The following is a 57,671-nucleotide window of genomic DNA, read 5'->3' as shown; positions in this document are numbered from 1 at the left end:
GATCATCATTGACAAAATCAGCCCATATACCGGTTCCTAGCCCTGCTTTAACCATCAAATAAGCACTTAGAACATTATTGGCATATGCAATATTAACGTTCTCATTCATAGCGATAATATATTTCTGTAAAGCATTTTGTGACGGGGGACACCACTTGCTATCGGAAAAAATTAACCTGAAATTGCTTAATCCTGAAATTTTAAAGCAGTTCTGTTTATCAAAAACAGGTTTATAAAAGTTGATGCAATAATGCCCCGTAGCTAAATTTATATACTTAACGTTTTCCATTTTGGCTATAATATCTGGCATCGTAAAGATAACGTCACAATCACCGTTAATGAGTCTGTCTTTTAATTCATTATGTGCGTAATTTTCTAAAAAAATGGATAAAGCATTTTCTTTATGAGTTTTTTCATATAATTCAATTATCTTTGGTAATATTGAAATTTCATATGGTGTGCCGCTATAACCGATAGTTAAATTATTTCTTTTTTTATTTGCAGCTGATTTCGCCTTTTGTACCGACTTATCATAAACGCTTAATAGCGGTTTTATAGAATAGTAAAACTCTTTACCACTCTCTGTTAAACGCACCTGCTTTCTGCTTCTTTTAAATAATAAAAAGCCTAGTTCATTTTCCATTGATGAAATTATTTGTGAGACAGCTGATTGTGAAAGGTTCATTTCAATGGCCGTTCGAGAAAAATTTAAAGTTTCTGCTAAATTTACGAATACTTTTAAGTGTTCAAGATTCATTTTTATTCTCTTTCTTTAATAAGTAAAACTGATAATCAATCATATTTTAGATTATTTGTAAACAAATGAACAATGTTATATTTAATTTTGTAGATATTAGCTTAAAGACATTATTGAAAGGGGTTATTTAAAGTGAAAAATCTTACATCAGGTACTTATCAAGTTGTTGCTCACGAATATGAAAATGAGCAAATGCCAATAAAGGTAGAAATAAGTGATAATAAAATTAGTAAAATTAAGACGCAAAAAGAAATGATTCCAGGAAGTTTGGAAGAAACAGTATTTACAAAAATTCCTAAGGAAATTATAAATGATCAGACTTTAACAGTTGATGCTATCTAAGGAGCGACACATTCAGTTAACGGTTTACTAAATGCAGTCGAAAAAGTAATTGAGCAAGCTGGAGGAAATCCCCAAGATTTTAAAACTGAAACTGATAAAAAAGTTGCACCGCTAAAGGCAAATACGAAAAAGCGTTTAGATGATAGCTATTCATTTTGGCGAAAAAAGCCAAACCATGTTATTAAAGAATATAGCACAGACTTTTTAATTGTAGGTGCCGGAATATCTGGACTAGCTGCAGCGGTTCAAGCTCGTCAACTTGATCTAAATACAATCGTAATTGATAAGAATGGTTTCGTGGCCGGAAATGGTGGCGGTGTTGAGGGTATTTTTGGAATTAACACCAAAATGCAAAAAGCTGCAGGTATACATGCAGAAAAGGAAGATATAATTTCAAAAGAAGCTGAGTTAGGACAGTATAGAGCTGACGGGTCTTTTTGGGTTGATTTAATTAATAATTCTGCAGATAACATTGACTGGTTGGTAAACCTTGGTGTTCAGCTGTCTAAAGTCGATGACTATCATGGTACTTGTATGTTCCCAACTTTTCATTGGTTTAAAGGAGGTTTTGCCTCTGTCGGATATGTACCTTATATGAAAAAGAAGGCTGACGAGCTTAATGTAAAATTTCTGCTCGAAACTTCAGCTACGAGTATTATTGAAGAAAACGGAACTGTTAAGGGAGTTTATGCCAAAACACCAGATGGATATATAAAAATTAATGCAAAGGCAACACTTTTAGCAACTGGAGGCGTTGGTCATAACCCTGAATTGATAGAGAAGCAGGGATGGTCGACAAAGAATATTCACTATTGCTCAATGCCAAGTAATACTGGTGATGGCTATCAAATGGCTATGTCAGTTGGTGCTATGGATATGTTAAAAGAATCTCCGGAATGTATGATGAATTATATTCAGGCTTTCCCTCATGAAGGTATACATTTATATCTTGACCCTATTAATGGATTCATGTCATTACCTTCAGGAGGTCCAGTAGTATTTGTCAATCAAGATGGCCGACGTTTTGTGAATGAAAATGTCAAAAAGTTTAATTTGATATATCAAAGAATGGCAATTAAAGCTACAAAGGTTACGTATGAAATCTTCACACAAAGAATTTTTGATGAACTAACCAAAAACGTTGAAAATGCTGATAAAATACTTGCCAAAGCTGTTAAAGAAAACGAAGGAAATTCCTTATTCAAAGCAAATTCAATTTATGAATTAGCTGAAAAAGTAAATCTTCCTTCAGAAACTTTAGTAAATACAGTAAATGATTACAATTCATTTTGTGACAATGGTAAAGACTTAGAGTTTAATAAAGATCAAGATATGCTTATTTCGATGAAAGAAGGACCGTATTATATTGCTCGATTAGATCCTTCCAACTTGATTGGTCTAGGAGGCATTGGTTCTAACAGAAAATTCGAAGTCATAAACAATGATTTTGAAAAAATTCCTGGTTTGTATGCTTCTGGTATGGATTCAACCATGCAATATAGAGATGTTTACACCATAACTTTGGGTGGCTCAGCCTGTGCGCACAACGTCAATTCAGGACGCCAAGCAGCTAAAAACGCAGAAAAATATATCCAAAATCTTTAAAAATACAAACAGGATAATAAAAGAGCTTCAATAGTGAAGCTCTTTTATTCTAGACAATTTTTGACCCGTGAAGTTGATTAACATGTAATTCTTCAGCTATTTCATCCCTATTTTTAGTCGTAATACCACCACCTGGCAAAATTTCTATCTTTCCGTTTGACCAGTTAAGAATTTCCTTAAGGTGAGTAATTGTGTCTTCAATGGGAAATTGCAAATCTCCCCCATGTGTCAAAATTCTTTCTACTTTTTGCCCAATTAGCCAGTTTAGTTCATCTCTTTGTATTGGTTCAGATATTTGGTCAAAAGCCATATGCATGACCACAGTAAGATTTAGGGAATGAGCTAAGTCAATTAACCGTTCCATTTGAGCTCGGTTTAACTGCTTCTGATTAGTTAAACAGCCAAAAGCGACACCTCGAGCGCCTAATTTAGCAGCAACTGCCATATCATCAGCCATAATAGCAATTTCATCTTCATTATAAATAAAATTGCCTCCTCTAGGTCTAATCATAACAATTACTGGTATTTTTACTCTGTCAGCATAAATTATTGACCTTTTTATGACACCAAATGTCGGCGTAGTTCCACCCAATGAAAGCTCGTTGTTCAATTCTATCCTGTCAGCACCATTTTCAATAACATGCGGAATATTAGTAAAATTCTCTACACATACTTCTTTAAGCATCTAAAATACCATCTCTTAAAAATTCTAACCGATTGGAGCATTGATTTCTTTTTGATAATTATCCAGCCATGCTTGCGATATAGGCTCAATTTTAGTTTTATTGTTTTTACCAGGATTAGCCATTAGAATCTTTGCACCTTGATCATTGTTGGCAACGCAAAATGGAAATTCAACGTTAGTTGCTACTCCCCACTCACCTTTGTTATTTAAAGCAATTAAAGAAATTTCTCCAACCTGACCATAGCGTTGTTTTAAATCATGGCAAAAAGGATAAAGCGCGGCATCGCAAGCTTGCTGTGGAGACATGCCTCCTGCCATTTTTCGCACAATTTCATATGAAAGACAACCTTTCATTATATCTTCACCCAAACCAGTGGCTGCAGCTGCACCAATATTGCTATCTGCATAAAAACCAGACCCTGATAAAGGCGAGTCACCAATACGACCCTCTTTTTTCATAAATAAACCTGAAGTAGATGTAGCTGCAGCCATCGATTCAGCTTGATCAAGTGTTAATGCCCCAACAGTATCGTGTCCATCATAAGGATGCAGTCCAGACTGAGCCTGCTCTTTGACTTTTTCTTGCCATATTTTTTTTGCTCTTTCTGTCAGCATGTTAGTCATTTCAAAGCAATTTTGCATAGCAAATTTAGTGGCGCCTTCTCCGACTAAAAAGCTGTTAGTTTTATTTAAACTCAATTTTCTGGCTACAGAAACAGCATGCTTCACATTTTCAATAGCGGCTACTGAACCTTGTGCTAAAGTATCACCATTCATAAAGGCGGCATCCATCTGAACAACTCCATCTTCATTAGGAAGTCCGCCATAACCAACTGATTTATAAAGAGGATAAGATTCAACTTTCTTTATTAAGTTTTCAACTGCATCCCCTGCACTCTCACCGTTTTGCAACATACTGCTTGCTTTTAACAACCCATCGTATGACATACTCCAAGTTGATATTACAGCCCAATTTTTCATTATGATCTTCCTTTTTATTCAGTATAGTAATAATAGTAAACTAGACTCCTTAAACTAACAAGCTACAAATCTAAAAGCTCAATTTGTGACAAAAATAAAAAGGCTTTTTATTACCACATGCCGATAACTTTAGTCCAAACCAGACCGCCGCCTAACCAGATAATGTTAAGTACAACACCAATTATGGCGCTTAGTTTCCACCAATCTTTGTTAGAAACGTAGCCTGTTGAAGAAAGCAAAGCGGCAGGACCTGCCGAATAGCTTGAAGTTGACAAGTATAAAGAACCGTCTAAAGCTAGCATTAACGCTGCCATCATAGGTGGCACTCCGGCACCGATCGCAATTGAGAGAAATCCTGCATATAGAGCAGAAATTTGTGTAGAAACACTTGGAAATAAATAGTGGAGGTAGAAGTAAACCAAGAACAAGATTACCAGTACCAAAACCCAATTCATACCATTAAGTGCACTACCTAAAGTCTTTGAGAACCATGGGAAAAAGCCCAAAGTCATTAATTTTTGAGACATCAACATGATAATTGAAAGCCAAGTTAAGATGTTCCAAGCAAAACTCTGACCTAAAATATCCTTAACATTGATGACGCCAAATACCAATAGTAATGCAACTGCAATAAAGCTGACTAAAGTAGCGTCAATGCCAAACTTAGAACCTACTAACCATAATGCAACTGACAAGACAAAAACCACACCCATAATTTTTTCTGCAGCTGTCATTTTTCCTAATTCTTGTAATTTTTTGTCTGCCCAAGCATGAGCATTAGGTGTTTCTTTGATCTTAGGCGGGTAAATTTTATATAGAATAAAAGGTACTAATATTAAGGAAATTATGCCTGGTACGATTGCAGCTACAAACCATTGCATCCAGGAAATAGTAACGTTTTGGGTCTTTGCTATTCCTAATGCCACCATGTTACCGGCTAAACCAGTTAGAAACATGGTGGATGTAACGATGTTAACTTCGTATTCTGTAAAGACAAGGAATGAACCCATGTCACGCTCAGTTCCCTTTTTAGGATCTGAACCCATTTCTCTTGATAAGTTATCAATAATTGGGTACATAATCCCGTTAACACGAGCATTGTTACTTGGGATACCAACTGCCAGAACAGTCTCCACTAGGGATAAGGCATAAGCCAAACCTAAAGTTCTCTTGCCAAAAGTTTTGACAAAGAAGTAGGCAATTCTTTTACCAAGTCCTGATTTAATAAAGCCGGCCGCCATAAACATACACATAGCGACCATCCATGCGGTGGAATTACCAAAACCAGCAGTAACTTCTTCCATCTTGAAAATACCGGTTAATGTGGCAATCACCACCGCTATTATTGTAGTTGCCATCATTGGTAATGGTTTAGTCACACAAGCAATTATAGTTGCAATAAATATGGCGAAAAGGTGCCAGGCTTGAACGTTAATTGCCGCTGGTTTTAATGGAGTTAACAGCCATAAGCCAATGCCGATAGCTAGTGGCAAAACCCACTTTTTCCATTGAATTTTATCTAACATTTCTTTATTCTCCTTTAGAACTATTTTGTGCTTTCTTAATCGCCGCATTCACGGCTTCCTTTAAAGCATTAGTTGTGGTAGAAGCTCCTGAAACTGCATCAACATTCGTAGAATTATTGCTTACCATTTCTTGGGGTATACGGTCAATGGCTACAGCTCCAATTCCTTCCGTTTCATGATTTTCTAGTACTTCAATTTTTTTGATTTCATTATCAAAATAGGTCACGCGAACCAAAATCCTACCGCCAATACCTGCTTCAGAAGATCCTAGAAACTGATTTTGTCCCAGCTCAATTTGATCGTCCTTTTCACCATCCAAAAGATCATTAATTCGCGGCAATTTTCCCGTTAAATTAATCGAATCTTCAATTGGCTCTAACTTGGCAGCATTTTCTCCAGCAATTTTGCCAAAAATCAAGCATTCAGCTAAGTTGCCACCGCCCTGATAACGATTGACGCACATTCCGCCAAGCTCACCAGCTGTGTAGAGACGTTTGATTGGTTGATTGTTGACATCAAGTACACGGGCTAACTCATCATGTTCTGGTCCACCTTGGGTATTAAGGACTGCGGGAGCCAATTTAACTGCATGGACGTCATCTTTTAAATCGAAACTAGTCATTGACTCAGGTGCACGACCAAATTCCAAATCCTTGCCGTTAGTGGCAAACTCGTTAAATTGCAAAACAGTATTTTCTAGATTTGCGGCTGGTACATTCATCTTTTGGGCTAATTCAGCCAGTGAACCGGCACTAACAACCTTGTCAAAGAATTTACCGTACTTGAGCTTTCCTTGTTTCTGTTCTAAAACGAACTTTTGATATTGCTGATTATCAAAGACCAACCAAGCATTGTCGTAAGCGTGAGGCAATAGATAGTCTCCATGTTCAGCGATATGACCATGTCTGAATTTGGCATCTTCACGCATAAAGCGAGTGCCGTCGTCTGCCACCGCAAAAATCGCACCTGATTTGACATTTTGCCAGCCGCTAACCTGCCGACCACGCTCATTTTCACCTTCAGCAATTACGTAGCTGGGGAGGATGCCTAATGACTCATAATTGCTCATGTGCCACATTTTTGCTCCAACTTCAGCAGTCATTTTAATCCCGTCACCCTTATTATAGAGAGTGCCCAGCGGGGTTAATTTTGTGACGTGCAGGTAATCCTGCTGCATCTGCTTATTATTTTCAAAGCCACCTGTAGCAACAATTACTCCTTTGCGAGCATGAATATAATATTGTTTCTTGTTACGATTAATAATTACTCCAGCTATTTCACCAGTTGCTTCGTCCTGCAATAAATGCTCTGCTCTGGAATTAAGCCAGACATCAATGTTGGCAGCATTTTTGACGACTTGAGCACGAATTACTTTCCATAATTCAGCATCAAAGTCTTGATTATGAATCAGGGCAAAATCAAAGGTTTCAGAGCCACGATATTCAGGATACTCACATAAATTCTTTTTCTTTGCTAAATGGTCACCCGGTTGATTATCACGTGACCAGATAAAAGGATCAATACCAAAATACTTTTTAAAATATTGCGGCATATTAACAAAGCCATCAAGATAAGCAGCCATTGTTTTCTGATCAAAATTATATGGCGCTGCCAGCTGCTCATAATATTCAACAATCTTCTTTCTATCATGTGCCATAGCAACATGCTGTGCTGAATAACGGGTGTTACCACCCTCATGACCATAAGGAGCAGCGTCAACTAATAAGACTTGAGCACCATTTTCTGCCGCAAAACGAGCTGCCGTGCCTCCGGCTCCACCAAAACCTAAAACGACTACATCATACACACCATTCCACTTAGTTTTTTCGTTGATTTTCATTTTTGCACTTCTTTACTGCTTTTCAGCGTTCTCAATTGCTTGGTTGACCGCTTCTTTAAAAGCAGCACTAGTTGTACTTGCGCCACTGACCGCATCAACCTCTATAGTTTGTTTTTCAATCATTTCATTAGTTAGAACGGGAATTGCTTTGCCTCCCAAATAAGGCGTTTCTTTTTCTTGCAGTGTTTCAATTTGAGAAATCTTATCACCTGACATCGTGACGCGTACCACAATTGGGACATCATTAATGCCATTTTCACTAATTCCGATTCCCTGATTAGGTCCAGCTTCGAAATCAGTTGAAGAAGCATGGGCGTCAGATTTTAGATCAGGGTTTTTTGAAGCACCTGTAACTACATCAACTTCAGCCATTTTTCTTTTTGGCCACGCAGCATTTTCTCCGGCAATTTTGCCAGAAATTAACAAATCAGCAATACTGTTTGCACCAACATATTTGGTAGCAAAAATATCTCCTAATTCACCGGCTTCATATAAATGAGGAATAACATTATTCTCCATGTCCAAAACTTCGCAATTTTCATTACGACGAGCGCCACCATGCGTGTGCAGAATGTTGTGGCGAATTGGGATAGCATAATATGGGCCTGCCCCAAAAGCACGCATTGTTTCAATTTTACGATTTAAAAACATATCGCGCTTTTTTTCATTGACTAAAAAGTTAAAATCACTGACAGCTTCGGCCAATTTTGGTGCGGCAATCTTGTCAGCTAATTCGGCAATAGTTTCAGCTTTTATGGCATAGGTGATCAGGCTCTTAATTTGTTCAGCCTTATCTGAATCGTCATTGGCTAGTTGCTCAAATTGCTTTTGATCCATAATGATATGTGGATGATTTTGGTTAGGCTGCATTATCCAGTTGCCGTGGTTATATTTGTAACCATGACGGTCTTCTTCGTCTTCACGGTAATACCGGGTGCCATCATCGCCAGCAACGAAAATACTGCCATTAAACAAGCTCTTCCAGTTGATCATGTAAGCAAATTTTTCTCTTGGCGCGCCTTCTCTTAAAGAAAAACCATGTGAATCATAGTTGGACATATGCCACAGTCTAGCGCCAGCTTCAATTGCTAAATCAATCCCTTTACCTTGATTATATAAAGTACCAATTGGAGCTAAAGAACCTTGACCTAAGAATGTTTGAACCATGTCTTCGTTATTTTCAAAGCCACCACATGATAGAACTACACCATTTCTGGCAGCCACATTTCTATTTATACCTTGATGTTTAATTTGCACACCTAAAATGGTTTTAGTGTTGGGGTCCTGAATTAAATGTTGTGCAGGACTTTCAAACCAAACATCAATTTTGTCTAAACGCTCGTAAACTTTTTTACGTAATAATTTCCAGAATCCGCCATTATACATACCAGCAGTCATGCTTTGTGAGCGCATTGTTTCTGCATGCTTGTATTCCGGATATTCTCCTTGAGGTCTTCTCCCGGTGTATTGTGCTTTAATGCCAAAATATTTTTGAGAGTACTCCTTCATCTTCAAAACATTATTGACAAAAGCGTCTAAATCTTTGGGATCATACTTAAAGGGATAATAAGTTTGCTTATAATATTCACGGAGATCATCAAAATTATCGCTCCAAGCAAAAGCACCACCAGCATACCTGGTATTGCCACCTTCATGACCTTCGGGAGCTGAGTCAATGAGCAGAACGTGCGCATTGTTATCTGCCGCAAATCTTGCCGCTCCGGCACCAGCTCCGCCGAATCCGACTACAATTACGTCGTAAACAGCGTCCCATTTGAGAGTTGAATCGTAGATCAAATTTTTCACCATCACTTTCTTATAAACTATTCTTAACGTAAATATATCTTGACCAACTTTTTAAGTCTAATTAAATTTTTTGAAAAAATATTTTGGTTTCATAATACAAAAAGCTATTACAGCAACTTGTTATTGTACATTAAAGTTAAATTTAATATAATTTAATCAGATATATTTATAAATTTTATTTATTTAGGAAGTACTCATGAATGAAAAAGACTTATTATATTTTTGTAAATTAGTCGAAACTGGTAACTATACCACTACAGCCGCATTCTTTGACGTTACCCAGCCCACAATTTCCATGGCAGTGAAGCGGTTGGCAGATAAGTTCGATGATCCACTTATATTGCAAAAAAATCGCAAAAGTAAAATAACTTTGACCGATGCCGGCGACTTACTTTATAAAAGAGCAAAAATTCTATTGCAAGATATCGCCAGTATCAATTATGATGTGATGCATGCCAGTGACAAAAAAATTCGGCTTGCCTTTTCTGGAGAAGCTGGTAGCCTTTACATCGCCGATATTATTCAAAAATTTTATCAAGCAAATATTGCCAATCTAATTGAATCTAGAATTGAAAGATCGGCTAACGCGTTTTCTGATTTAACCGACGGCACCGTTGATGTAGCAATATATTCGTGGATGGTTCCTATTAACGATCCCGAATATTTTATCCATAACTTGCAAAGAACCGAACTGGTCATTATTACCAGTACAAGCGATAAGTGGCGGGATGTCCACCAAATTAGTGCAGCAGACCTGCGCAACCGCAAATTTGTCGCCCGCAAAAGAGGCTATTTAACTAGAGAATGCCTTGAGCAGGAAGCAAAATTGGGCGATTTTACGCCACAAATTTCATATACTGCTACTACAATGAGAATGATGATTGAATTAGTTAAACGCAATGTAGGAATTGCTCTTGCTATGGAAAGCAGCTTAAAAGAGGTTTCTGATATTCACGTCATTCGGTTAAAACCGGGACAAAAATTGTGGGCGTACATGCAGATAGCAATGAGAAAAAGCTTTATACCTAACAAGTATCAGCGCAAAGGGATTGAAATACTGCGACATTTTAAACCAGATGACTATCAATAAATTTGGGCAAACAAAAAGACTTACGTCCTTTTAACGTAAGCCTTTTTAACTAAGCAATCACATTGAATAACAATGCTGCAATTACACCACCTAAAAGTGGTCCAAAGACTGGCACCCAACTATAAGCCCAATCTGAACCGCCTTTATTGGCAATTGGCATAAATTGGTGAGCAAGTCTTGGTCCTAAATCACGAGCTGGATTAATAGCGATGCCAGTTGGTCCTCCCAAGGACAAACAAATCGCCGTGATCAAAAATCCTGCTAGTAACGGATTGAGACCCGCTGCCAATTTAGTATTAGTTAATCCGAGCAAACCGAAAACCAAAACAAATGTAGCAATCATTTCTGTAAAGAAATTCCACGCATAGTTTCTAATGGCTGGTGTAGTTGCAAAAGAACCTAGAATGCCCTCTTTATCAGTAGTTTCTTCCCAATGAGGAAAATAGGTTAGCCAAACTAAGATACCACCGATAAAGCCTCCGGCTGTCTGTGCCAGCATATATGGCAAAACTGAAGACCAGGGCAATTTATTTGCAAGAGCCATTCCTAATGATACGGCTGGATTAAAGTGTCCCGGGCAAAGCCAACTAACACAAAATACACCGAAAGTGACAGCGAAACCCCAACCAAAAGAAATAACGATCCAGCCGCTGCCTTTTGCTTTTGACTTGTTCAAATTGACACCAGCACAAACGCCATCTCCAAGCAATACTAAGATGATAGTTCCGATGAACTCTCCCACTACTTGCATTGTTAAGCTATTATTCATTTTTTAAATCTCCTACTTCGATTATTAGGTTAATAAACCTAAAATAATGTCTAGTAGCAAATTACTCCCAAACAAAATATATTATAAAATCTAGCGTGTGTAAACCCTTTCTTTAAATAAAATGTTGAGTGCAATCTTTTTTTAAATAATTGTTATTTAATATTCTTGCTTTTATGAAGTTTGTATTCTATTTCTTAATAAGTTTTGTTATATTTTTACATTTGTTATTTTTATTGAAATAGTTAACTTTGAAATTTGATATGCCCCAAAATTAGGACAAAGCAGCAGATTATATCTTTTTAAACCTATTTTTTTATTTTTAAGCACTCAAGTTGCTTTTCTATTTCAGTTAAATTCACTCCAGCTTCAATCAGAGTAGCTGCTGTATACGCTCCTTCGATAAAGGCCACATCATATAAGTGAATTTTTTTTGTAGTCATTTCAGTAGCTAATTCAATATTCATTTTGGCACTGCCTAAATCATAAAAAGCCAAAATTTCATCTGCTTTATTATCCGAAAAAGCCTGCAAAACTTTATCCATACTGGTACCTATATCTTCTTCATTTGTTCCGCCAGCAGTTGTGATTGACACATCTTTTGCAACTTGATCTAAAAGTTTAGTTAATCCTGTAGGTATTGCAGAAACATGTGATACTAAGGTTATGCCTAAACTCATAGTATACCTTCAGTTTCCAGTAAAGCCTCAAAGAGATAGCCGCTAGATTGCGAGCCCGGATCAATATGACCCTTTGATCTCTCTCCTAAATATGAAGCACGACCCTTTTTAGCAACTAAATCTTTAGTCGCAGCTACAGCAGAATCAATTTTTGCTCTCGTTAAATTATGTGCTTTTACTTCAGGTACGAGCACTGACCAAACATCAACCATTGTTTTATCTCCGGGTTCAGCACCGCCACGTTTCTTAATTCCAGCCAAAGCAGCTTCCAGTAATTCAACTATATCATCACTAGTAGCGCTTTTCTTGGCCATTTCTAAAAAAGCTGTGCCATACAAGGGGCCTGAAGCTCCACCAACCGTCGAAATTAAAGTCATAGCAATTTGCTTGAATACGTCAGTAATAGTTTCAGGTTTAGTAGAAAGTTTTTGACTAACCGCTTTCATACCGCGACTCATATTAAAGCCATGGTCACCATCACCTATAGCTGTATCAAGGTCACTTAAATATTGCTTATTTTGTTCGATTTTGGCGGAAAAATTATTTATCCAGTCAATTAAATTGTTTACAGTCAATCCCATATTATTCTTCCCTTCTTTTACCAAGCAATTGTTTCAACGGGCTGATTAAGGTACCCGAGCCATTTTTCATCAGCTATTTCAAAAAATGTGAGGGAAATACCGGCCATATCCAATGAGGTCATGTAATTACCAACTTTCATGAAAGCAGGTTTAACATCAAACTCTGCCAATTTATCAAGCAAGTCATTGCTAAAAATGTATTGTTCCATTAGTGGAGTTGCACCCATGCCATTAACCAATACCGCATATTTCTTGTTGTGATCTAAATGCATCTCATCATTTAATTTGCCTACCAATTCAGACACCAAGTCTTTTGCATGCTTAATTTTTTCACGACGGTAGCCAGGCTCTGAGTGGATACCTACGCCATATTCAATTTCATCATCTTTTAAAACAAAACCAGGTTTGCCTGTTTCGGGATTGGTAGCAGCTGATAAGGCTACTGCAATTGTTTTAATATTAGGCAAAACTTTTTTGGCTGCTGCATCAATTTCGTCTAAACTTGCACCGTTTTGAGCCATGGCGCCAAGTATCTTATGCATAAATAAAGTACCGGCTACACCACGTCTACCTTGCGTGAATGTGCTGTTTTCTACAGCAATATCGTCATCGACTACAATTGATTTTACTTTGATGTTGTCCATATCAGCCATATCTTTTGCCATATCAAAGTTCATGACGTCTCCTGAATAATTTTTAATTACTAAAAAGACACCTTGACCTTGATCGACTGCTTTGATGGCTGCGTATATTTGATCAGGAGTTGGGGATGTAAACACTTCCCCGCAAACAGCTGCACTCAACATCCCTTTACCTACAAAACCAGCATGAGTAGGTTCATGGCCAGAGCCTCCCCCACTGACAATGCCTACTTTACCAGTCATCGATTCTTTATCTGCTCTCATCACAGCTTCAGCATCTTCTATTTTAGTTATAAATTGAGGATAGGATCTCACCATACCTTTAACCATTTCTGGCACAACATTAGCAGGATCATTAATAATTTTTTTCATGTAATTAGCTCCTTCAGTAAATAAATGTAACGCTTACATAACTATTATACCAAGTAACCTTTATATAAACCATTTGTGTTGCAATAAATTAAATATTTTGGGCAAAATAAAAAACTTTAGCTAGCGTCATTAAAATACAACTGATAGCTAAAGTCTTTGGTTCTTATACTTAAAATCTTATCTTCTTACTACTTTATATCTATTTGATCTATCATCGTCTGGTTCTTCAGCAGCATGACCGCAGGCAACAATAACACAGGTTTCAAAATTCTGCGGAAGACCTAACTTTTCTTCCAAATTTTTAACAGAATTGAGTACACTAGCCGCATTCATTAGATAAACCGAACCCAGGTTGAGTTCTGCCGCCTCTACCATTATGTTTTCTGCAGCAACAGAAGCGTCTCTTTCACCAAACTCATTATTCTTTTTGACATTGATGACAAATAATAAAGGAGCATTATAGCAAGCGTTACTTGTAACTTGTTCTATTTGTGCTAATAATTCTTCACTCTCAACCACGGTCATCTGCATCACGTCAGTTTGGTGCATGCCACAAGGAGATGCTTGAAAAGCGTTGATCAACTTAGCAATATCATCTTGAGCAACTTTTTCAGTCGTATATTTTCTGACAGCTACTCTTTTTAAAACAGGATCAGTCATTTATGTGCCCTCTATGAAAAACAAAACCCAAATTATTTAATGACAGCTTTACCAGTCTTATGAACTAAATCAGACCATTTTAAAAACTGTGTTTCAGATATTCCTACTAACTTTTTACCTTTAATCTTCTTAGTACTATATACAAAAACTGTTGCACCTTTTTTAACGTATGAATATTTATTTCCTTTTACCAGAAGCTTGCCTTTGCTATCGTAAACTTTAGCATTGCGTTTTACTTTATAGCTGGCAACTTTAAAAAGCTTTACATTACCTGGCTTTACGTATTCTTTCTTCTTAGTTTTCTTGCCATTTAATGATATTTGCAGATAACTCTTATTTTTAACTGTAGTAAAACCGATAACCGAAAGAATTGTTCCTTTTTTCAGTTTTTTGTTTTTAATTCTTTTACCCTTACTGTCATATATATAGGCATTTCTCTTTAATTTGACAGTTTTGCCTAAATATTTTATTGCATTATTTGAATTAGTTTTATTTTTCTTGGGCTTCTTTGTCGTATCTGTTGTAGAAGGCTTATTTGTACTGTTAGTTGTATTGGATTGTCCATTATTGGTTTTACTTTGATCTGTAGTATTTGACGTATTCGAATCTCCCTTTGTAGTATTAGAAGTTGTATTATTAGTCTGACTTTGATTAGTTGAATTTGCATCAGTTTCTGCAGCCAAAACTGGTTTAGTGGTACTTAATCCCAAAGTCAAAGATGCAATTCCAGCTAGACTTAACAAAAGTTTTTTCTTCATTTTGACACCTCATTATTGAAAAACTTATTTATATACATTCTACTACTTTGAATAAATAATTTCTTTTACAAAATCGAAACAATTAATTTACGTCTTTGATTTGTGATATATCATTTTCATAGCTTATATTATGAGGTACGTTACATACTTTTGCTTTATACTAAGAAATAGTGAAAACATAATAATGTTATTAAAGGAAGAAATTCATGAAAAAGTCGCAAAAAGAACCAATTGAAATATTAGTCACTATTGACCAAAACTATATCAAACCACTCGAAGTTATGATGTATTCCCTTAGGCTTAACAATATAACTGAAGAGTTTCATGTCTGGCTAATTTACGATAACATCAACCTGCACGCTCTGAATAAATTAAAAAAATTTGGGCTAAAAATAGGAATTAAAGTATCCACCTTAACTATGAATAAGAATATTAAATTTCCTGATTCATTACTCAACTTGCATGATTATCCGAAAGAAATGTATTTCAGATTACTTTCAAGTAAAATTTTGCCACCTGATTTACATCGTATTATTTATCTTGATCCTGACATATTAGTTATTAATTCAATAGTTCCTTTATGGGAGTTAGACCTTAAAGGAAAAATGTTTGCAGCTTCAGTTCATGAAGGGTTAACAGATATTATGAGTTCAATTAATAATATCAGGCTGGGCACATCAACCGGCTACTTTAACTCTGGAATAATGTTAATGGATTTAGATCAAATGCGTACAAAAATTAAAATCGAAGAAATTACTCAGGCAATTGAAGAGCATCATGATACTTTAATTTTGCCAGATCAAGATATTCTCAATTATCTATATGGCGAAGATATTTTAAAAATTCCAGAAACACGCTGGAACTACGATGCCAGAGCTTTCTCAGTTTACTTAACAAGAAGCACGGGAGAAATCAACACCGAGTGGGTCATGAAAAACACGTCAATTTTACACTTTTGTGGTAAACCTAAGCCATGGCAAAAGGAGAAACATTCCCGATTTAAACCCCTTTACCTTAATTACCTACAAATGGTCAATCGCTTGTTAAAACAGCAAAAATTAACGTAACATTTAGCTTTTTACTGTTGAAGCTTGCTATATGTGTGCTAAAATAATAAAAGTTGCCGAATATCAAGCGACACAATGCTTTAGATGGATTAGTATAGAAAAAATGCAAACTATTTAATAGCATTGAATGTGTAATATTTTTTATAGAAAAGAGAAGAATTATGGCTTCAATTAACAAGTCTGAACTTACTAAAGAAGTTTCAGCAAAGACAGATCTTAAACAAAAGGATGCAGAAAAAGTTATCGATGCTTTAATCGAATCAATTAAGGATAACTTGGCTAAAGGCGAAAAAGTTCAAATCATAGGTTTTGGTTCTTTTGAAGTACGTAATCGTGCAGCAAGAAAAGGTAGAAACCCACAAACTGGTAAAACTTTAACGATTCCTGCAACTAAAGTACCTGCATTTAAGCCTGGTAAAGCATTGAAGGACGCAGTTAAGTAACTCTACAATTAAATACGAAAAAACAACGAGCCAAAGCTCGTTGTTTTTATTTTGCTTTAAAATTTTTAACGATTTTGATGGTTCAATCTCTTGGCGAAAAAATCACCAATGACTTGAACAATAAATATTAAAATAATAACTAAAACTGTCGCAATAAGAGTAACGTCATTGTCGGACCGATTATAGCCATAAGAAATCGCCGTATTTCCTAGACCACCAGCACCAATCGCTCCTGCCATTGCAGTTAATCCAATTAAACTAATAACTGTTACTGTAGTAACACGAGCAAGTTCAGATCTAGCTTCATTTAAATAAACGTTAAATACGATATCCCAGATTGTAGCACCTAAACTTTGTGCAGCTTCTATTTTACCGTAATCTACACTTTCTAAAGCTACTTGAACTTGGCGAGCATAAAAGGGTAGTACGCCCAGAGTTAAAGGTACTAGCATTGCCTTAATACCAATCTGCGTATGAACAATTAATTGAGTAAGAGGTGAGATAAAAGCTAATAAGATAATAAATGGAATAGCACGAAAGATTGAAACTATTTTATCACAAAGGTTAAACCAAAATTTATTAGGCCTGATGCCGTCACTCTTCGTTAAAACTAAAACGATACCAAAAATCATTCCTAAAATGCCACCAAAAATTCCGGCCCAAAAAGTCATATACAGAGTTTGAATAATGCTGGTACCCCAGCCAGTGTCTCCTAGCCAGCCTAATTGCACAACATTGGGAAAAGCTTTGCTAAACCAACTACTCATATAGATCCCCCTTTTCGTTTAGTCGAGTAACAGCAACTTCTTCTTTTCTTAAATAATCAACTGTCTCCTGCTGTTTTGCCTTATCTCCTTTGACTTGAACCAATAAAGTACCAATTGGTTCATCATCAAGCAGTTCAACGTTGCCATACAACATACTGGCCTCAACTCCTACTTCACGGTATAAATCGACAATGATAGTTTTGGTGACATTAGCCATGCTATATACAAGTTGATAAATAGCTTCGTTATCGTTGTCAAGCTTGTCAATATTAAGAGATTTCATAGTGTTGATTACTTCCAAAGAACCACCAACAAAACTTTTAGTCAGGTCATTTTTAGGATGAAGCACAACTTCTCTTAAACTGCCTTTTTCAACAATTTGTCCGGACTGCATTAAGGCAACTTTATTACAAACCTTTTTAATAGCTGCCATTTCATGGGTTATCAAGACGATTGTTAAATTAAGATCTTTTTGGAGCTTTTTAAGCAATGCCAAAATTTGAAGAGTATTTTGAGGATCAAGAGCACTGGTAGCCTCATCAGAAATCAAAATATCTGGTTCATTCGCCAAAGCTCTAGCAATAGCAACTCTTTGTTGCTGACCTCCGGAAAGTTGCACAGGATAAAAGTTTGCTTTATCTCTTAAATCCACTAAATCTAGTAATTTTAATGATTTTTCCTTAATTTCTTTTTCTTTTAATCTAGAATGTTTCAGGGCAAAGGACACGTTGTCAACCACGCTTATTTCATTTAGTAAATTAAAATTTTGAAAAATCATGCCAATTTTTCTGCGAGCCAGTTGTAAATCTTTGTTAGATATCACCTGTTTGCCATCTTTGACAAAATCAGTTCCGTTAACTTTAATATTACCAGCTATCGGTTTTTGTAAAAGGTTGACTGTTCTGACTAAAGTAGACTTACCAGCTCCGGAAAAGCCTACAACTCCGAAAATATCACCTTTTTCTACAGTTAGACTAACATCATGAACTGCTTGTACAATTTTGCCTTTTTTATCAGGGAAATCTACACTAACGTGTTCTAAATCAATAATACCCATTACAATCTTCTCCAATCATTAAAATTTTTACTTCAATTTAATGTCCCAAGCACTTCTAGTCATATTTCCATAATATTTCTTTTGTATCCGTTTAGTTTCAGCGGTTTGATAACATTTGACTACTGCCTGGTAGTCCTTGTTCTTTGCCTGTCCTTTTTTAGCTACAATTATATTTATCCATTGATAAGAGTCTTTATTAACTGGCTCAACAAAGATTGTCTGTTTTTCGCCCAAACCAGCAGGACGAGCAAAGTCATTATTAATAACCGCTGCATCTACAGAATTGATTATACGTCCACATTGATCTGCGCTAATTTCCTTAACTTTGATGTTTTTTGGATTCTTCACAATATCTGCAACGGTCATAAGAACTTTACCCTTGCGTAATGAAATTAAACCGGCATTTTTCAAAACGAGTAAGGAACGAGATTCATTACTTGCGTCATTTGGAACAGCAATTGTAGCACCTTTTGGCAGTTCACTTAATTTATGATATTTCTTTGAATATAGCCTAATTGGATTTATATCAGTTCGTCCAATAGCCACTAATCCACCATGGTTGGCTTTATTCCAAGCTTTTAGAAAAGCATAGTGTTGGAAAGCATTTAAGTCGATGTCACCACTTTTTACTGCTTTATTTGGTTGATTGTAATCAGTGAAATTCTTGATTTTAATTGTTATGCCATATTTTTTCTTAGCCAAAGCTGCTGCGTGATTCCAAATAACCTCTTTCGGTTTAGACTCACTTACAATACCCACTGTAACAACATGGTCTTTTTGATTGCTACCTCCCTTTTTGCCAAAGCTAAACCAGGCAATAGCAACAATTACAATGGCCGCAATTACTCCAATAAATATATTGCGACTTTTTTTAGTCATTAGAAAAACCTCCCAATTTTTCGATAAAAAAAGCACTCATCCTAAACTAAGGACGAGTGCTTCGTGTTACCACCTTTAAATTTGTTTATTACTCACGTAATAAACCTCAACAGCTATCTAACAATAGCTTGCAATCTTAACGGATGCAACTCCGCCACTAGCTAAATATCACTAGCAGTCATCGTTTCAAGCCCATGTTCACTACACCTTACTAACTGACTCTCACCAAACGTCAGCTCTCTTTATTAGTAAAAATAATAGCTACTCTGCTTTTCAAGATGTATTAATTATTTAATTGTTTATTAATTTAACATCTAAAAAATCTTCTGTCAACCAAAAAATAAATTATTTTTTATTTATTTGGTATGATTTTATTATTTTAAAAAAATATTGTCCCACAGCAAAAGTAACAATAGCCATGCCAATTACCTGCCACCAATAATTATGATTTAGGTTTTCAGCCAGAAAAAAGCTGCTAATCAAAGTCAGTATGCAAATTAGTAAAACGACGGTTGAAGCAATAACTTGTTTCATGTCATTTCTCCTTTCTCATATAAGTTAAAAATTCATATGGATAAGAATTCAAATTATCAGGTTGATGAAATTCCCTTTTTACTATCTTAAAATCGCCATAATTAAGCTTTGTCATTGTCACATCAGCTGTAAAAGTAGCTTTTATTTCAGTTTTTTCTAAGCAATCTACCTGATTTTTCAAGGCGTCAAAGACCGAATTACCACCTATTACACAAATTTCCAGATTTTTGTGTTGATCAATCCATCTTTGTAATTCAGTGAGCGTAGATATTATTAAAACTCTTTGATCAGCAAAAAATTTATTTTTTAATTTCTGACTAGTTGTTAAAACAATATGCTTGCGACCTGGTAGAATATGAGGCAAGCTCATAAAAGTTCTTCGACCCATGATAATGGGATGTCCATAAGTTATTTTTTTAAAATGGTGTAAGTCAGCAGGCAGTTTCCAAGGTAAATGCCCATCTAGACCAATTTGGTGTTTTTCATCTTCTGCCCAAACAAAAGTGATCATTAGTTCGCCTCTCTCTTAATTATAGCGCTTTATTTATTAGATTTCTTGTCTTTTGCCCAGCATTACCAATTATGCCTGGTTAATTTTCCGCAAATAAATTTAGACATGATTTTTCAAGCTAATATTGCTATAGTTATTTAAGTATCTTAACAAATTACAGGAGGAAGTCATGTCGGAAAAAAGTCAATTTACTGAAGCAAAATATAATAAAATGAAACAAACTGAAGCTGATTTAGTGCGCGATTTACAAGCAATTGTAAAAGATCCCTCTAAAGAAGCCGATTTGAGTGATGATGTCTTTACCAAGCATCAAAACTGGCTGCGAATTATTATGCCTAATTATTCCCGCAAAATCCATTTAGGAATAGTCAATGCTTATGATAATGATACTCGCTACCAATCCTATTATGATGATAAGGCTGGCAAAGGTGCAACTAAGATATTAAGTAGAATTGTCAAAAAACATTTAGCAAAATAAAAGAAGTCTTTTACATGAAAGACTTCTTTTTTGTCAATGAAACCAGCTAACATGCTTATCGGTAAAAGCTAGTAAATCATTAATTAAATACAAAATATATGTTAAAAATAAGGTGAGATTAGCATCCCCCTGAAACGCGGTAACTCCCCATAAAATAATTGAAAGTACTCCTTGAATAGTCCAAAAATAGTATTGCTCGCGAAAATGTAATGTGCAAAGAAGAGATCCAGTAATTCCGATTGCTCCCGCTGTTGCATCGATTAAGGGCCTAGGACTAGTGAAAATTTTTGTATCTAGCAGATAAAGTAAAACTAGCACTACGGCAAAAAAGATAATGGTAAGAAGCCACTTTGTCAGTGTCAAACCATGAATATGTTTTTCCGTATCTTTAGACCAAGACGGCAACAACAACACTGGTAAATCCAAAATAACAATATATACGCCCTGTAAAATTACATTGGCATAATTTTGGGCATAAACGGAAACAATAATGTAAATTGTAGCTGAAATCAAACCCAAAATACCGTTAATTTGTCTGGCGTTAGTAATAGCAAGAGTACAAGTGAAACCTAAAATTGCAGCAATCATTGTCAATAATGAAATTTGATCAATTGGAGACGCAACAGTAGTCCCAATAATAATACCAATCCCCAGCATTAATAAGAGATATGTTTTAAAACTCCAACCACGCATTTGGTTAATGTACCATTTTAATTTAAAAATATCAGCTTTTAGCTGAACTTTCATCCGACCTTCCTACCTTCTACTTGAATTTCAGTTAAAAAACACGTTTTTAATACTAACATAACTTTTAAGTCACTTTAAGAAATTTAACTAGAAAGTCAGATCTATGAAAATGTCTGCTGTCAACTGTCCTTTTGCCTTATCTATCTTTATCCATTTTTATTATTGACCATTTAAGCAGAAAGGGCGAAATCACAGTTGTCATAATGATTGCACCAATCACAGTTGAATATGCCGCTGGCGCAAGTAGATGGTTTGTCAAACCTATCTGTGCAACCACGAGAGCCATTTCACCGCGCGAAACCATTCCGGTCCCGACTAACAAGGAACTGGAATTGCTAAACCCAGCAATTTTTGCGCCCAAGCTTGCGCCAACTAATTTTGATAAAACACCTCCAATTATCAAAACGATAAATAAAATAAAATCGTGTAATATTCCTCTAATGCTCATGTCCAAACCAATACTGACAAAGAATACGGGGATAAAACTACTGTAACCAATGACGGTAAAATTCTTTTTGAGAATTTTCTGTGCTGAAGTACGATTGAGAGCCAAACCGGCAAAAAAAGCGCCAATCACATTACTAAGTCCTACTTCTTCAGCAGCCCAAGAAGCTAATACCACAATAATCATTGCCATCAAGGTTTCAGAAACAGGCAATGTCAGACGCTGACTTAAGCTAATTAACCGAGGTATGACATAAATGCTAAGAAGAACTAATAATATAAGAAAGGCTGCCTGAACAAGGAGGCTAATAATAAAGTTTTTTTCCATACTTGAACCTTGCTCAGAAACACCTGTCAGTCCACTAACAATGCTCAAAAGTAATATTGAGAGCAGATCATCTGCTACTGCAGCACCTAAAATTGTCATGCCCTCCTTTCCTTCCAGGCGTCCCATTTCTTGCAAAACGGCTACCGAAATTGAAACCGAAGTAGCTGAAAAAGTTAAGCCTAAAAATAAACTTTCAACCTGTGAAAAATTAAAGAGAATGCCTGTTATATAAGCAATAATAATTGGTACTATCATACCAAAGGCAGCTACCAACACACTAGGACGAAAAAGTTTTTTTAGTGTTTTAATATCACTGTCAAGACCTGCCAAAAACATCAAAAAAATCACACCGATATCGGAGAACACTTTAATGATTCCGCCCGGTTGTACCAAATTAAAGATTCCCGGTCCAATAACTATCCCAGCTAGTAATTCGCCGACAACAGCTGGTAATCTTAACCTTGCACTTAATTGTCCGCCAATTAGGGTAGCTATTAATATAACAACTAGCATTCCTAAAAATTTCATTTACCTTCCAGCTTTCTACAGCAAAAAAGACCTTCAAAATTGCTCAGGCAACCCAAACCTGAGAACAATTCTTGAAAGTCTTTCACTCCAACCAAAATATTTATTTAATTTAAGAACCGATTTGATTTTTGCACAAATTAGCAACTTTTATTAGTATAACTCACAATTTTTTTAATTCAAATTTACAGAAATATAAACCAATTATTGATCGATCTTTCACTAAATAAAAAATCGTAATAAAGCTAAAGAAACTACCCCAACAATAACAATTACTAAAAGTGATTTGCTAATAACCGCTGCTATAAAAGTTGGAAATGAAGCAACAAGATATTCAAGGTTAGCTTTTGGCAATTGACCTGGTTGAGCGGTGAATAAATTGCAAAACCACATAGTAGACATTATAACTATCGGTACAAAAGATAGAAATTCAACCACTGCTTTAGGTAAAGTGAATTTTTTTAATAAAACAAAAGGAAGTATCCGCGATAGCCAAGTTGCAAGTCCACATCCGATAATAGTCAAAAACAAATAGTTAGAAGAAGACACGTTTTATTACCATCCCCAATGCACATCCAATAAGGGTTACAACAATAATAACCATACTGGGTGACAAAATCATTGTCAAAATATAGGTCAACAACATTGTCAGTAAAATTACTATTACTTGTAACAGCTTATTTAAAGACTTATCATTGTTTACTTGCAAATATAACAAACCAATAAACATTGCCACATTTGCAAAATCAAGACCTAATTGTTTTGGATCTTTAATAAAGTTGCCAAGTATGGCACCAATCGCTGTAGCAAATACCCAAGTTTTATATGAAATCATATTTTCAGTATTGAACCAACTGAAATTCATTTTGTCATTTGTAAAATTAAGTTTATTCATTGCCAGAGCAAAGCTTTCATCAGTTAAAAGCGTGCCAATTAAAATACCTTTGCCCAGTTTATCTTTCTTAAAGTACGGTGCCACCATTGTACTCATTAAAATCATCCTTGAATTGACCATAAATGTAGTAAAAATAATTGAAGCAATCGGACTACCTGCTACTAGCATACTAACAGTGGTAAATTGTGCTGATCCAGCATAGATTATGATTGACATCATGATTACTGTAATAGTCGAAAAACCTGTTGAGCGAGCAATCACACCAAAAGCGGACGCAATTCCTAAATAGCCAAAAACTGTTGGAATTGTGTCAATAACAGCTGCACGCTTAGATAATGAACTTTCCATATTTCACTTCTTTAACTCAAAAATTAACTTACAATTAAATTCATGCATGTTTGTTTTATAGTCATAAAAATACGAACTATATCAGCTTCAGATTAAAAAACTAGTTTACTTATAACAGTAACTAGTTTTAGTCATGACTTTATTCACTTTTATTCGATTGCGTGAAATCTATTCCACGATCTTTGAATACCTTTTTAGCAACATTAATCGCGTTTAGCACTTTCGGAAATCCCACGTAAGGAATAGTTTGAATAAATGTCTCGATTACTTCCTTTGGCGTTAAGCCGACATTTAAAGCGCCATTGATATGAACATTCAGTTGCGGTTCAGTGTCACCTTGTGTGAGCAAAGTTGTAATGGTAATCATTTCTCTTTGTTTTAGATCAAGGACACCACGATCGTATACGTCACCAAATGCAAATTCAATAATGTAGCGACCTACATCTTCAGATAAACCAGCTAGTGAATCAATAACTGATTTGCCGCCTTCTTGATCAACTTTTTCTAAATTTACTAAACCCTTTTGATAACGTTCATCATTTTTCATAGTTTTTCTCCTTTTTGTTTTGTAAACTTTTTTAACGGTTTATAGAATAGTTGCTGGAGTATAGTCCATGTCAACTACTATTTCAAAATTTTTTGGTAGTGGTAAAATATGACGATGTATCATTTACCTAGCTTGAATTTTTTAGAAAGGAACTACAATGAAATATTCAATTGGTCAATTTTCGAAACTTAGTGGCTTTTCAATCGACACACTGCGTTATTATGAAAAGCAAAAATTACTTTTCCCAAATCGTGATGAAAATAATCGTCGCATTTATACTGAAAAAGACGTAGCATGGATTAGTTTCATTTCCCGCTTAAAAAAGACTGGTATGAGTATTAAAGAAATGCAAAAATACACCAAATTACGCTATGAGGGTGACCAAACTATACCTGACAGACTTGTTTTACTGTTTAAGCAGCTTGATAATTTACATGAACAGGAAAAGAAAATTGACGATAATATCAAGTTTGTAGAACAAAAAATTAAAACCTATCTCAAGACAATCGGTGATTTAAAAGAATAAAGTTGCTATCTAGTGTGTAGCTGATTTAATTGCTTTTTTCGATATTACATCAAGCAAATACATAACAAACACGCACTTGTTCAATTTAGAAGAAAATGGCAAGTTGAAAAAAATTTCAGTTAAGGTATAATGTTATTCGTTATGGAGAGTTGGCAGAGTGGTAATGCACCGGACTCGAAATCCGGCGAACCAAGTTTTTCCTTGGCGCGCAGGTTCAAATCCTGTACTCTCCTTAAATTAAGTTAAAAAGCTTGTAGTATCACCTATTACAAGCTTTTATTATGTTCTCGCACGGCATAAAAATGATAAAGAGCAGTTTTACTAAAATTGCTCTTTATTGTTTTAGCTATTTAGTTGATCTGAATATTTTTAATATTATCGCGCTCATAACCTTTAACCAGACCTATAATGTCAGGCTGTAATTTCTTATCTAGCGTTTTGATGTTATATGTAACTTTATGTACAGTGATATCAAAAGTAAACGATGGAAGATTTATTAAAATACGCTTTTGACCATGTGCCTTCTAATAAGCAGTTTATGCTATATTGCTGAGCCAATTCCATGAAGCTTCTAATTCCATACGGATCATTAATAACCCTTGTAAGAAAACCAACTTTTGAAAATGGTGACTTAGCAGCTATTTTAGTAGATGATGAGGCTACGATAAACGTGTAAAGTTTGTTGGAAATAAAGTCATCTTAATTCCTGAAAATAATGACTATGATTCAATTGTTTTAAACAAAGATAATCCGGAAAAATTTTTAGGTAAAGTTATCCATGTAGAACACGACATTCAATAGGACTTGAAAACATATGTAAATTTATTCTTTTAAGACATTTATAAAAATGGTAAATTATAAATGTACCGATACAAGTATAATGGGAGAAGGTAAATGAAATTTTTATGGATAATTGCACTAATAATATTTGTTATTTACATGATTATTAGCGACAGAAAATCAAAAAATAGCAAAGATTATAAAGAAGCATTAACACCAAGTAAAAATCCATCAAATGAGCCATTAGTGAAACGTTGGTGGGTATGGGGATTAATACTAGTTTTAATTTGTGGTTTCTTTGTATCAACTTCAAATAAAGCCGAGAGTCATGATGAAACATACAAAACTACCGTACCTCATTCAATAAAACCATCTCATGTAAAAAAGAGGAAAAAGCTTTCAGACTATGCTTCCAAAAAGGTTTCCAAATTTATACCAGTGAAGAACACAGCTAAAGCAGTTACATTAGGCGCAGGTAAGTATAAGGTCGGTAAAGATATAAAGCCGGGCAGATACGTTATTAAAGCTGTTAAGGGCAGTGGTAATCTATCTAACAGCGATTTCACTATTAACGTTATTTTAGGAAACGATGATAAAGGAGATCAGTTAACTTCTTTTACTACCAACTTAGTAAAAAATGACAAAATCAAGTTAGACTGGATAGAGTCTACAAGCTTCACGCCAACACCAGATAAATATACATATAAAACAAAAATAAGTGCTGGTATATGGTTAGTAGGACTTGATATTAAACCCGGAAGGTATGTCATACGGCCAATAAAAGGCAGAGGTAACTTGATATCAGAAGATGGGTCTGATGATAATTTAAACGAAATATTAGGCAAAGATACTGAAAAAGGCCAAGTCAGCAAAGTAACGGCTGATTTAACTGCTGGAGAAGTTATATTGTCTACTATAGAATTAATTGGCTTAAGTAAAAAATAAGATTTAAATATTTAAAAAATAAAAAACCTATAGGAGATCACAGTTCGAATTTAGATTTCTTAGAAGTAACACAAGTAAAACAGGGTTATGCCCTTTTGCATTCTCTATCATAGCAGTAAAGGAATTGATTTATATGCCATTTCAAAACGTTTAGGAAACGCACACATGACAATAACTGCAAAAAATTATGCCTACATCCTTGATGAGTATAAAACACGGCAGATGATAATATCGAAAAAATCGTCAATAGCATATAAAGATGTTCGCCAACTTTAAAATTAATTATTAATTACTAAATTTCATTTTCTATTATTTTTATAAAAATAAACTGCACTCTTCTTTTATCATTACTATGAAAATAATCTTATATATTTTTTGTTTTACAAAAAAGCATTGAACAATATAGCACAATGCCTTTTTTACATGCTTTTTCTTATTCTATACATTATAAATAAACTACAAACTATTTATAAAATATTAAAAAAGTTCACAAGGAACGACTTTAGTATTTAATTTACACTGTATCATTCGTTTTTTAAATTAAACGAAGAACTGCTAGTGAAATCATACCAACTATCACAATGATTAAGAGAGACTTACTAATAATTGCGGAAATAAATGTTGGCAGTGAAGCCAAAGCGTACTGCATGTTAAGTTGAGGCAAATGACCTGGTTTTGCTACTAATAAGTTACTAAACCAAAGAGCAGCCATTATTACTATAGGAACAAAAGACAAGAATTCAACTAATTTTGGCGGCAAGGTGAATTTTTTCAATAAGACAAATGGTATCACTCTAGATAACAAGGTAGTGATTCCACAGAAAATGATTGTCGTTAAAATGTATTCAGAAGAAGACATGCTTTATTACCATTCCTAAACTACAACCAATTAAGGTTACAACTATTACCACCAAGTTGGCAGGTAAAATAATTGTCAGTAAATATGTCAGCGCAAAAGAAATCAATATCACAATTACCTGGAGTACTTTATTTAGTTTTTTGTCCCCAATTACCTGCAAATAAAGCAAACCAATAAACATTGCTACAATAGCAAAGTCAAGCCCTAGTTTTTTAGGATCAGCGATAAAACTGCCCAACACTGCTCCCAAAAGTGTTCCAACTTGCCAAGTTATGTAAGAAACTATATTTACCGTATTAAACCAAGTAAAATTTAACTTGTCATTTGTATAATTAATTTTATTCATACCTAGAGCAAAACTTTCATCGGTGAGAAAAGTTCCTATCAAAATATTTCTTTTTAAATTTTCTTGTTTCAAATAACCTGCTACAGTCGTGCTCATAAGAATTACTCGAGAGTTGACCAAGAAAGCGGCTAAAACAATTGAAGCTATTGGGCTTCCCGCAACCAGCATATTCAGAGTTGTTAATTGAACGGATCCTGCATAAATCAGAATAGACATCAAGCAAACTTCCAAAGTAGAAAAGCCACTGGCTTTGCCAATAATTCCAAAAGCCGTACTTATGCCAATATAGCCGAAAATTGTTGGAATTGATTCTTTAATTGCAGATTTTTTGGTTAAGTAAGTATCCATTCTTTCACCCTCTTTTGTGAAAAATCATGAAATGATGTGGTTAGTTCTACCATGAGTAATGTAGTTAAATTTATCTAAATTATCTCGTAGCTTAACATTTGTTTTTAATTTTTACAACATTATATTTTAAATAGAAACAAATTTTATGTTGCGTGCAAAATATATAAGCTATAAAATAATTGTATAAAGTCATTAAAATATAAATATTATGTTATTGGTATAATATTTGTACACAAATTTTATTTAGAAAAGGAATATCATGGATTTTAGCACATATGATAAAGAAAGATTAACTAATCAGATAGATTGGTACGATAAAAAGTCAAATCAACAACTTTATTCATCATTAACTGCCATCAATTTAAGCAGTAAAACATCTGTTTAACTATGAAATGCACCAAAAAATTCGAAATATTTTTTATCTTAAATTCTCCGATGGGTGTTTATTAGACAAAATTAATTTTATGATTTTTTAAGTTTGCTGTTAATCCCTTCTAATCAGGACATTTGCCTTTCAAACCTAAGAAAATCAAGTATCTTAAATTATTTTTAGAATCTAAAACGTTAGCTTGACAAGGAATAAAGTTCTATAAGTTTATAAAAATTTTGAGTCTGAGGGCTAAATTTATGAGTCGCATCAATACGGATAAATTTATAAAAAGACGCTTGAAACAGGCTTTATTGTTATAAAATTATAAATTGCTGGCGTTTTATTTCAGTGATAAAATTTAACGCAAGGTGAGAATAAAATGAAATTAAAGAAAACATTGGTAATATTAGCCTCTATATTAATATTAGTGGCAACTGGACTGGTCTTTTCTTCAAAAGTAGAGGCCAAATATGTAGGGCATAATGCTACTCCCACAGAACTAAGAGGTACTTGGTACGAATATAAAGGGCATAACAAATGGAATCATATAAAGATTACTAAACATGCATTTATACAAAATGGTAAAGTCCTTTGTAGCTTGAATAAAAAAGGATATAAAAAATTACATGTCACGCGTTATAAGCAAAATGGCAGACCCTATTATGTCTTGAATAAGTTTAACTATCATTATCAAGAAGTTGATTCTTTTTGGTTATCCAAAAGAAAAATTCATGGCAAACGTGTAATGAAATCATATTACAATATGGGATATTTCTCTGTCTGTACAAGAAACAAAATAAAGCATGATTATTCTTATCAAACCAAAGGTAATTATAAGAAACAATTGGGCAAATAGTCGGTTGCCCTCGGACAGTCCTCTTACAACTTTACATATATTTTATTTTATAAAATAGCTCTTTGTCAGATCGTGTTGATAAGGAGTAAATTAAAGAGAATCAAGCTGCTAATAAACTGTTTGATTCTTTTTCTTTTACTTTGTTTTTTGCCAATCTGATCTTGCTTAAAACAACCTTCAGTGCATTTTATCCCAATCATATTTGGTATTCAGATGTGATAGAGTTCAATATCAAGGGACAGAAGACTTACTTGACGCCTATTCTTTACGGTTGCATCCATAAGATTATTTCCTATACCATTTCGTTGCTTAATTCTTAAACTTGCTATCGACATGTTAAGGCAGGCTTCGCTCAGGTATCCAGCATTGGATGGCCTAACTTGTCATACTTAAACGGAAAATGTTTTATGGATTTGAAAAGAAGTTTTAAAAATCTGAATGAACTAATATAATGCAAAAATTCAGACATTGTTCCTGCTTTTTTCACAATATAACTCCAATGAGAATTTTTTATTCTATTGTCTAACTTGCTTTTTATTCAAGCTAATTATCTAAAACTTCATAGAATCAAACTTTATAAGCAAATTTGCTCTCAATATTTAAAAAGCCAGTAAAAGAAATTACTTTTACTGGCCTATCTTTGTATCAGTGTCCTCATGGTCAAATAAATTCATACTTAGTTCTGCATTTAAAAGACTCTGACTTTATGTAAATATTTGTATTGAAATCCAGTTCCAACTATTGCTACCAATGTTCCTAACAGGTTTGCTGCTAACCAATTGATTGAATTGCCCGTGAAAAGACACACTGCAACCCATGGTGCAATGGCTATCAGATAGCCGCGCGCAGCCGTCATTAATAAAGTACCCCATTTAAAGCCTTTACTTATATTATTTGTAACAACTTTATTGTGTAAAAACCTTTGAAATAGAACTGTACCCAAAACTATTAAAATAGTAATTAAAACAAATTGCCAAGCTTCAAATTTAACTAAGATGAATTCTTTATAAGAAAAATGATTTGCCAAAAGCGCAAAACCACACGCAATATCAAAGAAAAAGCCTTGGTTGACATAACCCTTTTTGCAAAATTTAATACTAAAATCAACAGCATTTTTGCAGGTCTTGTTTGGTGATTCCTTTTGCCTGTCAATGACTTGATGATTAGTCAGGTAATGATATTGACAAGTTATTCCAATCAAAGCCGTAAATAAGCCAACTAGCAAAGAAATAAAGAAATTAAATCTTCCCTGAGTATGCATACTAAGAGCTAGTAATGGTGCGTTTCCAATTACAAAAGACCTAATCCCAGTTGAAATCAAACTAGTATTTACAAAAAACGAAGTCATTTTTTGAGAATCAACCTTGTGTCGCAAGAAGTTTTGATAACGAATTACGCTAATGATTGCAACAACTGCTAACAATACAAACAGCCAGTCAAACCAAATATCAGAAAATAAAAGTGTAAAAAGATAAAGGGTGCCATAAATAACGAGATCACCAAGATGGTTAGTAGAATTATCAGCTAAAGCAAAGTTATGTTCATGGTGAGCAATATCACGTATAGCTTCACCCACAGTCTCTTGCTTAGAAGTGTGATTATTATTCATTTTTTCCTCCTAAATTACGCCCTAACTTGATAATAATAATTTTAAGTTGGTTTTAATTAAAGTCAAGCTTTCTTTTAAAATAATTACCTTGCTAAAACTAATTTTAATAAAGCTCAAATTCTAAATTTCCTTTAAATTACAAATCTTAAGTTTTGCTCAAGAGTAGATTTTAATTTCTATGCTTTGCCCTGTTACTGTTAAAATACAATCGAATATAAATTATAGGTAGGGATTCGATTTGAATATCAACTTTTGGGTAGCAACATTGTCTGCTCTAATACTAATACTACTTATCTTTAATGTCAGAAATTCACGACGTTTCAATTTATTTGATCACTGGCTTCATCATAAATTAATCAGAAGACGCGACGGAATCGGCTGGCAGATTATTGCATTTATAAACGATCCCAAACTTTTAGTTGTTTTGGATGTATTTCTGGCAAGTTTTTTAATCAGTAATAATGAAAATTTACTTGCTTTTTGGGCATTATTTACTTTAGGCTTTACTGATCTGATTGGTATCTTTTTAAAAAAATGGATGCGCAGAAAACGTCCAATCCTACATTCAGATTTAGAAGAAGGCTATAGTTTTCCAAGTGGTCATGTCCTAGGAAGTACTGTTATGGCTTTAATCATCTGGCGACTTTTTGCAGGACAATTAGGTAATAGACTTTTATGGATTTTGCTGGCAATTTGGCTAATGGTCGTCATTTCTCGTATCAGTCTTAAAGCCCACTTTCCATCAGATATTATCGGGGCTACTTCTCTAGCTGTCTTTTGCTTTAGTATATCTCAACAATTACTTTTAATGGTTATTTAAAAACAACCCCAAACTTTTGGTTTAGGGTTGTTTTTTCCTTTATCGATAATTTTTTAACAATTAAATTATAGGAAACTAAGCATCTTTCCTAACACAAACACTATCACACACAATAATGCAGTGTACCATGCACAATGGGGCAGAGCTTTCTTAAGAATAACTCCTTCTTTACCCTCAAGACCAGTAGCTCCTGTAGCAATTGCGATGTTCTGTGGTGAAAGCATCTTACCAGCAGTAGCACCAACCATGTTAGCAGCCGCCAGCCAGTATGGACTTACTTTCAGCGCGTGGGCTGCTTGTACTTGCAATTCACCAAAGAGAACGTTAGCTGAAGTATCACTACCAGTGATAAAGATACCTAGAACACCAATGATTGGTGAAATTACTGGGTAAAAGGCACCAGTTAAAGTTACGAGGCTAACCGCAACGACATCAATCATTCCGCTGTAACCCATTACTTTGGACAAGCCCACAATAGAACAAACAGTGATAATTGTTTTAACCAACTGCTTGATAGTACTTGTCAAAACGGAAAACATTTCCTTAAATGACAAACCTTGAATAGCACCACCAATGATACTCGACAGTAAAATTAAAGTACCCGGTGATGACAACCAGTCAATGTCAACTGGCTTGGCATTTGCACCATTATAGAAGTGGAAACTGGTTTTAACGCTTGCTAGTGCATTATGAATTGCTGGGAACATTGATGAAGTGAAAATGATAAAGCAAAATACCAAAATAAATGGTACCCAAGCCTTAATTTTATCAGCAGTTGAAATTGGAGCTTTATCGTCCTTTTCAGCACTAGCGGATGCAACTTCTTCTTTGCTGCTGTATTTCTTAATAATAATTACTAAACATAGCAGACAAACTATTGAACCTACAATTGATGGTAGTTCAGGGCCTAAATATTTAGTAATGAAAATTTCCGGAACTGCAAATGTTAAACCAGCTACCAAGGTGCAAACTAAAACACCTTTTCCTTTAAATGACTTAAGTCCCTTACCTTCAGTCATCATGACCAAAACAAATGGAACGATCATCATTAAAACAAATAATTGTATAGCAATTAAATAACCTAATTCAGTAACTCCCAGTCCTGTTACTTTAGCCAGAGTTGTTACTGGCAAACCAACGGCACCAAAAGCAGTAGGAGCAGTATTTGCTACCAAACAAACCACGGCTGCTTTAATAGGACTCATACCCAACATAATTAGGATACTTGCAGGGATCGCTACCGCAGTACCGAAACCGGCAATGGCTTCCAAAAATCCGCCTAATCCCCATGCTAAGATCAATACTAAGAATCTCATATCCTTAGTAATTGAAGTTAACATAGACATTATTGTATCCATTCCCCCTGATTTTCTACTAATATTGTAGATAAACAGAGCGGAAATAATAACATAAATTATTGGCCATAAAGCCATAATTATGCCATCAATTCCGGCAGTAATACTGTTTGAAAACGAAAAGTGGAAACCGACAATACTAAGAATTATTGATAAAGCAAAGCCGATTAAGCACGACAAATCTCCTCGAATGCGAAAAACACCCAAGGAAAGTATCAGCCAAACGATAGGGATGATCGCAAGAACTGTTTTAAGTATATCCATTTTTATTCCTCCGACGAAATCAATTTAACAAGTGCTAAATTAATTTCTCTCACTTTCTAACATAGAACTTGATAAAACTTATTAGACAACACTATATGAGTTTGTGATGTAAGCGCTATCTAATTTCATTATAGCACTATGTAATGCGCTTTTGAAGATGAATTTAACTTCACAATCTTTTGTATTTAAGCGCTTTCATTAATCAACAAAAAAATAGTCCTAACTTTATTAAGCTAGGGCCAAATCACCTTTTTTTATATTCTGTTAGATAGAGAACAAGTGTAAAAAAGGAATTTTTTATTTGCCAAAAAATTACAAATCGTCAAAACCAACCATCAAACTGCCTTCTTCGGCATAAAACGTGCAAAGTCCCCTCATTGAGCGAATTTTGATCTCTGCTTCTGGATAAAGTGCTAAAATTTTTGCTTTTAAACTTTCAGCATCTTTTTCATTTTTACAATGATCAATAATTAAATTACCACCCTTGTATTTCATTTCACTCATTAATTTCAGAACTTCTTTAAAGGCACGCTTTATTCCACGTACTTTTGCTAAAGGCTCTAGCTTACCCTCTTCACTGGCAGTACCTACTACATCAATATTTAAAACTTTAGCGACTTTAGCCACGGCCATATTAACTCGCCCATTGAGTGCTAAATTATGCAGTGATTTTAATACGAACAACAAATGAGTGTGTGTCTTATAATCAGATATTTTTTGTTCCAAATCTACAAAACGGGTTTTGCTATTAACCAATTTCCGAATTTCTTGTAGAATAACTGAAATCTCTGGGCCAGCAGTCCTTGAATCAATCACAATTACATGGCTATCAGGATGATCTTTTTCATATATTTGTTTAGCTTGAAAAGCAGATGAAAAGCTGCCACTAAGTCCACTAGTAATTGTCATCATTATTGCAAATTCAGATCCTTTTAAGGCCTCAAGCCACTCATTAATGCTCGGACAGGAAGTTTTGCCCTCCTCCGTGTTTTTCTCCATGCTGCTAATGAATTCATTGATATCAAGATTTTCGTCATCGACAAAATCTTTTCCTGCAATTGTCATAGTTAATGGCACAACAGTCAGATTTTCATTTGCTCTGTCATTTGCGCCAGAGTCTATTATTAACTTTACTTTATCCATATTTGTGTATCCTTATATAAATAAACTATATATTCAAAAAGATATATAGCTAAATAATAAATCAAATACCAGAAAAAAGCGATAAAAAATTTTTTAATATTTTTTAACATTAGAAATCGGTTACAAATGTTTACATAATCACAAACTTAAGCTAAAATTTGTGATGTAGATATGGAGCGTATGCTCCACTAATGTATGTACTTATAAAAATTTGTACAGCATTTATTATTTAGGAGGTTTTTAGATGTTAAAATCAGTCATTGAAAATGTTCATGCACTGGAAATCTATGATTCACGTGGTAATCCAACTGTTGAGGCTTTTGTAACCTTATCAAACGGTGTTGTTGGTAAAGCTGAAGTTCCATCAGGCGCTTCAACTGGTGAAAATGAAGCAGTTGAATTACGTGATGGCGGCAGTCGTGTAGGCGGTAAAGGTGTTTCCAAAGCCGTTGAAAACGTAAATACTAAAATTGCTAAGGCATTAAAAGGTCTGGATCCACATGATCAAGCAAACATTGACCGTGTAATGATCGAATTAGATGGCACCCCTAACAAGGCTGAACTTGGTGCTAACGCTATTTTAGGCGTATCAATGGCTACTGCAGCTGCTGCAGCAAAAGACAGTCACCAACCTTTATATAGATACCTTGGCGGCACCGATCTTGAAATGCCACAAACTTTCCACAACGTTATTAACGGTGGTGAGCACGCTGACAATGGTATCGACGTGCAAGAATTCATGATCACTCCAGTTAAGAAGACTTCTTTCCGCGATGGTTTTGAAAAGATCGTTAACACTTACCATACTTTGAAGAAAGTTCTTGAAGACATGGGTTACGAAACCGGCCTTGGTGATGAAGGTGGTTTCGCACCTAATATGAAGAACTCTGAAGAAGCTTTGCAAGCTTTACACGACGCTATCGTTAAGGCTGGCTACAAGCCTGGTGAAGATATTGCCATTGCTTGTGACTGTGCTGCTTCCTACTTCTACAACAAAGAAGACGGCAAGTACCACTTTGAAGGTAAAGTATTTAATGATGAAGAATTAGCTCAATATTACGACAAGTTACTTGACGAATTCCCAGAATTAATTTCAATTGAAGACCCATACGATGAAAATGATGTTGACGGCATGATTAAGTTTACTCAAAGCCACAAAGACAGAATTCAAATTGTTTTGGATGACTTCATTTGTACTAACCCTAAGCTTTTGACTAAAGCTATTAAGGAAGGTGCCGGCAATGCTTCATTGATTAAGTTAAACCAAATTGGTACTGTTACTGAAACTTTGGAAACTATCCGTCTTTCACGTAAGAACGGGTACAACACCATGATTTCTCACCGTTCAGGTGAAACTGGTGACACATTTATCGCTGACTTCGCAGTTGCAGTTAACGGTGGTCAGCTTAAGACTGGTGCACCTGCTCGTTCTGAACGTGTTGAAAAATACAACCGTTTGCTCGAAATTGAAGAAGATCTTGGTGAAGGCGAGCGTCTAGCTACTTTCCCAGACAGTGTTGACAAAGATTAATTTGTTAGCCTAAAAAAAGCCTGCATTGCTGCAGGCTTTTTTTGTGCTATTTTTATGGCTAGTCGTCTTTTTGACTAATTGCTTTTAAGTAAGTACTTTCGGAGATATAGTCAATTTTTCTCACGTACTGTCCCTTGTGGTCGATCTTAATATATTGTCTACTTGGATCAAAACCACCTACTCTTTCAATTTTATATGGTAATTTCTTACCAGTATCAGGATTATAGGCCTGAACGTTTAGATAATTTTGCGTATTTTTTGGCACCTGCGCATAACTAATTACTTCTGGAATAGCAGGATCAACTCTATCAATCCAAGAATTATGATCTAATGGAATTTGGTTAGTTATAATCAGAAAAAAGACATAAACTGGAACCAAAAATTTTTCGAACATGGTATCTCCTTCTATCTAACTTTTAGGAATGAACTTTCTTTTGAAATTCTTTTTTGGAAATATATTTAATTTCTTTCACATACTGGCCTTTATGGTCAATTTTAATATATTGCCTGCTTGGATCATAGCCTCCTACTTTTTTTATTTTGTACGGGAGCTTTCTGCCGGTTTTAGAATCATAGGCTTGAACATTAAAATACTTTTGCGTATTTTTTGGTACTTGCGCATAACTATATGTTTCAGGAATCGCAACGTTGAAATAATCTATAATCTCATTGTGAACGAAAAAGGGTAAACAAAATAGAGCTGTGAGCGTTAATAGTGAAGCCACAATAAATTTTTTAACTGACATGAATTCCACCTCCTAGATTAAAAGCGAATAAATTCGAATTTTTTAAAATGATATATTTAAATTTAGGTGTACTAATACACTACTATACCTATTTTACACTTTTCTATAATCATTTTAAATACAAAATTAAAACAAACTTGCAAATGATAATATTTAATTTGCTAGCAAAAGTCTTATTTTTATGCTACTTTAAATTAAGTATTTATAACTAAGGAAGTAAAATTATGGCTGAAAAAATTACTGGCTTAAGTCAAGCCGAAGCAGATAAACTTCTGCAGAAAAATGGATTAAACGAGGTTCCTGAACCTCAATTCAACTTTTTTAAAGAATTTTTATCCAAGTTATGGAATTTGTCAGCATGGATTCTTGAAGCTGCTCTACTTTTAGAGTGTATCTTAGGAAAATGGATACAATCGTTATTTGTGCTTTTAATGCTCCTTTTTGCTGCTTGGAATGGAGCTTCTAAGAAAAAGCAATCAAGGCGAGTGCTGAATAATATTTCACACAAATTAACTCCTACTATTTCGGTTCAAAGAGATGGGGAGTGGCAGAATATCGACTCAAAATATTTAGTTCCTGGTGACTTAATCAGTATGCAAGCTGGTGATGTTTTGGCCGCCGATGTGAAACTGATCGAGGGACAAATTTCTACTGATGAGAGTTCAATTACAGGCGAAGCAAGGACAGTGCGGAAAAATCCACAAGATACAGCTTATGCTGGTACGACTGTAACAGAAGGCAATGGTTTAGCAATCGTCACTGCTACAGGTGCTGATTCTCGTTCTGGTAAGACAATCAACTTAATTAATAATTCTGCAGCTCCAGGTCACTTGCAACAACTATTAACTAAAATTATTTACTATTTATGCATTCTTGATGGAATTCTAACTTTAGTAATTGTCATTGCTTCTTTCTTTAAGGGTGGTGACCTGAATAATTTGATTAACATGTTACCATTTTTAGCAATGATGTTTATTGCTTCAATACCAGTTGCAATGCCCTCAACATTTGCGCTTTCTAACTCCTTTGAAGCAACCCGTTTGAGTAAAGAAGGAGTATTAACTTCTGATTTAACCGGTATTCAAGATGCAGCCAACCTTAATTTGATTTTGCTAGACAAAACAGGAACAATTACCGAAAATAAAACAGCAGTTGGCCAATGGACTAATTTCAGTTCAATGAATAATAACGATGTTTTAACATTAGCATCAGCTGCTACGGATCAAAGAAACAAAAAACTCATTGATACTGCGATTGATGAATATGTTAAAAAACAGGGATTAAATATTAAGTCTGCATCAGATTTCACACCTTTTACTTCAAGCACTGGCTATTCAATGGCAAACTGTGATGGTCATAATATTAAACTTGGTTCCTTTAAACAACTTTCGCTAATTGATAAAGACGCTAGCGAAAAGGCAAAAGAAATAGATTTTGGTGCCGGACGTTCAGTAGCTTTATTAATTGACGACAAGTTAGCCGGTGTCTTCATTTTGCAAGATATGGTAAGATCCGACTCTAAAGAAGCTCTTGGAGAACTCAGAAAACGGGGAGTAAAACCGATTATGCTAACTGGTGATAACCAGAAAACTGCTATTGCAGTCGCTAAGCATGTTGACTTGCAAGGTGAGGTAATTTCTATTCGTGATTTCACTGACCAGACTGATACCAGCAAATTGGCTGGTATTGCGGATGTTTTACCAGAAGATAAATTGCGCATGGTTAAATTCTTCCAGAAAAAAGGTTATATTGTAGGTATGACAGGTGATGGCGTAAATGATTCCCCCGCTCTAAAGCAAGCTGAGGTTGGCATAGCGGTCTCTAATGCTGCAGATGTGGCCAAACGATCTGGTAAAATGGTACTTTTAAATGACGGTCTGTCTTCGATAGTAAAAATACTTGATGCTGGACACAGAGTATATCAAAGAATGACTACCTGGTCCTTAACAAAGTTAGCCAGAACTGCACAATTAACAATGCTTTTAACATTTGGCTACCTTTTCTTTAACTATATTCCAATGGCCTTAAATGCTATGGTTATTTATACAATCATGAATAATATGGTGACAATGATGATTGGTACTGATAGAACCCACATCACCTATAAACCAGAAAACTGGAATATGGCTAAATTAGCTAAAATTGCATTTTCATTAGCTTTCGGCTGGACAGCTATAGGTATTGCTACTATTGCCTATCTTAATATGCACGGCTTTAGTCATGGTACTGTTTCAACGATGGTTTATGTTTACCTGGTTTTGAGTGCTATGTTTATAGTTTTAATTACCAGAACCAAGAAATACTTCTGGCAGGATTATCCGTCTAAAGCAGTTGGCTTGACACAATTAGGAGACGTCCTTCTAACGGTCATCCTAGCGCTGTTTGGCATAGCTATGACAAAAATAAACTGGACGAATTTATTGCTTACTTTTGCTATTGCTTTGATAGCCGCAATCGTGATTGATTTATTCTATCAGCCAATAATGAAGAATCGGTAATTTTAAATTCAAATAAAGAAAAACCTGATTGCGGAAATTTTCCGTAATCAGGTTTTTTAAGGTTTACCGATGAGTTCCTGACTTTTCCATCACACCGGTAAAAAGGTTTTGTATATGCTATTTGGTATAATAATTTAGAATAGGAAAAAATAGTTAAATTAATCAGGAAAGTTAATTATTTAATAAGAGGCGAGTCAACAGCAAAGATAGATAACCATTTCACTAATTGACCCTTTAATCCCCCCTTTCACTGGTTGTACGTTTATAACAAATGCTTTAAATTACATTCGTTATGTTTATATTAATACATAAAATAACTAAAGTAAACAATTTAGTGTAATTTTTTTACTTTTAAATCAATTTTTTTATTACTTTAAATAACATTTAATAATTCCTTTTTACTTTTTTAATTCATACACATACGAAATTTCATTAGCACGATAAACGCCATGTAAAAGACCGACTTTTGTGAAACCCATTTTTGCAATTAAGTGTTGCATTGCTTTATTATCTTCGTGAGTATCGATTCTGATTGAATCAACATCGTCACGGTTTGTTTTTATATCATTAATTACAGCCTGTAAAAGTTTAGTAGCATAACCCTTACCAGAATGTTGAGAGTGAATTGCTACACGATGAATAACAACATATCGATCTGTATTGCTCAGCCATTTACCGTCCAAGTGATCGTAAACATGGTCAGGTCCATCTACTATAGCAATTGCACCAACAGTTTCTTTATCCTCAGAAACTGCTAAAAAGGCCCAACCATTTTCAATGTCTTCTTTAATTTGACCCTTTGAGGGATAGTCACCTTGCCATTGATTGACTCCATGTTCAGCTAATTGATTAGCTCCATCTTTTAAAATAGTGATAATTTGGTCAAAATCGGCCATTGTTGCTTTTCTTAATTGCAAATTACTCTATTCTCCTTTTTTTGAAATACCGTACTATTATATATATCTGACCTGATCTTGTAAAAAATTTCAACTCAAAATTCAAAGTTTTTTTCATATTTAAGAAAGCGCTCTATCTTATTAAAATAATCTGCATCATTTGCTGTTTTTATAATTTGAAGTAATATTTAATCATGAAAAAATGCTCTTAGCAGAAGATTACAAAAATCTAACTATTAAAGAGCACTTCATGCACATTTATTATTTTTTAAAAATATGATGCTTAAAAAAGTCCAATTAATAAATATTAAGCACCATGGTATTTAACTAAAGAAAATACGTCAAGTCCTGGTAATTTTTCTTTTCCCTTTAAATCAGGTAATTCAATATAAAAACAAGAACCAACTAACTCTCCACCTAGGTTTTCAATTAATTGCTTGCACGCTCTTAAAGTTCCAGCTGTAGCCAGTAAATCATCACACACTACAACACGCTGGCCAGGTTTAATAGCATCTTTATGAATTTCCAAACTATTTGAACCATATTCCAGGTCATAGGAAGCACGTTCGACCTCCCTTGGCAATTTATGTGGCTTTCTAGCTGGCACAAAACCAATACCTAATTCTGTTGCCACAGGACAACCAACAATAAAACCACGCGCTTCGGGACCAACAATTATATCGGCATTTTTACTTTTAACGTATTCAGCTAACTTGTGTGTAGCTGCTTGAAACAATTTGCCATCCTGTAGCACAGGAGTGATATCCCGAAAGATTATACCTTTGTTCGGAAAATCCTTGACACTTGCAATATGTTTCTCAAAATCGTTTGCCATAAGAAGAAAAACCTCCAAAAACTTAACTTTCTTGCTAAAGCTTATTCGACCTTTATATTCTAACAAATTTTGGGCTTAAAAGCATTAAAAGCGAGAAAAATTAATGTTGCTTTAATTGCCCATTCACGTACATTAGTAATTTTTGACTAGGCATTTGTCGCAATTCATTTATAAAAGCAATCTGTGACTTTGTAGCCTGATAATATTTCGAATTTGTCAGTTTATTTTTAACAGGATTATTAACACCAAATATTTTATTATCTTCTAATTGGATAAAATTCAATTCAAAGAATACACGTAAAATAAAGAGAACATTGTCGTAATTTAATTTTATAAATTTACCGACTTTTCGGTAATCTTGCAGTGTTAGACCAGGGTGAGAATATACATATTTTAACAAGATTTCAAAATCAGATTTTAACGGTAAATGTTGTACGGGTAATTGATCCATAAGAAAGTGTAAGTATAGCTGCTCATAATTATTGTTCAACGCAAAATCCAGTTCTTTTTGATTACGAGGAACATCAAGAAAGACAGCCACTTCACCTTCACTATCATAATCATTAACCGATGTAATTTTTGCAGGGTCAATATCAAACAGACTGGAAGCAGAGATCTTATTTCTTTTATCAAATAATAAATATCTGTACGCAAAACCCATCACATATTTTTCATTGCGCAAATCAACAACTGGTTCAGGAACTGCTAATTTTGGTGCAGCAAAAATGATTCCCTTTATAATGCCTTGTAATTTTATCTGATTACGAAAGCAATTTTCTTGTAGCTCTATGAATAACTGATCTATATATGGTAAAAGAATTTTTGTAAGAAATTTCTTGTTAAAACCTATAACATCAACTTTATTATTGTCTTTACTAATGCTTAATTTGATATGACTTTTATCTTTACCCATGTAAAAACAACTGTTAATTTTCGGATGAATAATACTAAAAATGGGTTTGACATTATCTGTTCCAAAAGGACCGACTTTTTTGATTTCAGTCATAATCTTCAAATCTAGATGAGAAAAAGGTAGTTCACAATCATAATAACGAATATTTTGATTAAAAGTACCCGTAAAACTATCTTCAAATGATTTGCGTAAAGAGGAAATTTTGCTTTCGGTCATAGACAAGCCACACGCAAAATCGTGACCACCGAATTTAAGAAAAAGTTTATCCTTTAAAGGCTCTAAGGCGTTAAAAAGATTAAAACCATCTACTGACCTTCCCGAACCTTTGATAATTCCCTCTTCATTCTTTGTCAGGACTATGGTTGGTTTATGAATTTTTTCAACCAGTTTATTTGCAACTAATCCCAAAACCCCTTCATTGAACTTGGGATTATATAAGACTAAAGTTTTATCTCTTTGCCAACCATTATTTTTAATCTGATTAAAGCAAGATTGATAAACTTCAGCTGTTAAATTTTTACGTTTATCGTTTAGACCTTCAATTTTATCTGCTATTTTTTCAGCTTCTTCGTCACTTTCACATAATAGTAAGTCAACGGCTAAACTAGCATTATCAAGTCTGCCAACAGCATTCAATCTTGGTGCAATATTAAAGCCAACATCTGTTTCATCAATATGCCCCATTTGCAACCCAGCATTTTTTATAAGAGCCCTTAAGCCTGGTCGTTGAGTTTCGTTAAGCATTTTTAAACCGCGTTTAACGATAATATGACCTTCTCCGGAAACCTTGACCATATCTCCAATTGTTCCAATCATTGCCAGTTCCAATAATTCTGGCATTGAATCCTGCATTATAGCTCGGCAAATAGTATAGGCTACTCCAGCACCACAATAATCATCAAACGGATATTTTTGGCCAGGGTAGTTGCAATGCACCAACGCATAGCTTTCAGGAATTTTATCTTGAAATTTATGGTGATCTGTAATTATTGTATCTACACCCTTGCTCTTGGCGTAGGCTACTTCTTTAACCCCTGTAATGCCATTATCAACAGTTATAATTAATTTAGTACCTTCTGCTACTATTCGCTTATACTCTTCTAGATTTGGACCATAACCATCACGAAAACGATCAGGTATGAAAAAATTAACGTCTGCGCCCAATATGCCAAGTGTTTCCATCATGATACTTGTAGCAGTTATGCCATCTGCATCATAGTCACCATAAATAGTTATTTTTTCTCCTGCATCAATTGCCCGGTTTATCCTGTCAACAGCTTTTTTCATATCGTGCATTAAGTAAGGATCTGCCAAGTCATCTTCAGTTGCATTAAACCAAAATTCAATTTTTGCTGCAGTATTTATTCCGCGCAAAGAAAGCAGCTTAGCCGTAATCGGGCTAAGCTGATACTTTTCAATCAATTCCGGAGCTAATTCTTCACCTATACGCTCACGCCATTCAATCATATGTTTAATTCAGCCTTTTTATATTTATTTTCTATTTTGAATTTAAGTCATCATCATTCATTTTTAAAACAGCCATAAAAGCATCTTGAGGAATTTCAACATGACCTACTGCTTTCATGCGTTTTTTACCTCTCTTCTGCTTTTCCAGCAGTTTTGCCCTTCTATCAGGATCTCCCGTATGGATTTTCCAAGTAACATCCTTGCGGTAAGGCTTAACAGTAGCACGAGAAATAATTTTTGCTCCAATTGCCCCTTGAATATCAACTTCAAAGTTCTGTCTAGGAATCAGTTTCTTGAGCATTGATGTCATTTGTCTTGCTCTATTTTGAGCTTCATCCCGATGAGCAATAAAACTAAGAGCATCGACCACTTGTTTATTCAACAGAATATCAATTTTAACTAAATCAGTTGCCCGATAACCCGTAATTTCATAATCAAGTGAGGCATAACCTTTAGTGGAAGATTTTAAATCATCAAAAAAATCATAAATAATTTCAGCTAGTGGCATATTATAAATTACATTAACGCGATATTTGTCTAAATAGTCCATAGTCACAAACTCACCACGTTTACGCTGGCAAAGTTCCATCACTGGACCGACAAAATCATTCGGAACCATCACTTCCGCTTTAACAAAAGGTTCCTGTACCTCCTTATATTCACCAGCTGAGGGCAAATCAGAAGGATTATCAATTACCCTTGTTGTACCATCATTCATAATGGCATGATAATCAACAGAAGGAGCAGTCATAATTAAGTCTAAATCAAATTCCTGCTCTAGTCTTTCTTGTACAACATCCATATGAAGCAAGCCTAAAAAACCGCAACGAAATCCAAATCCAAGAGCGGTCGAAGTTTCAGGTTCAAATTCCAGAGCAGCATCATTTAGCTGAAGCTTTTGCAAAGCTTCCTTAAGATCGTCATATTTGGAATTATCAACAGGATACATACCAGAATATACCATTGGTGGTATTTGGCGATAACCAGGAAGTGGTTCAGCTGTCGGATTTTCAGCAGAAGTAATGGTATCACCAACACGAGTTTCACGAACAGACTTGATATTTGCTGTCAGATAACCAACATCACCAGCAATTAAAATTCCTTTCTTTACTGGGTGTGGACTTGATACCCCAACTTCAATAACCTCGTATTCTTTGCCAGTATTCATAATTTTGATTCTGTCGCCAGGTGCAACAGTACCATCCTCAATTCTAACGGACAAAACTACCCCGCGATAATCATCATATTTAGAATCAAAAATCAATGCTTTAAGTGGATCTTGCAAATTTCCCTGTGGTGCAGGAATATCTCTTACTATTCGCTCAAGCAATTCTTTAATTCCTTGACCTGTTTTTCCCGAAACTTCAACTGCGTCTGAAGCATCTAAACCCAGCATTTCAGTTATTTCTTCCTTGGCTTGCTCAGGATTAGCGGATGACAAATCAATCTTGTTAATTACAGGCATTATTTCCAGATCATCATCAATCGCTAAATAAGTATTAGCTAAAGTTTGCGCTTGTACACCTTGTGAAGCATCGACTACTAAAAGTGCACCTTCACACGCTGCCAAAGAACGAGAAACTTCATAAGAAAAATCTACGTGTCCAGGAGTGTCAATCAAATGAAAAATATAGTCCTCTCCATCTTGGGCATGATATTTAATTTCAACTGAGTTCATTTTAATCGTGATGCCCCGCTGACGTTCAAGTGGCATATCATCTAACATTTGGTTTTTTAGTTGTCGTTCAGATACAGTATCAGTCAGTTCTAAAATACGATCCGCAATTGTAGATTTCCCATGATCAATATGAGCAACAATGGAAAAGTTGCGAATATGTTTTTGGTAATCTTGTAATTTGGTAATATCCATAAATAATTTGCACCCTTCACTCTATCTCTATTATTATAGCAAATTCCCAAGCACCTATAAAATTAATTAGGATAAAGGAACTTTTTATCAAAATTAAAGGACTAATCCCATCAAGATTGAAGAATTAGTCCTTTAGTTAAACTTTCAATTAATACTAATAATATCTTATAATACCATTTTTATCTGGCTTGCCATTCTCTTTAAAAAGCCTAATATAATCTTTGAATTCTTTTTTTGCCCAACAAGGTGCGTCAGGTTTAATAGTCAAGTCAGATCCATTTTTACACCAGTATTTATAACCTTTTGGGCAACTCAACATCATATCTCTCCCTTTTTCATATTTCTCTATTTTAGAAGACAATCATTTAGGGTGAATAAAACATTAAATTTTACTGCAACTTTTCCTTTAATCTCTCAAAGAATCCTTTTTCTTGTGGTGTTATTGAACCACCACCGGCTTTAACGAAATCAACCAGAGCCTGTTTCTGTTTTTCATTAATTGATTTTGGAATCTGTACTTGAACAGTAGTTATTTGATCACCATTACCATTGCCACGTATGTATGGAACACCCTCACCGTGTAAAGTAAATTCCTTATTAGGTTGTGTACCAGCAGGAATTTTCAACTTCTTTTCTCCATGCACAGTCTTAACATTAATTTCATCACCTAAAGTTGCCTGGGCAAACGAGATTGGAACAGTAGTATAAATAGTAGTTCCTTTACGTTCGAAATCCTTTGATGGCTTAATACGATAACTGATATAAAGGTCACCATAAGGGCCACCATTTTTACCTGCTTCTCCCTGGCCTTCATAACGTAATTGTTGACCATTATCAATTCCTGCAGGAATATTAACTTCAATGGTATTTTTATTATCAATTACGCCTTTGCCATGACAAGTTTGGCAAGGATGCTCAATAATTACACCTTTGCCGTGACATTTATCACAAACTGTCTGACGACGAATAACTCCCAACATAGATTTTTGGGTGATTGTCATATAACCAGTACCATTACATTTATCACAAGTTATCGGGTGTGTGCCTTTTTCTGCCCCATTCCCTTTGCAAGTTGGACAAGTTTCGCTCCTAGTGTAAGAAACTTGCGTCTTTTTGCCGGTAATAGCATCCATGAAGTCAATGGACAAGGTATAGTCTAAGTCTTCACCACGAGTTGGTGCTGTCGGGTTAGCGCGGCGCTGATTAGCTCCTGTTGCACCACCGAAGAAATCATTAAAAATATCTCCAAAATCACCAAAGCCACCAAAATCACTATATCCTTGACCTGCACCACCAAAGCCACCTTGACCATTAACTCCGGCCGATCCAAACTGATCATATTGTGCTTTCTTTTGCTTGTCATGCAAAACTTCGTAAGCTTCATTAACCTTTTTATACTTTTCCTCAGCCCCCGGTTCATGGTTTAAATCAGGGTGGTATTTTTTGGCAAGTTTACGATAAGCAGAGGTAATTTCCTTATCACTGGCATTGCGATCAACACCAAGAACGCTATAGTAATCTTCTTGTGCCATCTATAAGCTCCTTAACTTTACAAAAGAAAAGAACTACTATTTGGCAGTTCTTTTCTAATTTATTCAATTATAAACCCTTTACTTATCTGGGTCTACCTTATGAAACTCGCCTTCACCTGCGGAACCACTACCTGAATTACCATCTTGGGATCCAGGATTTTGTGGTCCTGACTGAGGTCCAGCCTGTCCTTGTGCACCTTGAGCCCCACCATTAGCTTGGTACAATTTGACTGCTAGGTCTTGAGCAACTTTGGATAATTCATCCTTCTTAGACTTCATTTCATCCAAATTGTTGTCTTTTTGTGCCTTCTTCAAAGCATCAAGTGCATCTTGTACTTTCTTAGTGTCGTCATCAGATACCTTGCCTTTGACATCCTTCAAAGTCTTTTCTGTTGAGAAGATTAATTGGTCGACTTCATTACGAAGGTCAACTTCTTCTTTCTTTTTCTTATCCTCTTCAGCATGTTCTTCAGCTTCTTTTTGCATCTTCTTAATTTCTTCATCAGATAGACCGGATGAACTCTTGATAGTAATCTTTTGTTCTTTACCGGTACCCATATCTTTAGCAGAAACATTAACGATACCGTTCTTGTCAATATCAAAAGTAACTTGAATTTGTGGCACGCCACGGGGAGCTGCAGGAATATCAGTTAATTCGAAACGACCTAAAGTCTTGTCATCAGCAGCCATTGGACGTTCACCTTGCAAAACGTGTACGTCAACAGCAGGTTGATTGTCGGCAGCAGTAGAAAAGATTTGACTCTTGGATGTCGGGATTGTCGTATTCTTTTCAATTAACTTGGTGAATACACCACCCATAGTTTCAATACCTAGAGAAAGTGGAGTTACATCAAGTAAAACAACATCCTTAACGTCACCAGAAATGACACCACCTTGAATGGCAGCACCTAAAGCAACAGCTTCGTCTGGGTTAATTGAGTGATCAGGCTCTTTACCAGCCCATTTCTTAACGGCATCTTGCACAGCAGGAATACGAGTGGAACCACCGTTTAAAATAACCTTGTCAATATCATTAACTGTTAATTCAGCATCTTTTAACGCATTATCAAACGGAATCTTAGTCTTTTCAACTAAGTCAGAAGTTAATTCATCAAATTTTGCCCTAGTTAAGTCTGCTTCTAGGTGTAATGGACCGGATTCACCAGCAGAAATGAACGGTAATGAAATATGAGTCGAAGATACACCAGAAAGATCTTTCTTAGCCTTTTCAGCAGCATCCTTTAACCTTTGTAAAGCCATTTTATCTTTAGAAAGGTCAACACCGTTTTCATCTTTAAAGTTCTTAATCAACCAATCAATAATCTTGTTATCGAAATCGTCACCACCAAGGTGAGTATCACCATTAGTTGAAAGTACTTGAAAGACTCCGTCACCTAATTGCAAAACGGAAACATCAAAAGTACCACCACCAAGGTCGTAAACTAAAACTTTTTCGTCCTCAGCATCTTTGTCAAGACCGTAAGCAAGTGAAGATGCAGTAGGTTCGTTAATGATTCTCTTAACATCAAGGCCAGCAATTTTACCAGCATCCTTAGTAGCTTGACGTTGGGCGTCATTAAAGTATGCAGGAACTGTAATGACTGCTTCAGTAACCTTTTCGCCAAGATAATCTTCAGAGAATTTCTTGATATATTGTAAAATCATGGCAGAAATTTCTTGAGGAGTGTATGCTTTATCACCAATCTTGACCTTATAATCAGCTTCACCCATATGACGCTTAATTGAAGAAATAGTATTAGGATTAGTAATAGCCTGTCTCTTTGCGACTTCACCGACTTGAATTTCTCCATCCTTGAAAGCAACTACTGAAGGTGTAGTACGGTTTCCTTCTGGATTGGTAATAATTTTTGGCTCTTTTCCTTCAAGAACAGCAACTGCCGAGTTGGTAGTTCCGAGGTCAATTCCGATAACTTTTGACATTGATATGCTTCCTTTCAATTATTGTGCTACAACAACCATCGCTGGTCTTAATGTACGATCTTTGTACAAGTATCCTTTTTGCAAAACCCGAACAACATGATCTTTTTGATCTTCATTTTCAGCTACAACTGTTTGGACAGCTTGGTGTAAATTAGGATCAAACTTTACACCTTCAGCAGTGATTTCACTGATTCCATGATCTTTCATGGCTTTAACCAGAGAATCAAGTGTCATTTGCACTCCCTTTTTAAGCTGCTTTGATGCTTCATCATCAACCTTTGTTGCCAAAGCTCTTTCTAAATTATCCATTGCTGGCAAAACATCTTTAGCTAAAGATTGTGATTCATATTTAATAAGTTGCGCTCTTTCATTATTGTAGCGATTTTGCATATTTTGCATTTCAGCTTGACTGCGCAAGTACTTATCTTCTAAATCATCTTTTTCTTTTTGCAACTGGGTCAAATTGTGTTGCAGTTTACTTTCCAAAAATTCAGACTTCTTTTTTCCGTTAGCCTTAGCTTGAGAATGCTTTTTAACTTCTTTTGATTCAGTTGATTCTTTTTGATCTTTTTTTGAATTTTTACTGTTAATTTCTTCTTTACTCACGGCTAACCTCCTTTATTTAAATCTACCATAATAATCAAGCAACTTTTTAGATAGCTCATTTCTGAAATATTCAAGCAATCCTATCACTTGAGAATACGGCATATTATCAGGGCCAAGTAAAGCAATTATGCCCTTTCCGTGAGGACCAACGCTGTACTCTGCTGTAAGCAGACTGTAATCCTTTAACAAATCATTTGATAACTCAGACCCTAGACTTACCCGAACTGGATATCTGTCACTTTTTAAGTTTTGCCTGTTATCCAAAATACTAGAAATTAAGTCATTATGCTCAATCATTTCATATAATGACCGCAAATTAGAAACGTCACTCAAAGAAATGTTATTGAGCAAATTAATCTGACCATCGACATACATTTGCTCGCTGGCAGCATCACTGATCACATCTTCAACTAAATCTATTAATTCAGACACATGAGCAGCTTTAAGCTTTTGTCCTAAAGTCTTCTTAAGAAACTCAGGTGTAACCTGATCTAGCGACTTTCCTACTAATTCATCGTTAATCATACGAACGGCACGTTCAATGTCATCACCATGAATATTGTATGGTAAGTTATAAACCTGGTCATGAACATCACCATCACTGGTACCAAGAATAGCCATAATCTGTCTGCCAAATAAAGGTACTATACGAAATCCGGTAATAGTTAAATCACTATTCTCAGGCCCCTCCGCAAATGCAGTGTAATTTGTTAGGTCAGATAAGATCTTAACAGCTTCCTGTACGATGTCGTTAACTTGATGAAACGGCTGATCAAGCTGATTAATAATTCTTTTATAAACAGAAGATGAAATCTGTAAAGGCTCAACTAAATTGTCAAGATAGTAACGGTAGCCTTCTGTTGAAGGTACTCGACCACTTGACAAATGAGTTTTTTCAATCAAGCCTTTTTCTTCTAAAACCGCCATTTCGTTACGAATAGTTGCACTTGAAACTTTAATAGGTAACTGATTCATGACTGTTTTAGACCCAACAGGATCATGTGTCTGCGTAAAATCATTGATAATTGTTTTTAAAATTAATTCTTGACGTTCGGTCAACATAAATATCGCCCTCACTTTTAGCACTCAAACTTATTAGGTGCTAACAATTAATATGATACTAGCTTTTAGCAGAATGTCAAGTTGAGTGCTAACTTTTTTACAAAAAAACGCTTATCCCCTTTAAAATTGAAATTAACCAATGCCGGCAAAATAAGCTTTGATTTCTGCCTCATCACCACTCATTTGTTTTTTTAATTCTTTTAAGTTATCAAATTTAATTTCGCCACGAGTATACTTATACCATTTAATTACCATTTCTTCATCATAGGCTTCTTGATTAAATCCAAATAAATTCGATTCAATATAAAGCTTTTTACCCTCATTAATAGTTACGTTATAACCCACGCTTGTCATTGAGTCATACCACTTGCCTTTAATCTTGGTTTTAGTAGCGTATACTCCAATTTTAGGAACCACCTTGTCTTGAGACCAAACTAGATTTGCTGTAGGAAAACCCAGTTTATGGCCATTACGTAAACCGTGCCCGACCTTGCCGGACATGACATACGGAAACCCTAATAATTTAGCGGCCAATTCCATATTTCCACTGGTAATGGCCCTTTTTATTTCCGTAGAGCCAATTTTTTGGCCATCATAAGACTGTTTTGGAACATCAATAATAGCAAATCTTCCCTTAGCAAACTTAGGGAAATTTTTCATATTGGCAATCTCTTTGGGACCATAAGTGTAGTCAAAGCCGGCTACAACTGTATCAGCATTTAATTTAACAATAATTTTATCTACAAATTCCTGTGCAGTCAGTTTGCTAAATGCCTCATTAAAATGCATCACAAGCAAAAAATCAACTTTTAGTTCTTGCATCTTATAAGCTTTTTCAGACAATGTATCTATATAGCTGACTTCTTTATTTTGATAAATTTCTTTAGGATGTCGATCAAATGTCATTACTACTAATGGTAAATGCTTTTGAATTGCTTTTTCTTTTGCGATTTTGATTAATTCCTGATGACCACGATGAACACCGTCAAAGAATCCTAAAGCAAGGATTATCTTTTGTGGAATAATATTTTCCTTAAACGGGTAAGTTAAATGGATAATTTCCATAATAAGACCTTCATTCACTTATTCATTTTGTAAAAGCATTAAATAAGGGCGATACATGGTACCATCTTTTTGATAAATTGCCTTAACTCTATTATTGTATCCTAATGCCACTTTTTTTGCATTCGTTTTCAGAGAAATCGGTGCTCCATTTTTAACTTTGGCCCACAGATCTGTATCAATATCCTCATGAGCATAATTAGTAAAAAAAGAGTCAATTGGTTGAAGCAATTCATTTACCATATCTGGATTTTCTAAAATTTCATTCAATTTAACAGCTTGATCTATATCAAAGCCTGAACTAGAAGTGCGCCGCAAATTTTTCATTACTGCTGGCACACCAAGGTTTGTTCCCAAATCATTTATTAAAGAGCGAACATAGGTTCCTTTGCTGCATTCAATTTTAAAATCAAAAACTTCTTGACCATTTTCTTTATCAAAAACAGGTTCATTTGTAAGATCGTAAGAAAAAACTTCAACCCGTCTTTTTGGCCTTTCAACTTTAATACCTGCTCGCGCATATTCATATAAATGCTTGCCATTTACTCGGACGGCCGAATAAATAGGTGGTACCTGTTCTATACTGCCCACAAACTCTTGCATAGCTTTTTGAATTTGATGGTATTTAATTTTACTAGTTATTTTTTTAAATTCTGTTTTTTTGCCACTAATATCGTAACTATCAGTGGCAAAGCCAAAAATTCCCTGACCTACATATTTTTTGTTTTCCTCGTGCATCAATTCAATCAATTTTGTGGCCTGACCAATTGCAATTGGTAGCACTCCCGTAACGTCAGGATCTAGGGTACCAGCATGGCCTATTTTTTTAATATGCAGCGCTTTGCGTAAATGATAGACAACGTCTGCGCTTGTCATGCCCTTATCCTTATCTATCACTAAAATACCATTTAACATTTTTTATTACCTAATCATGAAAAAAGCGCCTCACAGCGCTTTTCTTAATTATTGCGATTTGCATCCTGCTTTTTTACTTCAGCGATTAACTGATCAATTTTACTACCATATTTAACTGAATTATCTCGTTTAAAAATCAACTCTGGTACTTTATATACAGTTAGGACTTGCCCCAACAAATGCCTCATCAATCCCTTAGCTTTATTTAAACCAGCAGCAGCTTCTTCTTCTTTTTTAGAATCTTCAGAAAGAATGCTGTAATAAACAGTAGCATATGATAAGTCATTTGTACATTCAACCGCTGTAATTGTTACATCATTAACTCGTGGATCACGAATATTTTTTCGTAAAATTTTCGTTAATTCACGGAGGATTTCTCCTTCAACACGACCTATTCTGTGTTTCATGCTTTCTCCCAGTTGATTTATTCAGGCTTAACTTCCTGTTTTTCTACGGCTTCCAATTCGTCACCAATCTTGATGTCATTATAGCCCTCAATGGTTAAACCGCAATCGAATCCTTGCTTAACAATTTTAGCATCATCCTTAAACCGTTTGAGTGACGCAACTTTTCCGGTATAGATCACAACCCCATCACGAATCAAATTGATTGCAGAATCTTTTGATACGTATCCGGAATCAACAAATGCACCAGCAATCGTCCCAACTTTAGAAACTTTCCAAGTTTCACGTACAGTCAGATTACCAACAACTTTATCTTCATAAGTTGGTTCAAGCATACCCTTCATAGCAGCTTTAACATCATCAATTGCCTTGTAAATAATACTATATAGTCGAATATCTACTCCATCTGCTTCAGCTTGAGATTTAGCAGTAGCGGTTGGACGGACATTAAAGCCAATAATAAAGGCATTCGAAGCTCCGGCTAATGTAACATCCGATTCATTTACTGCTCCTACACCCGCATGAATGATATTAACACGAACGCCCTCGACTTCTATCTTTTCAAGCGATTGTTGTAAAGCTTCTACTGAACCTTGTACATCTGCTTTTAAGACAACGTCTACTTCTTTCATGTTTTCTTTTTTCATCGTATCAAACAAGTTATCAAGAGTAACATGTTGGACATTTTCACGAGATTGTTGTAAAGCCTGTTGTGCTCTTTGTTCACCAACGCTTCTTGCAGTCTTTTCATCATCAAAGACAACTATCTTATCGGCTGACTCGGGCACATCATTCAATCCAGTAATTTCAACTGGCATTGATGGTGTAGCTTTTTCTACCTGGCGTCCACGATCATTAGTCATTACTCTGACACGACCAAAGCGATTACCGACAACAATAGGATCACCTACTTTTAGGGTTCCTTGTTGAACCAAAAGGTCAGCAACTGGGCCACGGCCACGGGAAAGGCGAGCTTCAATAACAGTCCCAATTGCCTTTTGCGTAGGATCCGCCTGTAGTTCCATGACATCTGCTTGTAAGAGAATCATTTGTAAAAGTTCATCAACATTTTCACCAGTTTTGGCAGAAATGTTTACAAAAATAGTGTCACCACCATAATTTTCCGGAATCAAATTGTATTTCATTAACTGTTCAGTAACATGCTCAGGGTTTGCACCAGGAACATCCATTTTGTTAATTGCGACAATGATTGGTACCTTAGCACTTTTAGCATGGTCAATGGCTTCAACAGTTTGTGGCATAACTCCATCGTCTGCAGCTACAACCAGTACAACAATATCGGTGATTTCAGCACCACGTTCACGCATGTTAGAAAATGCCGCATGTCCAGGCGTATCTAAAAATGTGATTGGCTTATTATCTACTCTTACCTGATAGGCACCAATTTTCTGTGTAATACCACCAGCTTCATGAGCAGAAACATGAGTATGACGCAATCGATCAAGCAAAGTTGTTTTACCATGGTCAACGTGACCCATGATTGTAACAACTGGTGGTCGCTTAATTTGATGCTTAGATTTCATAGAAGCTGCCATTCTCTTGTCGTAAAGAGTATCAATGTCAGATATATCTTCATGAACTTTTTCTTTGGCATTGATATTATATTCAGCAGCAACTAATTCTATTGCATCTTTATCAAGTGACTGATTTTGATTAGTCATCACACCTAACATAAATAGTTTCTTAACTATTTCAGCAGGTTCACGGTGCAGCAACTTGCCCAAATCTTGAGCATTCATACCAACTTCGTACACCAGTGTTTCCGGTAACGGACGTTCTTTTCTCTGGGTTGGCTGTTTCTTTGGTACCTGTTCGAACTGCTTTTTCTTATTCTTGCGTTTACGCTTTTCTTGATGCTTTGAGTAATTATTGGTACCAAAAGTTTGATTTTTACCTTTTCTGCCAGGTTTACCAGAATTGCGACCGTGACCATTACCACGACGCTTTTCTTCTTTTGCAGGTTCAGGTGCAGCATTTGTATCTAAAGCTTTAGGTTTATTAACTGGACTTGCCTTTTGTGTATTCTTCATTCTGGCTGGCGAAGGCTTAATTATTTTAGGTCCAGTTACCTTAGGAGCTGTAGTCTCGACTTTAACAACTTTATTTTCTGATTTTGAAACATTCTTGTTATCTTCTCCAGAAGATTTTTTGACAGTGGTTTTGTCTTCATCATAAGACTTCTGTACAATCTCACTTTGACGATTTAATTTCTTTTCATCAACACGCTGTTTTTGTTTCAATTGCTTTAATAAGTCTTGTGCTACCGGCTTTGAAGTCCTTTGACTTGGGCTAGTACGTTGCTTATAGCGATCTTGAGCCTGCCTTGATCTATTATTGTTAGATCGGTGAAGGTTGTTGCCTCTCTTGTTGTTCTTGTTACCATTTTTTTCCTCATGCTTTTTTTCGCTTTTACGAATTGAGGTAACGGAAATTTTGATTTTACTGCTCCTTTTTGCGGGTTTCTCTTGCTTTTGCGCGGGAGCGGAGCTACGGAAACTATCTTTTAATTGATTTACTTGTGAATCCTCAAGTGATGACATATGATTTTTAACATCAAGTCCCAAGTCCTTCGCCTTGTTGACCACAGTTTTATTATCGATGCCTAATTCTTTTGCCAATTCATAAATTCTTGTTTTAGCCATCAAATCACACTCCTTCGTCTATTTTTTGTAACAATGCTTTGCAGAAACCAGTGTCAGTAATTCCTAAAACTTTTCGCTTTTTTCCGATCGCTTGAGAAATTTCATTACTAGTAAATTTGTTAATAACAAGTATATTATTTTGTTCCCCAACTTTATAGATCTTTGCAGTAGTATCTGCATGACTATCTTGGGCTAAAATAATTAGTTTTACCTTTTTGGCTTTTGCGTCAATGGAAACAAGTTCAGTGCCTGAAACTAATTTTCCGGCTTTTTGACTTAATCCCAACAAATTTAGTGCTTTTTGTCTATTTTGCAAATTTATTTATCACCAAACAATTCTTTCCTTGCCTTTTGATGGTCAACATATGAGTAAAGCTCTTGGTAAAACTCTTTAGGCACTGTAGTTCCTAAACTACGCTCAATTAAGCCTTTCTCTTGAGCACTTTTGATCTGACTTGGATCAAGAGAAACATATGCTCCCCTACCAGGTTTTTTACCAGTAGGATCAACTGAAATATTCTTTTCTTTGTCGACTACAATGCGTACCAACTCTTTTTTGGGCTGCATGGTATTAGTTAACAAATCTTTTCGCATTGGAATCTTTCTTTTTTTCAAAAGTTTCACCTCTTGCTTTAATTTTCAGTAGAATCTACCGTTTTACTGTCAGTAACGTTTTCTTGATGCTCATCCTCTGAGTCAGTATCTTCAGAAGTTGGCTCTTTGTCTGATTCTTCACTTTCAGCAAAATCGCTGTTTGTTTGTGAAGAATTTGAGCCATCTTCAGCTAAATTATTAGTTTCAGCTTCTTCGTTTTCTTTTTCAGCTTGATCACTGCTTTCATCAACAAATTCTACTTCAGATTCTGGTCTGATATCTATCTTATAACCTGTTAATCTAGCAGCTAAACGTACATTCTGTCCTTTTTTACCAATGGCAAGTGACAATTGATAATCCGGAACAATTACCAAAGCACTTTTTTCCTCGTCCTCATCTCCAAATTGAACAGCAATCACTTCAGCAGGATTCAAGGCATTAGCAATGTAATCTGACGGATCTTCCTCGTATTTAACTACATCTATATTTTCACCGTCAAGTTCATTGACCACATTCTGAACTCTAGCACCTCGCTGTCCAACACATGTTCCTACCGGATCAATATTAGGATCATTGGACTTCACTGCAATTTTGGTTCTGTCTCCTGCTTCACGAGCAATTGAGACCACTTCAACAGTCCCATCATAAATTTCAGGTACTTCCTGTTCAAATAATCTCTTTACCATATCAGGTGCGGTACGTGAAACCGTAATTTGAGCACCTTTTGAATCTGAACCAACATGAGTAACTAGAACCCTGATCTGATCTTGGGGATTATAGCTTTCACCAGGCATTTGATCGTTACGTGGCATTACTGCTTCAACATTACCAATTTTAACATAAACGAAACGATTATCACGTCTTTCAACAGTGCCCGTTATTAATTCATCTTCATACTGTGAGTATTCATCAATAATATGATTTCTCTCTGCCTCACGTAAATGTTGCATAATAACTTGTTTAGCAGTTTGTGCAGCAATCCGACCAAAATTTTTAGGTGCAACTTCGAAACGAATTTTGTCACCAAGTTCATAAGCCCGATTAATTGTCAGAGCATCCTTTAAACTGATTTCCAAACGTTCATCATGAACTTCTTCAACGACAGTCTTTTCAGTCATTAGCTTAAAGTCACCCTTACGTTCATCAAATTCAACTATTACATTCGTTGCCTGATTATAATTTTTCTTATATGCTGCAACCAGCGCTGCTTTTATTGCTTCAACAATTACGTCTTGCTTTATACCCTTTGTTTTCT

The 57,671-nt window shown here is 35.2% G+C and carries 58 protein-coding genes, 1 tRNA gene and 1 other annotated feature (2 of these 60 cut by a window edge); of the genes, 15 read left to right on the top strand and 44 right to left on the bottom strand.

The window, feature by feature from the left end:
• Positions 1 to 757, bottom strand: partial view of a LysR family transcriptional regulator gene (locus tag ERK18_RS05715; RefSeq protein WP_187154652.1) — the 5' portion only. It extends 140 nt beyond the left edge of the window; the window shows 757 of its 897 coding nt (coding positions 1-757); the start codon lies at positions 755 to 757; its stop codon lies beyond the left edge, outside the window.
• 132 nt (positions 758 to 889) lie between these two features.
• Here ERK18_RS05715 and ERK18_RS09515 point away from each other — a divergent pair, with 132 nt between their 5' ends.
• Both ERK18_RS09515 and ERK18_RS05710 read left to right on the top strand, forming a co-directional pair.
• Positions 890 to 1,099, top strand: coding sequence for a hypothetical protein (locus ERK18_RS09515; RefSeq protein ID WP_261982441.1), 210 nt, complete (start codon positions 890 to 892; stop codon positions 1,097 to 1,099).
• 48 nt (positions 1,100 to 1,147) lie between these two features.
• Positions 1,148 to 2,704, top strand: coding sequence for an FAD-dependent oxidoreductase (locus ERK18_RS05710; RefSeq protein WP_315984351.1), 1,557 nt, complete (start codon positions 1,148 to 1,150; stop codon positions 2,702 to 2,704).
• Positions 2,705 to 2,753: 49 nt separating this feature from the next.
• Here ERK18_RS05710 and ERK18_RS05705 read toward each other — a convergent pair whose 3' ends face one another.
• From ERK18_RS05705 to ERK18_RS05685, 5 genes are all read right to left on the bottom strand, one after another.
• Positions 2,754 to 3,389 carry a copper homeostasis protein CutC gene (locus ERK18_RS05705; protein WP_187154651.1) on the bottom strand — a complete coding sequence of 212 codons (636 nt, stop codon included), beginning with the start codon at positions 3,387 to 3,389 and terminating at the stop codon, positions 2,754 to 2,756.
• 24 nt (positions 3,390 to 3,413) lie between these two features.
• Positions 3,414 to 4,370 (bottom strand): N(4)-(beta-N-acetylglucosaminyl)-L-asparaginase, encoded by a 957-nt coding sequence (locus tag ERK18_RS05700; RefSeq protein WP_187154650.1) that lies wholly within the window; start codon positions 4,368 to 4,370, stop codon positions 3,414 to 3,416.
• Positions 4,371 to 4,480: 110 nt separating this feature from the next.
• Positions 4,481 to 5,896, bottom strand: a complete 1,416-nt coding sequence (locus ERK18_RS05695) for a DASS family sodium-coupled anion symporter (protein WP_187154649.1) — start codon at positions 5,894 to 5,896, stop codon at positions 4,481 to 4,483.
• Positions 5,897 to 5,900: 4 nt separating this feature from the next.
• Positions 5,901 to 7,736, bottom strand: a complete 1,836-nt coding sequence (locus ERK18_RS05690) for an FAD-binding protein (protein ID WP_187154648.1) — start codon at positions 7,734 to 7,736, stop codon at positions 5,901 to 5,903.
• A gap of 12 nt (positions 7,737 to 7,748) precedes the next feature.
• Entirely contained in the window at positions 7,749 to 9,545 is a 1,797-nt protein-coding gene (locus ERK18_RS05685; RefSeq protein ID WP_390885859.1) for an FAD-binding protein, read from the bottom strand.
• 193 nt (positions 9,546 to 9,738) lie between these two features.
• On the opposite strand from ERK18_RS05685, the gene ERK18_RS05680 reads away from it, so the two are divergent.
• Positions 9,739 to 10,632 carry a LysR family transcriptional regulator gene (locus tag ERK18_RS05680; protein WP_187154647.1) on the top strand — a complete coding sequence of 298 codons (894 nt, stop codon included), beginning with the start codon at positions 9,739 to 9,741 and terminating at the stop codon, positions 10,630 to 10,632.
• A gap of 49 nt (positions 10,633 to 10,681) precedes the next feature.
• Here the strand turns inward: ERK18_RS05680 and ERK18_RS05675 are convergent, their stop codons facing one another.
• The 6 genes from ERK18_RS05675 to ERK18_RS05650 form a co-directional block, all read right to left on the bottom strand.
• Positions 10,682 to 11,401, bottom strand: coding sequence for an MIP/aquaporin family protein (locus ERK18_RS05675; protein ID WP_187154646.1), 720 nt, complete (start codon positions 11,399 to 11,401; stop codon positions 10,682 to 10,684).
• A gap of 305 nt (positions 11,402 to 11,706) precedes the next feature.
• Positions 11,707 to 12,078, bottom strand: a complete 372-nt coding sequence (dhaM, locus tag ERK18_RS05670; protein WP_187154645.1) for a dihydroxyacetone kinase phosphoryl donor subunit DhaM — start codon at positions 12,076 to 12,078, stop codon at positions 11,707 to 11,709.
• Positions 12,075 to 12,659: a dihydroxyacetone kinase subunit DhaL gene (gene dhaL, locus ERK18_RS05665; RefSeq protein WP_187154644.1), complete on the bottom strand. Its 585-nt coding sequence runs from the start codon at positions 12,657 to 12,659 to the stop codon at positions 12,075 to 12,077. The genes dhaM and dhaL overlap by 4 nt, the downstream gene beginning before the upstream one ends.
• A gap of 17 nt (positions 12,660 to 12,676) precedes the next feature.
• Positions 12,677 to 13,672, bottom strand: coding sequence for a dihydroxyacetone kinase subunit DhaK (gene dhaK, locus ERK18_RS05660; protein WP_187154643.1), 996 nt, complete (start codon positions 13,670 to 13,672; stop codon positions 12,677 to 12,679).
• Positions 13,673 to 13,849: 177 nt separating this feature from the next.
• Positions 13,850 to 14,332: a nitroreductase family protein gene (locus ERK18_RS05655; RefSeq protein ID WP_187154642.1), complete on the bottom strand. Its 483-nt coding sequence runs from the start codon at positions 14,330 to 14,332 to the stop codon at positions 13,850 to 13,852.
• A 32-nt stretch (positions 14,333 to 14,364) separates the two neighbouring features.
• Complete coding sequence (locus ERK18_RS05650; protein WP_187154641.1) at positions 14,365 to 15,090, bottom strand: SLAP domain-containing protein; 726 nt, start codon at positions 15,088 to 15,090, stop codon at positions 14,365 to 14,367.
• A gap of 206 nt (positions 15,091 to 15,296) precedes the next feature.
• Here ERK18_RS05650 and ERK18_RS05645 point away from each other — a divergent pair, with 206 nt between their 5' ends.
• Together ERK18_RS05645 and ERK18_RS05640 are read left to right on the top strand one after the other, a co-directional pair.
• Complete coding sequence (locus ERK18_RS05645) at positions 15,297 to 16,157, top strand: glycosyltransferase family 8 protein (protein WP_187154640.1); 861 nt, start codon at positions 15,297 to 15,299, stop codon at positions 16,155 to 16,157.
• A 161-nt stretch (positions 16,158 to 16,318) separates the two neighbouring features.
• On the top strand, positions 16,319 to 16,600 hold the full coding sequence (locus tag ERK18_RS05640) for an HU family DNA-binding protein (RefSeq protein ID WP_034979630.1): 282 nt from the start codon (positions 16,319 to 16,321) through the stop codon (positions 16,598 to 16,600).
• Between the two features lie 65 nt (positions 16,601 to 16,665).
• Here the strand turns inward: ERK18_RS05640 and ERK18_RS05635 are convergent, their stop codons facing one another.
• The 5 genes from ERK18_RS05635 to ERK18_RS05615 form a co-directional block, all read right to left on the bottom strand.
• Positions 16,666 to 17,367 carry a methionine ABC transporter permease gene (locus tag ERK18_RS05635; protein WP_187154639.1) on the bottom strand — a complete coding sequence of 234 codons (702 nt, stop codon included), beginning with the start codon at positions 17,365 to 17,367 and terminating at the stop codon, positions 16,666 to 16,668.
• Positions 17,360 to 18,424, bottom strand: coding sequence for a methionine ABC transporter ATP-binding protein (locus tag ERK18_RS05630; protein ID WP_187154638.1), 1,065 nt, complete (start codon positions 18,422 to 18,424; stop codon positions 17,360 to 17,362). The genes ERK18_RS05635 and ERK18_RS05630 overlap by 8 nt, the downstream gene beginning before the upstream one ends.
• A 27-nt stretch (positions 18,425 to 18,451) precedes the next feature.
• A complete protein-coding gene (locus ERK18_RS05625; RefSeq protein ID WP_187154637.1) occupies positions 18,452 to 19,303 on the bottom strand; it encodes a MetQ/NlpA family ABC transporter substrate-binding protein in 852 nt (283 codons plus the stop codon).
• 45 nt (positions 19,304 to 19,348) lie between these two features.
• Positions 19,349 to 19,589, bottom strand: a binding site (T-box leader).
• Positions 19,590 to 19,648: 59 nt separating this feature from the next.
• Entirely contained in the window at positions 19,649 to 19,837 is a 189-nt protein-coding gene (locus ERK18_RS05620) for a hypothetical protein (protein WP_187154636.1), read from the bottom strand.
• Between the two features lies 1 nt (position 19,838).
• A complete protein-coding gene (locus tag ERK18_RS05615) occupies positions 19,839 to 20,348 on the bottom strand; it encodes a dihydrofolate reductase (protein WP_187154635.1) in 510 nt (169 codons plus the stop codon).
• A 169-nt stretch (positions 20,349 to 20,517) separates the two neighbouring features.
• Between ERK18_RS05615 and ERK18_RS05610 the strand changes: the two genes are divergently transcribed.
• A complete protein-coding gene (locus ERK18_RS05610; RefSeq protein ID WP_187154634.1) occupies positions 20,518 to 20,826 on the top strand; it encodes a TipAS antibiotic-recognition domain-containing protein in 309 nt (102 codons plus the stop codon).
• A gap of 33 nt (positions 20,827 to 20,859) precedes the next feature.
• On the opposite strand, the gene pnuC is transcribed toward ERK18_RS05610, so the two are convergent.
• From pnuC to ERK18_RS05585, 5 genes are all read right to left on the bottom strand, one after another.
• Positions 20,860 to 21,573 (bottom strand): nicotinamide riboside transporter PnuC, encoded by a 714-nt coding sequence (gene pnuC / locus ERK18_RS05605; protein WP_187154633.1) that lies wholly within the window; start codon positions 21,571 to 21,573, stop codon positions 20,860 to 20,862.
• A 136-nt stretch (positions 21,574 to 21,709) separates the two neighbouring features.
• Positions 21,710 to 22,873, bottom strand: coding sequence for a cation:proton antiporter (locus ERK18_RS05600; protein ID WP_187154632.1), 1,164 nt, complete (start codon positions 22,871 to 22,873; stop codon positions 21,710 to 21,712).
• A 219-nt stretch (positions 22,874 to 23,092) separates the two neighbouring features.
• Entirely contained in the window at positions 23,093 to 23,419 is a 327-nt protein-coding gene (locus ERK18_RS05595) for an AzlD domain-containing protein (protein ID WP_046332207.1), read from the bottom strand.
• A complete protein-coding gene (locus ERK18_RS05590) occupies positions 23,406 to 24,113 on the bottom strand; it encodes an AzlC family ABC transporter permease (RefSeq protein ID WP_187154631.1) in 708 nt (235 codons plus the stop codon). The genes ERK18_RS05595 and ERK18_RS05590 overlap by 14 nt, the downstream gene beginning before the upstream one ends.
• 139 nt (positions 24,114 to 24,252) lie before the next feature.
• Positions 24,253 to 24,660 carry a carboxymuconolactone decarboxylase family protein gene (locus ERK18_RS05585; protein ID WP_045928178.1) on the bottom strand — a complete coding sequence of 136 codons (408 nt, stop codon included), beginning with the start codon at positions 24,658 to 24,660 and terminating at the stop codon, positions 24,253 to 24,255.
• A 157-nt stretch (positions 24,661 to 24,817) separates the two neighbouring features.
• Between ERK18_RS05585 and ERK18_RS05580 the strand changes: the two genes are divergently transcribed.
• The 4 genes from ERK18_RS05580 (at position 24,818) to ERK18_RS05570 (ending at position 26,911) form a co-directional block, all read left to right on the top strand.
• On the top strand, positions 24,818 to 25,186 hold the full coding sequence (locus ERK18_RS05580; RefSeq protein ID WP_034979600.1) for a MerR family transcriptional regulator: 369 nt from the start codon (positions 24,818 to 24,820) through the stop codon (positions 25,184 to 25,186).
• A gap of 143 nt (positions 25,187 to 25,329) precedes the next feature.
• Positions 25,330 to 25,419, top strand: a tRNA-Ser gene (locus ERK18_RS05575).
• Positions 25,420 to 25,748: 329 nt separating this feature from the next.
• Positions 25,749 to 25,862 (top strand): S24 family peptidase, encoded by a 114-nt coding sequence (locus tag ERK18_RS09415; protein ID WP_222710114.1) that lies wholly within the window; start codon positions 25,749 to 25,751, stop codon positions 25,860 to 25,862.
• Between the two features lie 218 nt (positions 25,863 to 26,080).
• A complete protein-coding gene (locus tag ERK18_RS05570; protein WP_187154630.1) occupies positions 26,081 to 26,911 on the top strand; it encodes a hypothetical protein in 831 nt (276 codons plus the stop codon).
• A 535-nt stretch (positions 26,912 to 27,446) separates the two neighbouring features.
• Here the strand turns inward: ERK18_RS05570 and ERK18_RS05565 are convergent.
• Together ERK18_RS05565 and ERK18_RS05560 are read right to left on the bottom strand one after the other, a co-directional pair.
• Positions 27,447 to 27,770: an AzlD domain-containing protein gene (locus ERK18_RS05565; RefSeq protein WP_187154629.1), complete on the bottom strand. Its 324-nt coding sequence runs from the start codon at positions 27,768 to 27,770 to the stop codon at positions 27,447 to 27,449.
• Positions 27,757 to 28,464, bottom strand: coding sequence for an AzlC family ABC transporter permease (locus ERK18_RS05560; RefSeq protein ID WP_187154628.1), 708 nt, complete (start codon positions 28,462 to 28,464; stop codon positions 27,757 to 27,759). The genes ERK18_RS05565 and ERK18_RS05560 overlap by 14 nt, the downstream gene beginning before the upstream one ends.
• A 259-nt stretch (positions 28,465 to 28,723) precedes the next feature.
• Here ERK18_RS05560 and ERK18_RS09510 point away from each other — a divergent pair, with 259 nt between their 5' ends.
• Both ERK18_RS09510 and ERK18_RS05555 read left to right on the top strand, forming a co-directional pair.
• Positions 28,724 to 28,849 carry a hypothetical protein gene (locus ERK18_RS09510; RefSeq protein WP_261982440.1) on the top strand — a complete coding sequence of 42 codons (126 nt, stop codon included), beginning with the start codon at positions 28,724 to 28,726 and terminating at the stop codon, positions 28,847 to 28,849.
• Positions 28,850 to 29,213: 364 nt separating this feature from the next.
• Positions 29,214 to 29,690: a hypothetical protein gene (locus tag ERK18_RS05555; protein ID WP_187154627.1), complete on the top strand. Its 477-nt coding sequence runs from the start codon at positions 29,214 to 29,216 to the stop codon at positions 29,688 to 29,690.
• 688 nt (positions 29,691 to 30,378) lie between these two features.
• Here the strand turns inward: ERK18_RS05555 and ERK18_RS05550 are convergent.
• Positions 30,379 to 31,299 carry a hypothetical protein gene (locus tag ERK18_RS05550; protein ID WP_187154626.1) on the bottom strand — a complete coding sequence of 307 codons (921 nt, stop codon included), beginning with the start codon at positions 31,297 to 31,299 and terminating at the stop codon, positions 30,379 to 30,381.
• Positions 31,300 to 31,543: 244 nt separating this feature from the next.
• Here ERK18_RS05550 and ERK18_RS05545 point away from each other — a divergent pair, with 244 nt between their 5' ends.
• Entirely contained in the window at positions 31,544 to 32,119 is a 576-nt protein-coding gene (locus ERK18_RS05545) for a phosphatase PAP2 family protein (RefSeq protein ID WP_370448902.1), read from the top strand.
• 65 nt (positions 32,120 to 32,184) lie between these two features.
• On the opposite strand, the gene ERK18_RS05540 is transcribed toward ERK18_RS05545, so the two are convergent.
• Positions 32,185 to 33,738: an L-lactate permease gene (locus ERK18_RS05540; protein ID WP_222710113.1), complete on the bottom strand. Its 1,554-nt coding sequence runs from the start codon at positions 33,736 to 33,738 to the stop codon at positions 32,185 to 32,187.
• A gap of 312 nt (positions 33,739 to 34,050) precedes the next feature.
• Positions 34,051 to 34,881, bottom strand: a complete 831-nt coding sequence (locus tag ERK18_RS05535; protein ID WP_045928190.1) for a DegV family protein — start codon at positions 34,879 to 34,881, stop codon at positions 34,051 to 34,053.
• 244 nt (positions 34,882 to 35,125) lie between these two features.
• Between ERK18_RS05535 and eno the strand changes: the two genes are divergently transcribed.
• Positions 35,126 to 36,412, top strand: coding sequence for a phosphopyruvate hydratase (eno, locus tag ERK18_RS05530; RefSeq protein ID WP_045928191.1), 1,287 nt, complete (start codon positions 35,126 to 35,128; stop codon positions 36,410 to 36,412).
• 58 nt (positions 36,413 to 36,470) lie between these two features.
• On the opposite strand, the gene ERK18_RS05525 is transcribed toward eno, so the two are convergent.
• Positions 36,471 to 36,806 carry a YxeA family protein gene (locus tag ERK18_RS05525; protein ID WP_122052536.1) on the bottom strand — a complete coding sequence of 112 codons (336 nt, stop codon included), beginning with the start codon at positions 36,804 to 36,806 and terminating at the stop codon, positions 36,471 to 36,473.
• 22 nt (positions 36,807 to 36,828) lie between these two features.
• The gene (locus ERK18_RS05520) at positions 36,829 to 37,158 is read right to left on the bottom strand and encodes a YxeA family protein (RefSeq protein WP_122052537.1); all 330 of its coding nucleotides are present in this window, start codon (positions 37,156 to 37,158) and stop codon (positions 36,829 to 36,831) included.
• 224 nt (positions 37,159 to 37,382) lie between these two features.
• On the opposite strand from ERK18_RS05520, the gene ERK18_RS05515 reads away from it, so the two are divergent.
• Complete coding sequence (locus tag ERK18_RS05515) at positions 37,383 to 39,656, top strand: HAD-IC family P-type ATPase (protein WP_187154625.1); 2,274 nt, start codon at positions 37,383 to 37,385, stop codon at positions 39,654 to 39,656.
• A gap of 398 nt (positions 39,657 to 40,054) precedes the next feature.
• On the opposite strand, the gene ERK18_RS05510 is transcribed toward ERK18_RS05515, so the two are convergent.
• The 15 genes from ERK18_RS05510 to nusA all read right to left on the bottom strand — a co-directional run.
• The gene (locus ERK18_RS05510) at positions 40,055 to 40,573 is read right to left on the bottom strand and encodes a GNAT family N-acetyltransferase (RefSeq protein WP_187154624.1); all 519 of its coding nucleotides are present in this window, start codon (positions 40,571 to 40,573) and stop codon (positions 40,055 to 40,057) included.
• Positions 40,574 to 40,859: 286 nt separating this feature from the next.
• Entirely contained in the window at positions 40,860 to 41,387 is a 528-nt protein-coding gene (locus tag ERK18_RS05505; RefSeq protein WP_034979564.1) for an adenine phosphoribosyltransferase, read from the bottom strand.
• 100 nt (positions 41,388 to 41,487) lie between these two features.
• Positions 41,488 to 43,764 carry a single-stranded-DNA-specific exonuclease RecJ gene (gene recJ, locus ERK18_RS05500; protein WP_187154763.1) on the bottom strand — a complete coding sequence of 759 codons (2,277 nt, stop codon included), beginning with the start codon at positions 43,762 to 43,764 and terminating at the stop codon, positions 41,488 to 41,490.
• Between the two features lie 34 nt (positions 43,765 to 43,798).
• Complete coding sequence (lepA, locus tag ERK18_RS05495) at positions 43,799 to 45,637, bottom strand: translation elongation factor 4 (RefSeq protein ID WP_187154623.1); 1,839 nt, start codon at positions 45,635 to 45,637, stop codon at positions 43,799 to 43,801.
• Between the two features lie 389 nt (positions 45,638 to 46,026).
• Positions 46,027 to 47,169, bottom strand: coding sequence for a molecular chaperone DnaJ (gene dnaJ / locus ERK18_RS05490; RefSeq protein ID WP_187154622.1), 1,143 nt, complete (start codon positions 47,167 to 47,169; stop codon positions 46,027 to 46,029).
• Positions 47,170 to 47,247: 78 nt separating this feature from the next.
• On the bottom strand, positions 47,248 to 49,110 hold the full coding sequence (gene dnaK, locus ERK18_RS05485; protein ID WP_046332220.1) for a molecular chaperone DnaK: 1,863 nt from the start codon (positions 49,108 to 49,110) through the stop codon (positions 47,248 to 47,250).
• Positions 49,111 to 49,128: 18 nt separating this feature from the next.
• Entirely contained in the window at positions 49,129 to 49,716 is a 588-nt protein-coding gene (grpE, locus tag ERK18_RS05480) for a nucleotide exchange factor GrpE (protein WP_187154621.1), read from the bottom strand.
• 12 nt (positions 49,717 to 49,728) lie between these two features.
• Positions 49,729 to 50,778, bottom strand: a complete 1,050-nt coding sequence (hrcA, locus tag ERK18_RS05475) for a heat-inducible transcriptional repressor HrcA (protein ID WP_109586390.1) — start codon at positions 50,776 to 50,778, stop codon at positions 49,729 to 49,731.
• 132 nt (positions 50,779 to 50,910) lie between these two features.
• Entirely contained in the window at positions 50,911 to 51,843 is a 933-nt protein-coding gene (gene ribF / locus ERK18_RS05470) for a riboflavin biosynthesis protein RibF (RefSeq protein ID WP_045928202.1), read from the bottom strand.
• Positions 51,844 to 51,861: 18 nt separating this feature from the next.
• Positions 51,862 to 52,755, bottom strand: coding sequence for a tRNA pseudouridine(55) synthase TruB (gene truB / locus ERK18_RS05465; protein WP_187154620.1), 894 nt, complete (start codon positions 52,753 to 52,755; stop codon positions 51,862 to 51,864).
• A gap of 44 nt (positions 52,756 to 52,799) precedes the next feature.
• Complete coding sequence (locus ERK18_RS05460) at positions 52,800 to 53,162, bottom strand: ribosome-binding factor A (protein WP_045928204.1); 363 nt, start codon at positions 53,160 to 53,162, stop codon at positions 52,800 to 52,802.
• Between the two features lie 17 nt (positions 53,163 to 53,179).
• Complete coding sequence (gene infB / locus ERK18_RS05455; RefSeq protein ID WP_187154619.1) at positions 53,180 to 55,822, bottom strand: translation initiation factor IF-2; 2,643 nt, start codon at positions 55,820 to 55,822, stop codon at positions 53,180 to 53,182.
• A gap of 4 nt (positions 55,823 to 55,826) precedes the next feature.
• Positions 55,827 to 56,138: a L7Ae/L30e/S12e/Gadd45 family ribosomal protein gene (locus tag ERK18_RS05450; RefSeq protein WP_045928206.1), complete on the bottom strand. Its 312-nt coding sequence runs from the start codon at positions 56,136 to 56,138 to the stop codon at positions 55,827 to 55,829.
• Positions 56,139 to 56,140: 2 nt separating this feature from the next.
• Entirely contained in the window at positions 56,141 to 56,437 is a 297-nt protein-coding gene (gene rnpM / locus ERK18_RS05445; protein WP_109586395.1) for an RNase P modulator RnpM, read from the bottom strand.
• A 17-nt stretch (positions 56,438 to 56,454) separates the two neighbouring features.
• Positions 56,455 to 57,671: the 3' portion of a transcription termination factor NusA gene (nusA, locus tag ERK18_RS05440; RefSeq protein ID WP_109586396.1), read on the bottom strand. The gene runs 37 nt beyond the window's last position; 1,217 of the gene's 1,254 nt are visible here — the last part of the coding sequence; its start codon lies beyond the right edge, outside the window; it ends in the stop codon at positions 56,455 to 56,457.

The sequence above is a fragment of the Lactobacillus kimbladii genome, assembly GCF_014323605.1.
Taxonomy (GTDB): Bacteria; Bacillota; Bacilli; order Lactobacillales; family Lactobacillaceae; genus Lactobacillus; species Lactobacillus kimbladii_B.
The sequence above is the reverse complement of the archived record's forward strand: the minus strand, read 5'-3'. Positions and strand labels throughout refer to the sequence as shown.

Coding starts and splice junctions, on each gene's coding strand:
- ERK18_RS05550 (WP_187154626.1), bottom strand. CDS start 31,299: ATGAATAATAATCACACTTCTAAGCAAGAGACTGTGGGTGAAGCTATA.
- ERK18_RS05525 (WP_122052536.1), bottom strand. CDS start 36,806: ATGTTCGAAAAATTTTTGGTTCCAGTTTATGTCTTTTTTCTGATTATA.
- ERK18_RS05625 (WP_187154637.1), bottom strand. CDS start 19,303: ATGACTAAAAAAAGTCGCAATATATTTATTGGAGTAATTGCGGCCATT.
- ERK18_RS05515 (WP_187154625.1), top strand. CDS start 37,383: ATGGCTGAAAAAATTACTGGCTTAAGTCAAGCCGAAGCAGATAAACTT.
- ERK18_RS05690 (WP_187154648.1), bottom strand. CDS start 7,736: ATGAAAATCAACGAAAAAACTAAGTGGAATGGTGTGTATGATGTAGTC.
- ERK18_RS05620 (WP_187154636.1), bottom strand. CDS start 19,837: ATGAAACAAGTTATTGCTTCAACCGTCGTTTTACTAATTTGCATACTG.
- ERK18_RS05685 (WP_390885859.1), bottom strand. CDS start 9,545: ATGGTGAAAAATTTGATCTACGATTCAACTCTCAAATGGGACGCTGTT.
- ERK18_RS09415 (WP_222710114.1), top strand. CDS start 25,749: ATGAAGCTTCTAATTCCATACGGATCATTAATAACCCTTGTAAGAAAA.
- dhaL (WP_187154644.1), bottom strand. CDS start 12,659: ATGGGATTGACTGTAAACAATTTAATTGACTGGATAAATAATTTTTCC.
- ERK18_RS05565 (WP_187154629.1), bottom strand. CDS start 27,770: ATGTCTTCTTCTGAATACATTTTAACGACAATCATTTTCTGTGGAATC.
- ERK18_RS05555 (WP_187154627.1), top strand. CDS start 29,214: ATGAAATTAAAGAAAACATTGGTAATATTAGCCTCTATATTAATATTA.
- ERK18_RS05695 (WP_187154649.1), bottom strand. CDS start 5,896: ATGTTAGATAAAATTCAATGGAAAAAGTGGGTTTTGCCACTAGCTATC.
- hrcA (WP_109586390.1), bottom strand. CDS start 50,778: ATGTTGACCGAACGTCAAGAATTAATTTTAAAAACAATTATCAATGAT.
- ERK18_RS05655 (WP_187154642.1), bottom strand. CDS start 14,332: ATGACTGATCCTGTTTTAAAAAGAGTAGCTGTCAGAAAATATACGACT.
- ERK18_RS05615 (WP_187154635.1), bottom strand. CDS start 20,348: ATGATCACTTTTGTTTGGGCAGAAGATGAAAAACACCAAATTGGTCTA.
- ERK18_RS05635 (WP_187154639.1), bottom strand. CDS start 17,367: ATGAGTAGTTGGTTTAGCAAAGCTTTTCCCAATGTTGTGCAATTAGGC.
- lepA (WP_187154623.1), bottom strand. CDS start 45,637: ATGGATATTACCAAATTACAAGATTACCAAAAACATATTCGCAACTTT.
- ERK18_RS05535 (WP_045928190.1), bottom strand. CDS start 34,881: ATGGATAAAGTAAAGTTAATAATAGACTCTGGCGCAAATGACAGAGCA.
- ERK18_RS05640 (WP_034979630.1), top strand. CDS start 16,319: ATGGCTTCAATTAACAAGTCTGAACTTACTAAAGAAGTTTCAGCAAAG.
- ERK18_RS05630 (WP_187154638.1), bottom strand. CDS start 18,424: ATGGGTATTATTGATTTAGAACACGTTAGTGTAGATTTCCCTGATAAA.
- ERK18_RS05540 (WP_222710113.1), bottom strand. CDS start 33,738: ATGGATATACTTAAAACAGTTCTTGCGATCATCCCTATCGTTTGGCTG.
- ERK18_RS05700 (WP_187154650.1), bottom strand. CDS start 4,370: ATGAAAAATTGGGCTGTAATATCAACTTGGAGTATGTCATACGATGGG.
- ERK18_RS09510 (WP_261982440.1), top strand. CDS start 28,724: ATGGATTTTAGCACATATGATAAAGAAAGATTAACTAATCAGATAGAT.
- ERK18_RS05645 (WP_187154640.1), top strand. CDS start 15,297: ATGAAAAAGTCGCAAAAAGAACCAATTGAAATATTAGTCACTATTGAC.
- ERK18_RS05560 (WP_187154628.1), bottom strand. CDS start 28,464: ATGGATACTTACTTAACCAAAAAATCTGCAATTAAAGAATCAATTCCA.
- ERK18_RS05600 (WP_187154632.1), bottom strand. CDS start 22,873: ATGAAATTTTTAGGAATGCTAGTTGTTATATTAATAGCTACCCTAATT.
- dnaJ (WP_187154622.1), bottom strand. CDS start 47,169: ATGGCACAAGAAGATTACTATAGCGTTCTTGGTGTTGATCGCAATGCC.
- pnuC (WP_187154633.1), bottom strand. CDS start 21,573: ATGAAAGTTCAGCTAAAAGCTGATATTTTTAAATTAAAATGGTACATT.
- infB (WP_187154619.1), bottom strand. CDS start 55,822: ATGGCTAAAACAAGAATTTATGAATTGGCAAAAGAATTAGGCATCGAT.
- dhaM (WP_187154645.1), bottom strand. CDS start 12,078: ATGAGTTTAGGCATAACCTTAGTATCACATGTTTCTGCAATACCTACA.
- dnaK (WP_046332220.1), bottom strand. CDS start 49,110: ATGTCAAAAGTTATCGGAATTGACCTCGGAACTACCAACTCGGCAGTT.
- ERK18_RS05705 (WP_187154651.1), bottom strand. CDS start 3,389: ATGCTTAAAGAAGTATGTGTAGAGAATTTTACTAATATTCCGCATGTT.
- ERK18_RS05585 (WP_045928178.1), bottom strand. CDS start 24,660: ATGAAAAATGATGAACGTTATCAAAAGGGTTTAGTAAATTTAGAAAAA.
- ERK18_RS05505 (WP_034979564.1), bottom strand. CDS start 41,387: ATGGCAAACGATTTTGAGAAACATATTGCAAGTGTCAAGGATTTTCCG.
- ribF (WP_045928202.1), bottom strand. CDS start 51,843: ATGGAAATTATCCATTTAACTTACCCGTTTAAGGAAAATATTATTCCA.
- ERK18_RS05675 (WP_187154646.1), bottom strand. CDS start 11,401: ATGAATAATAGCTTAACAATGCAAGTAGTGGGAGAGTTCATCGGAACT.
- eno (WP_045928191.1), top strand. CDS start 35,126: ATGTTAAAATCAGTCATTGAAAATGTTCATGCACTGGAAATCTATGAT.
- dhaK (WP_187154643.1), bottom strand. CDS start 13,672: ATGAAAAAAATTATTAATGATCCTGCTAATGTTGTGCCAGAAATGGTT.
- ERK18_RS05570 (WP_187154630.1), top strand. CDS start 26,081: ATGAAATTTTTATGGATAATTGCACTAATAATATTTGTTATTTACATG.
- ERK18_RS05580 (WP_034979600.1), top strand. CDS start 24,818: ATGAAATATTCAATTGGTCAATTTTCGAAACTTAGTGGCTTTTCAATC.
- ERK18_RS05650 (WP_187154641.1), bottom strand. CDS start 15,090: ATGAAGAAAAAACTTTTGTTAAGTCTAGCTGGAATTGCATCTTTGACT.
- ERK18_RS05520 (WP_122052537.1), bottom strand. CDS start 37,158: ATGTCAGTTAAAAAATTTATTGTGGCTTCACTATTAACGCTCACAGCT.
- ERK18_RS05460 (WP_045928204.1), bottom strand. CDS start 53,162: ATGAAACACAGAATAGGTCGTGTTGAAGGAGAAATCCTCCGTGAATTA.
- ERK18_RS05590 (WP_187154631.1), bottom strand. CDS start 24,113: ATGGAAAGTTCATTATCTAAGCGTGCAGCTGTTATTGACACAATTCCA.
- ERK18_RS05680 (WP_187154647.1), top strand. CDS start 9,739: ATGAATGAAAAAGACTTATTATATTTTTGTAAATTAGTCGAAACTGGT.
- ERK18_RS05610 (WP_187154634.1), top strand. CDS start 20,518: ATGTCGGAAAAAAGTCAATTTACTGAAGCAAAATATAATAAAATGAAA.
- truB (WP_187154620.1), bottom strand. CDS start 52,755: ATGTTAAATGGTATTTTAGTGATAGATAAGGATAAGGGCATGACAAGC.